Raw genomic sequence first — 54895 nt, 5'->3', positions numbered from 1 at the left:
ATCTGAGCCAGGATCAAACTCTTGAGTTCAATCTCTGTTTTGAAACATTTCTGGCTGTTCGCAAAATCAATCTCGTCGAAACGATCTTGATTATTACGTAAGCCCTTGACCCTCAAGTCAAATGCCTACGCTTATCGGTTGTATCTTGTTAAAGAGCGTTTGCTTCTTCAGACCCACTCCGCTAAACTAATCCGTTTCGCTTCGTTTTTGTCTGCGTCAGCAGCAGAGAAGCGAACTATACGCACCCTCCCCGAACCCGTCAACACCTCCCCCGCAAAATTCCGCTACTTTCCGCACCAACACGCCTAAGTCGCTGATCTGTAATATCTCCGCAACACCCTCTTTTTATCGCTTCCCAACCAAAACCCGCGCCAACTCGCACGCAGCGAAAGATCGCGCCCTGCAAAAAACCGAGAAAACCTCAAAAACCAGGCAAAACGCCCCGCAAGCGGGGCGTTCAATCGGTGTTTCAGCCTGGTCGAGCTTGCTACCCCACATATCTATATATGTCATTCACTGGGCAGCTGCTGTGTCCGGCGTGTTCAATCCTGCTTGCGATTGCTGCCCGCCACCATACGGTACTCAAACAGGCGGCACTCCAGGGCGCCGTTGAACAGCACCGTGCGCTTGCTGGCAGAAAGCCGTATCAACTTGGCCAAGCGCAGGTCCGCCGTGAAGTAATACGCCCGCCAGCCAGAAAAGCGCTGCTTGAGCGCATGGCCCAGCATGGGGTAGAGCGCATCCAGCCAGGTCTGCTCCTCCAGCCGTATGCCATAAGGGGGATTACACACCATCACCCCATGCTCGGTGGGCGCACTGCGCTCCAGCGCATCGGCCTCTTCCAGCACCACAGCATCGCTCACACCGGCCGAAGCCAGGTTGGCCCGTGCTGCCATCAATACATCCGGCGTATCGTCGCTGCCATAGATATGCGTCACGGCTTCCGGCTGCTCGGCTGCCAATGCCTCTTGCTTGAGCTGCGCCCACAGCGCGGCATCAAACTGCTTGAGTTTGGCAAAGGCAAACTCACGCCAGCGGCCCGGCGCCATATGGCGCGCCATCATGGCAGCCTCCACCAGAAAGGTGCCGCTACCACACATGGGGTCCAGCAATGGCTCATCCACCTTCCAGCCAGTCAGCCGCAATATGCCGGCGGCCAGGTTTTCGCGCAGCGGCGCATCCCCTGTCTCCCGCCTATAACCACGCTTGAACAGCGCCTCGCCACTGGTATCGAGATACAGCGTCATTTGCCGCTCGGTCAGAAAGACATGGATGCGCAGATCCGGATTGGCCGTATCCACACTGGGGCGCTCGCCGCACTGGGCACGGAAAGCATCGCAAACGGCATCCTTGACCTTGAGGGCAATGAAATCCAGGCTCTTGAGCTTGCAGCCCACGCCAGTCACAGCCACCTTGATGGTGCGCTCCACCCCAAACAGCTCTGGCCACTCCAGCGCACGGGCAGCCTTATAGATATCGTCTTCGCTGCGGTAGGACTTGTCCACCAGCCGCCACAGGATGCGGCTGGCGATGCGGCTATGCAGGTTGGCCCGGTACATCAGTGTCCAGTCGCCATGAAAAGCCACGCCACCGTCGGTAGGGGCGATACCCAATGCACCCAGTTGCGCCAGCTCTTCAGCCAGCACGCCTTCCAGTCCGCGAGGGCAGGGGGCGAAATAATGGAAGACTTGTTTCATGTAGGGTGTCCGAAGGCTAGGGTTTACAGCGGCGGCAAGGCATTGCGCTGCTGCTTGGTTAGTTTGGCGCGCACCAGGCAGTATGACTGGCGCAATAGATCCTGTAATACATCGGCACCCAGGGTGGCGGGGCTATCCAGCCTTATCCAGTGGTGCCGTGCCAGATAAGGCGCGGGCTGGATACCAGGCAGGTCAGTCAGCTCCAGGAAGCGTTCGTCTGCCACCTTGAAGGACACGCCGGTCGATAGGGCAGGATTAGCGCACTGGACGCAGAACATCTTGCCACCCACCGACCACACCTGATCGACCTGCCATTTGATATCGCCCGTGGCGCCGGGCAGGCTGGCACAGAAGGTTGCTACGTCATCATGCGTCACGATAGTCCTCCCATGCCATCAGCCAAGGGGTGTCACCGCCCCCGTGCGGCATCAAGCCGGCGACGGGTCTGGGTAATCATAGGAGCCCAGCGCTCGCTCGGCCGCTTCTTGTAGGTGCACAAGGTCAGCTCACTCGGCGCAAAGGCATTCAGATTGTGGGTCAAGGGCGTCGTGATCAAATACTGCGCTTGGGTAGCCTTGAGGAAAGCACCCACCTTGTCAATATTCAGCACATCCAGGTGAGCGAAGGGCTCATCGATAAAGACAAAGCCAGAGGGATTGGATTCATCCATCATCAGGCCTATTAGCAGTATCAAGGATTTCATCACCTGCTGGCCGCCCGAGGCCTCACCATCGTTCAGGCCCATCAGGCCCTTCTGGTCAAAATCGAAGCGTACGGTCAGGCCGGCATTGGCCAGCGCCGCATCATCATTCTCCAGATGGGGCGAGTCTACCTCCACCGAGATACCGGACAACTCACCCAGCCGGCGGATGTTCTGGCTGTAGGCACGCACGGTCGCGCGCAGCTTGTTGATGTAGGCGCCACGGGCATCGTCGGTCAACTCACGCGCGCGGGCCACCTCGCGGCCCCGGCTTTCCGTCTCCCCCAGCAGGGCGGCGTAGTCCTGCTCTATCTTTTCACGCAGCTCCAGCACACTGGCATCCCGCTCCCAATCACCGTGCTCCATGCGCTCCTGCTGCCTATGTATCTCGTGGCGGACAGCCTGCACCGAGCCCCATTCCTCCTTCAGCGCGGGCAAGCCCGACTTACTGACGCCCTCCGCCTCCAGCGCCTCGCTCAACTGGCGTGCCTCTTCGATCTGGCGCGTTTGCTCGGCCTGGCGCAGCTGCACCTGGTTAAGCAGCTCGCTAACCTGGCGTGCCAGGCCATCCCGCACATCGCGCACACGCTGCTCCTGCAGCCTGGCCTCCATGGCCAGCTTACGGGTGCTTTCTTGCTCGGCCTGCTTGCTGGCCAGCTCGCCCCCCAAGCGCTGGGCTTCGGCCTGCAGGCCGGGCAATACCTGCTCGGCTGCGGCAAACTCGTCCTGTCGGGCAGCCAGCTGCTGTATGGCGTCCATGCCGGCCAGTTGCAGCTGCAGGCTGGCAATCTGCCGTCCCACCTCCACCGCCTCGCCCTCCCACACCAGCACCTGCTGGTTCAGCTCAAACAAACGACGGCTTACCTCATCCAGCCGCGATTTGCGGGCTGCCTCACCAAAGGCATGGTCGCGCACATCCACGCCAATAAAGCGGGCGCCACGGCGCTCCTTGTGAAAGCCCTCACGGGTAATCCAGTCGCCCTGCACACCTGCGCCGGCTTCCACCGACTTGACCCGCTGCACATTGTTGAGCTGGCGGGTAAGCCAAGCCGGTGCATCCGCCTTGAGCGCAATGATTTCCAGCACCGAGCCCGGCACCGCCTTGGGTGCCGCCTCGCAATCAGGCACGATAAAGTGTCGATACTGCAAACGCTGGCCTATCTGGAATGCCGCCTGCTTGTCCGACTCCCTCCCCAGCAACACCAGGTGGCGGTACGGCGCCAGCATAGCCTCCACTGCCGTCTGCCAGCTGTTGTCACGCACTTCCACGATATCGGTCAGCAACTGGTGGGGAATGCCGGCCTCATCCAGCGCAGCCCGCATCTCACGGACAAAACGCTCCGCCGGCTGGCGCCCCTGCTGCAAGGCAAACTGCAGCTCGGACAGCTGCTGCCGCTCATCCTTGGATGCCTTCACCTTGCCGTCCAGCTCAGCCTTGTGGCCACGCAGCCTGCCCAGCTGGTCAGCCAGCTCCACCGCATCCGTGCCGGATTCCGCCTCAGCCAGGGCCTTGAGCTTGTCACGCTGGCTCAATACTTTCTCGGCATCGCGGGCATCGGCCCCCACGCGCTGAAAGGGCTCCCACAGCGCCTTGTAGGCCGCATCGGCAGCCTGCTCGGCCGACTGCATGGTCGCCACATCCGCCTCCAGCCTGCGTGCCTCGGCATCGCTGCGAGCCAATTCATCCTCGCGCACCTTCAAGGCCCGACGCACGCCCTTGTACTGGTGGATATAGCCCCACATGGAATCCCACGATTCCAGATAGCGCAAACCTGGCAATACATTCTTCTCCAGCTGCGCCACTTCACGCTGCATGCCCTGCCATTCCAGATAGCGGTTGGCACGGCCCTTCATCTGCTCCACCTTGGCACCCAAGCCATCCAGCTGTCGGGTCAGCTCAGCCAGTTCCTGCTCGGCCTCTTTCTGCTCGGTCTTGGCCTGCTGGTAGTTGTCCAGCACCTGCTTGTCGCCAAAAACCTGGAACACCAGGTCCAGCAAAGCCTTGGGGCTGTACTCGCACAGCTTGTCGGTATCCCCCTGCTCCAGCGCCAGCACCTCGGCAATGGCGCGGGTCAGCCCCGCCTTTTCCAGGTCCAGCTTGTACTCGCGCACACCACGCCACTCCAGCTGTGGCTCGGTGTCGGCATCCAGCTCCACCTCGCCCGGCATGATCGCGTACTGCCGCAGCCAGTCCCCCCCTTGCTTCTTCACCCGGCAGAACAAGGTCACCTTGTCATTGGTGATGGGGAAGAACGGGTAGGGAAACAGATCGCCGTTGTCGCGCCGCGGGTTGTCCACCACCCCTCGTAGCCAGGCCGTCGGCTCGGTGTTGTTGCGGACATAGCGCTTGTAATCGCGTCGGCCGGAGCACGGCAGGGCCAGCAGGGTACGCAAGGCATCCAGCAGCGTGGTCTTGCCAGAACCATTCGGCCCCACAATGGTAACGATCTGGGCATCCAACGGAATTTCTATGCTCTGCCAGAAATCCCAGTGGCGCATCTCAAGCTTGCGGAATTGAAACATCGTGACGGGTTGTCCTGGTAATTACTCGGGGGCCGCGTCGGCTGCGCGACGCTTGAGCACTTCGCCCAGCGCGCCTTCGATCACGCGGGGGGCCAGGCTGGCATAGTCCAGCATCAGGTCCAGCAGCGGCCCCTCCAGGATCACCTTGTTGCGGCGCTCGATAAAACCCAGCCGGGCCAGCTGGCCAAGGTTGGTATTCATACGGGTCTTGCCGCCCAGCTTCTCGCGAAAATCGGCATACAGCGCATCCTCCGGAATGCCGACCGAGACATCCTCGCCCTGCGCCAGCGGCTTCTCTGCCCCGAACATATCGCTCTGCCCCTCGCGCTCCTTCTCGGCGCGCGCAATCTGGCGCTCACGCTTGGGCAATATGATGCGTGCCCACAGCACCACCAGCAGGGCGATTGCATCACGCGGCAAACCCATATTGTTGGATAGCCAGGTATCGCCATCGCCAAATACAAAGGCATTCATATCATCAGCCAGGGCAACAGCCAGGTACTCGGCATACGGATTTTCCAGCAGCACCAGGCCCACCTCGGCCAGCCGGTGATCCAGGCTGCGGCGAAAATCCTCATCCACCAGCGCGCGTCGCGCCAGCGGGTCGTTGCGGGGAATAAATCGGTGCGCGATCAAGCGGGCACTGAGGATGGACAGGGCGTTATCCATGTCTTGCGTCCTGTTCGTCAGTTGGTAGGCCGCAACTCGCCACGCGAGATGCTGGCCACTTCGGGATGGTCCACGGCCACCACCTCGCCGCTGGCTTGCAGCGACAGCGGCAGCTTGACGATATCACCCACCACGCTGGCATCCAGCTCGGCTTCGGCATCGCCCAGGAGCGAAAGCAGGGAGAGACGGTAAGCCGTCTCGGTATAGGTATCGGCCAGCGCCACCGACTGGATATCAGATGGTCCACCCAGCTGCGCCAACAAGGCATGCAGCGCCTCGGCCTCGAACAACCGTTCGGCTTCGGGTGCGGCCACACCGGGCGCAGCACGCTTGTCCGGCAGGGCGGCCGTGCTGGCCAGCATGCGCTCACGCTCCACCAGTTCGAACTCAGCGATATCCACCATCTCCGGCCCAGTCAGAAAGGACGGTTGCGGTGCGTAGTGCAGCATGCCGCTGGCAAGGCTGACCAGCTCGGTCTGGCTGGCCGTACGCAACCATTCGCCGATATCGCTGGAAGTCAGCCCCGACTGCCCCAAGTGCACGCGCTGCGACTGCAGCTGATTCAGGCGGCGCTGGAAACTGCCCGTCAAGCGCAGCAGCCGCGACTGCGCCATGGCGATGGACTGCGCCTGGTCCAGGGTCCGGCGCGACAAGGTCTCGTCAGACAGCAGGGTATGCATGACTTCCGTCCCCTTCTGCACCCAACGAAACACCGCCTCCAGACGCTGCTGGGCCTTACGTATCTGATATTCCGATTGCGACTCCAGCGCCTCCTCAAAGGCCCGGTGCAATTCGTTAAGCCGGGCCAGCAAATGCTGCAAGGTCTCGCCAGACACCCGCCCCAGCTGCTGCTGGCCAGCCGCCTGGGCTGTCAGATAACCCAATTCGGCATCCTCGTCGGCAAACGCCAGCAAGGTAGACAAGGCCGACAAGGCCACCCGGCCCGCCTCGGCTATCTGGTACAGGCTCTCATCGCCGTCCCACAGCAGCAAGCCATTCTGGCGCAAGCGGGTCAGCACGGTATCAAGCTTCACCGGGTTCACATAGGCAAAATGCGCCTGCAGCTGCTGCGGCGACCAACGCGGCTCATGCCCCCGGGCGCCTATCTCGCGCAGCACCAGCAGCCGCACCAGCACCTGCTCCTCATTGCCATGGAACAGCGTGATAAATGCATTGAGCAATTCGCGCGCACGCAGCAACTCCGCCAAGGGCGGCAGATCAAGGGGGTTGATATTGCTGGCGAAGAAGTCGGCTAAGCGTTCATCAGACACGGGGCGATGGTTCTCGTCTTCTCGTTATGCCGGGGCGATAGCAAAGCGCCGCCCCGTTACCGGGACGGCGCACCTGCATCAGGACTTGGTCGGATCGTAAGGCTCGTGCAATGCCTCGGCCTCGGTCGGCGCAGCCTCCACCCGTTGCGGGCGGGTCGCTTCCAGGTAATCCATGATGGCCCAGGTCAGTTGCTGCGTACCTTCGCCGGTCAGGCCGGAGATGGTAAACAACCGGCGCGCCAGCGGATCCAGCGGTGCCATCGGATCATAAGCATCGCGCGGCCAGCCGAAGCCTGTCAGGAAAGCCTCGATGCGCGCCTCGCGCTCACCTTCCGGCACCATGTCCAGCTTGTTCAGCACCAACCAGCGCGGCTTGTTGTATAGCTCCTCGTCATACTTGCGCAGCTCTTCGACTATCGCTTGCGCTTCGCGCACCGGGTCGGTCTCTTCGCTGAAGGGCGCCAGGTCCACGATATGCAGCAGGATGCCAGTACGCGACAGATGCTTGAGGAAGCGGTGACCCAGGCCTGCGCCTTCGGCCGCACCTTCGATCAGGCCAGGTATGTCGGCAATCACGAAGCTACGGTTATGGTCGATACGCACCACGCCCAGATTGGGCGCCAGCGTGGTGAAGGGATAGTCCGCCACCTTGGGCCGCGCAGCCGAGACCGAACGGATAAAGGTCGACTTTCCGGCATTGGGCATGCCCAGCAGGCCCACATCAGCCAGCACCTTCAGCTCCAGCCTGAACTCGCGCTGCTCGCCCTCTTCACCATGGGTGAACTTGCGCGGCGCGCGGTTGGTGGAGGTCTTGAAATGCAGGTTACCCAAACCGCCCTTGCCGCCTTTGGCGATCAAAACTTGCTGACCGTCATGGGTCAAGTCGGCGACGATCTCGCCGGTCAGGTTGTCGCTGATGACGGTACCTACCGGCATGCGCAGGAAGATATCGTCTGCCCCCTTGCCGTAGCAGTCGGCGCCTCGGCCGTTCTCACCGTGCTTGGCACGGTACTGCTTCACAAAGCGGTAATCGACCAGGGTGTTGATATCCTTGTCGGCCACAGCCCAGATGCTGCCGCCTTTGCCACCGTCGCCGCCGTCGGGGCCGCCACGCGGCACAAACTTCTCGCGCCGCATACTGGCAGAGCCATTGCCGCCTTTGCCAGCGATCACTTCAATGCGGGCTTCGTCGATAAATTTCATGGGCAGGCGATTCCTAGTGGTTGGGCCTTGGCCTGGGCTGCCCGCAGGGCGGGCAACATGGGGTGCAAACGAAAAAGCCCTATCTTATTGAGATAGGGCTTCAATTTTAAGCGAAACGCCCGCCGGGCGCCTCGCTTACCGGCAAGGCTTAAGCCTCGACGCCGGTGTAGGGCTCGACCACAACGGTCTTGCGCTTCAGCGCGCCCTTGACCACGAACTTGACGTAACCGTCGACCTTGGCGAACAAGGTGTGATCCTTGCCCATGCCGACGTTATCGCCTGCGTGGAAACGGGTGCCGCGCTGACGGATGATGATCGAACCCGCAGGGATCAATTCACCACCGTAAACCTTGGTACCCAGTCGTTTCGACTCTGAGTCGCGGCCGTTACGCGAACTACCGCCAGCTTTTTTATGTGCCATGTTTCAGACTCCTTGCTTACTTGACGATGGCGTCGATGCGAATTTCAGTGAAATTCTGACGATGACCTTGGCGCTTCTGGTAGTGCTTACGGCGACGCATCTTGAAGATGCGAACCTTTTCGCCACGACCGTGGGCTACGACAGTAGCCTTGACCGTTGCGCCAGCAACCAGGGGGGTGCCAACCGAAACCGCTTCACCGTCCACCACCATCAGTACTTCTTCAAGCACGATTTGGGCGTCGATGTCGGCGGCAATCTGTTCTACTTTCAATTTTTCGCCGATGGCAACTTTGTACTGCTTGCCACCGGTTTTTACGACCGCGTACATAGACTGGGCTCCTAAATAGTAACTCCCCGCGCAGGACGCAGGGAGCCGCGCAATATACGCAAGCCAGCGATTTTGGTCAAGTATTCATTGACTTGCAGTGCATATCCCGGCACCACAGCCACACCACTAGCCGCACTACGGCCAACGCCCCGCCCCCCGCTCGGCTATAATCGTGCGGTTTTGGTCTCCGCCGGCAGTAAGCCCATCGTGTCCATAGAATTCGTCAAATCCGTCATCGCTGCCGATATGCAGGCGGTGGATCAGATCATCCGCGAGCGCCTGCATTCAGAGGTCATCCTGGTACGCCAGGTCGCCGAGTACATCGTCTCCTCCGGCGGCAAGCGCCTGCGCCCCGCCCTGGCCCTGCTGTCCGCTGGCGCCCTGGGCTACCAGGGGCAGCACCATCGCGAACTGGCCGCCGTGGTGGAGTTCATCCATACCGCCACGCTCTTGCACGACGACGTCGTCGACGAGTCCAGCCTGCGCCGCGGCCGCGACACCGCCAACGCCCTGTTCGGCAATGCCGCCAGCGTGCTAGTGGGCGACTTCCTGTACTCGCGCGCCTTCCAGATGATGGTCGGCGTCAACGACATGCGGGTAATGCAGGTACTGGCTGACGCCACCAATGTCATCGCCGAGGGCGAGGTGCTGCAGCTGATGAATATCGGCGATGCCGATCTCGATGAAGCCGCCTACCTCAAGGTCATCCGCTACAAAACCGCCAAGCTGTTCGAGGCCGCCGCACGCCTGGGCGCCTTGCTGGCCAAGTCGGACGCCGCTACCGAGGACGCCATGGCACGCTATGGCATGCATCTGGGCACCGCCTTCCAGATCGTCGATGACGTGCTCGACTACTCGGGCGATGCGGGCGAGATCGGCAAGAACCTGGGGGACGACCTGGCCGAGGGCAAGTGCACCCTGCCGCTGATCCACACCATGCGCCTGGGCACCGCCGAACAGGCCGATGTAGTTCGCACCGCCATCATCCACGCCCAGCGCGACAACTTCCCCGCCGTACTGGCAGCGGTACAAGGCAGCGGCGCACTGGCAGCCACCATGCTGGCCGCCCGCGCCGAGGCCGCACTGGCACTGGAAGCCATCGCCGGCCTGGGCGACAACCCTGCCACCCAGGCACTGCGCGCACTGGCCGACGTTGCCGTGGAACGCAGCAGCTGATTGCCTGCCGCCCAGGTCTTTACAGACCGCGCCTGCATCGCCATAATGCGCGACTCACTCGGGGTGTAGCTTAGCCTGGTAGAGCGCTACGTTCGGGACGTAGAGGCCGGAGGTTCGAATCCTCTCACCCCGACCAGGTATCAAAAAAGCCGATGCACTCGCATCGGCTTTTTTATTTTGCATCCCACTCCAACACTACCCCTGCTCGCCCTCAGGCACCCGATTCGGGTAAAAGCAAAAAAAATCCCGCCGACCCAAGGGCCACTGGCGGGAAGAGGAGGAGGAAATGGTTCGTACTACAAATCTAGTACGATTGAACAAATCTTAGACTGAAAATTAAATTCCTGCAAGGCAGAGATATTTCACTTCCAGGTAATCTTCCATACCGTGACGTGAGCCTTCACGCCCCAGACCGGACTGTTTGACGCCGCCAAACGGCGCCACCTCGGTAGAGATCAGGCCGGCATTGGCGCCCACCATGCCGTATTCCAGCGCCTCGGCCACCCGGAAAACCCGGCCCAGATCGCGCGAATAGAAGTAGGCCGCCAGGCCAAACTCGGTATCGTTGGCTCGTTCGATCACCTCTTGTTCAGTCTCGAATTTGAACAGCGGCGCCAGCGGGCCAAAGGTCTCCTCACGCGCAACCTTCATATCGGCCGTCACATGGCTGACGATGGTAGGCTCAAAGAAACTCTGGCCCAGCGCATGGCGCTTACCGCCCGCCACCAGCTTGCCACCCTTGGCCAGCGCATCGGCGATATGCTCCTCAACCTTCTCCACCGCCTTCATGTCTATCATGGGCCCTTGCGTCACACCGGCCTCCAGGCCATTGCCGACCTTGAGCTTGGCCACGGCTGCCGCCAGCTTCTCGGCAAACGCCTCATACACACCGGCCTGCACATACAGACGGTTGGCGCAAACGCAGGTCTGACCGGCATTGCGATACTTGGAAGCAATCGCCCCCTCCACCGCCGCATCTAGGTCAGCATCGTCAAACACGATGAACGGCGCGTTACCACCCAGCTCCAGCGACACCTTCTTGATAGTGGGTGCACAGGCAGCCATCAGCTCGCGGCCGATTTCGGTCGAGCCGGTAAAGCTCAGCTTGCGCACGATGGGGCTGGCCGTCATCTCGCCGCCTATCTCCTTGGCCGAACCGGTCAGCACGCTGAATACCCCGGCCGGAATACCGGCCCGGTGGGCCAGCTCCGCCATGGCCAGGGCCGACAGCGGCGTCTGGGTCGCCGGCTTGATCACCATGGGGCAGCCCGCCGCCAGGGCGGGGCCGGCCTTGCGGGTAATCATGGCCGAGGGGAAGTTCCACGGCGTCACCGCAGCCGTCACGCCTATGGGTTGCTTGATCGCCAGCAGGCGCTTGTCGGCCCAGGGCGAGGGAATGGTTTCACCGTAGACCCGCTTTGCCTCCTCGGCAAACCACTCGAAGAATGACGCCGCATAAGCAATCTCGCCCTTGGCCTCGGCCAGCGGCTTACCCTGCTCGGTCGTCAGGATCACCGCCAGATCATCCTGATTGGCCAGCATCAGCTCATACAGCTTGCGCAGCAGGGTGGAACGCTCCTTGGCACTCTTGGCCTTCCAGGCCGGCCAGGCGCGCTCTGCAGCCTCGATGGCGCGGCGGGTCTCGGCCGTCCCCATCTTGGGCACATGCGCAATGATCTCGCCGGTGGCCGGATTGTTCACGGCGATCTTCTCGCCGGAGTCCGCGTCCAGCCACTGGCCGTCGATATAACACTGCTGCTTGAGCAGGCTCGGGTCTTTCAGGTTCAGCATGTCGATCTCCAACGCAAGATGGCACGAAGGCCCCACGGGGCTCGCCCGGGGGCCTTCGCGTTCCGGACTTCGGGGGGAAAGCTTAGGCCTTGAGTGCCGCTTCCAGCACGGTCAATGCCTCGGCAAAAGTGTCGTCCTCAATGGTGATGGGCGCCAGGAAGCGGATCACATTCGAGTACACGCCACAGGTCAGCAGGATCAGCCCCCGCTTCATGGCTTCGGTCTGGACCTTCTTGGCAAAGTCCGCATCGGGCTCGTCGCTGCCAGCCTTGTTGAACTCCACCGCCACCATAAAGCCCAGGCCGCGTACATCGGCGATCTGGGGCACGGCAGACTTGAGGCTGTTGAGCTTCTCCATCAGCGCAGCACCCAGGCGCTGAGCGCGCTCGTTCAGCTTCTCCTCGGCAATCACCTCAAGTACGGCCAGCGCAGCCGTCACCGCCAGCGGGTTGCCGGCATAGGTACCTCCCAGGCCACCGGGTGCAGGCGCATCCATCAGATCGGCTCGGCCGGTCACGGCCGACAGGGGGAAACCACCAGCCAGACTCTTGGCCATGGTCATCAGGTCGGCCTTGACCGCGTGGTGCTCCATGGCGAAGGTCTTGCCGGTACGGGCAAAACCGGTCTGTATCTCGTCGGCAATCAGCAGGATGCCGTGCTCGTCGCAAATCTTGCGCAGCTCGACCATGAACTCGGTGGGTGCCACATAGAAGCCCCCTTCGCCCTGCACCGGCTCCAGGATGATGGCAGCCACGCGCTTGGGATCGATATCCGCCTTGAACAGGGTCTGCAGGGCCTTGATCGAGTCAGCCGAAGTCACGCCGTGCAGCGGCACCGGGAAAGGGGCATGGTACACATCCGCCGGCATGGGGCCGAAGTTCAGCTTGTAGGGGTTGACCTTGCCGGTCAGCGCCATGCCCATCATGGTGCGGCCATGGAAGGCGCCGGAGAAGGCAATCACACCGCTGCGGCCCGTAGCGGCACGCGCGATCTTGATGGCGTTTTCCACTGCCTCGGCACCACTGGTGAAGAAAGCGGTCTTCTTGGGGCCGTGTACAGGCACAATCTCGTTGAGCTTCTCAGCCAGCTTCACATAGCTCTCATAGGGCACAACCTGATAACAGGTGTGGCTATAGGCATCCACCTGCGCCTTCACGGCAGCAGTGATCTTGGGATGGCGGTGACCGGTGTTCAGCACAGCGATACCGGCGGCAAAATCAATGAAGCGGCGGCCTTCCACATCCCAGATCAGGCTGTTCTCGGCGCGCTCGATAAAGAAATCCCCCAGCACACCGACGCCACGGGGCGTAGCAGCGAGTCGACGAGCGTGGAGATCAGCATTCTTGGACATGATGGAATTCCTTGTGGCACAGGGGTGACGTGATGCGAATTTAATCATAAGCGATGAATAAATTCACCACTTACGATGAATTTATTCATCGCTGCGCCGCAACATCGTCACCGCCATTTGATCGCACAACCTATGCTGGGCTTCTGCTCCAGCGGCCCATCCCCCATCATGGCAACCTGCTTCATGGCCTCGAACAGCTCCCGCTGGGCGCCATGCGCCGCATGCCTGCCCGAGGCATCGAAACGGCCCCGGTACTGCAGCAGCAGTTCGCTGTTGTAGCCAAAGAAGTCCGGCGTGCACACCGCCCCAAATGCCCGCGCCACGGCCTGGCTCTCGTCATACAGGTAGGGAAAGCCGAAGCCATAGGCCCGGGCATAGGCCTTCATATGCTCAAAGTCGTCCTCGGGGTACTGGGCAGGATCGTTGGCACTGATGGCCACGCTCTTGATACCGTAGCTCTCCAGCTCACGACAGGTCTCCACCAGCGCCTCACGTATGGCCTTGACGTAAGGACAATGGTTGCAGATGAACATCACCAGCAGGCCATTGTGCCCGCGCAACTCACTCAGGCCATGGTTGCGTCCGTCCACGCCAGGCAAGGTGAAATCAGGGGCCGGCAGGCCCAACTGGACAAGGGGAGCGGTCACACTGGCCATGGCTGCACGATTCGGAGTTGGGTAACCGTGATTATAGGTGGCCCGCGCGGCTGGCATAATCCCTAACTCAACCTCTAGCGATAAGACCGCCTCATGCCCCGTATCTACCTCGATATGCCGCTTGCCAGTGGCCAGCAATTCAATCTGCCCGAACAGGCTGCACGCCATGTACAGGTACTGCGCCTGCAGCCAGGCGAGCCGCTGATGCTGTTCAATGGTCAAGGCGGCGAATTCGAGGCCGAGGTTGTCGACATGGGCAAGCGCCATGTCACCGTAACCGTCGGCCAGCACCAGGCAGATGAGCGCGAGTCGCCGCTGCAGCTGACCCTGGTACAGGCGCTGTCGGCAGCCGAACGCATGGACTACACCGTACAAAAAGCGACAGAACTGGGCGTGAACTGCATACAGGTCGTGCAGTCGGCCTATTGCAGCTACAAGCTGGCACAGGACAGGGTAGAAAAGCGCCTATTGCACTGGCAAGGCGTGGCCGAATCTGCCGCCGAGCAATGCGGCCGCACCCGCGTGCCGCAAATCCTGCCGCCGGTCAGGCTGGACAGCTGGCTGGCCCAGGCACCTGCTGCCGATCTCAAACTGCTGCTATCGCCCACCGGTGCCCGGCAATGGCATGAACTGCCACCACAGGCCAGCAGCGTCCAGGTGCTCATCGGCCCTGAAGGCGGCTTCTCGGGCGACGAGGACAATATGGCCATCGCCGCAGGTTTCACGCCGCTGATACTGGGCCCACGGCTGTTCCGTACCGAGACGGTGGCCCCGGTGATCGCCGCCCTGCTGCAAGCACGCTATGGCGACTTTCAGTAGCAGCGCACCGCTCAGCGCTGCCACCAGCAGCGCCTATTCCGCCTCGCGGACCATGCGCTCAGCCCACAGCTTCCACAGCGGCAACTGATGCACCAGCAAGCCCACCACAATCAGGGCCGTGCCCGTCAACAGCCCGGCCGATACCGCCTCGTCATTGGCCACATGGCCCAGCCACAAGGCGGTTACCGGGGTGATCAGGGTGATCAGCGCCACATGGGCGGTGGGCAGCCGCTGTATCAGCAAAAAGTACAGACTCATGGCCAGCACCGATCCCACCAGCGCCAGGTAGACCACCGCCCCCCATTGCTTCAGGCCCGCCGTTGCCGGCCACTGTCCATCCAATAGCCACCAGCCGGCCAGGGTCAATAGCGCACTGACCGTCAAGGCGCCCGTTGCCGTCGCCAGGGGTGGCGTATCCGCGCCGTGGCGCTTGGTCAGCACCGCACCCAGCGCTTGCAGCACATTGCCCATCAGGCCACCGACTATGCCCCAATGGGCCTCCGGCCCCAGACTCACCCGGTCGCGGAAGATACACCACAGGCCCGCCAATCCCAGCAACATGCCCAGCACCTGCCCACGGCCAGGGCGCTCACCGATGATCAGGCTGGCAAACAAGGCCGTGATCAAGGGCGAAAGGCCGAACAGCACAGCCATCAGGCCAGAGGAGATATAGCGGGCGCCAAAATAGGTACAGGCCATGCTGGACGCCATGGCCACGCCGGCAATCAGGTAGGTGCGGCGCGACGCCCCATCCAGCGGCAAAGGCTGGCGCCAGACCAGCATCAGCAGCCCCGCCGCCAGCGCGCCCAGGGCCATGCGGCCGGCCAGCGCGGCGGTGAAGGACATGCCTGCCACCGACCAGTTGATGGCCAGGGCCGTGGTAGACCAGACGGTGACAACACCGAGATAGGCAAAGGAAGTCGGCATGGCTAGCCCAGGGCTCCGATAGGGACGGCGAGGCTTGCGGCAACGACCTGCAAGCATCCAAAGGCAGGGCTTATACCATAGCGCACCAGGCTAGCAGCACCCCAGCGCCATCACAGGCAGCGGTTTTTCCAGCACGACAGCGTCGGCCAGAAAACCGTGTTCCCGCTTGCGCTCGCCGGTCTCGACAAAGCCCAGCCTGCACCAGAAGGCAAAAGCAGGGGCATTGCTGGCAATAATGCTGATGCGCAGGGTAGTAATCCGCGGCCAGCGCAGCACCAACTGCTCCAGCTCGCCAAATACCCTGCGCCCCAGGCCGCGCCCCTGCCAGCGCTCGGACAGCAGCAGCAACTTGATCATGGCCTGGTCCGGATACGGCCAGCTCCGCAGGACAGTGGCCATACCGACCAGCTCTTCACCCACCCATACCCCCAAGGCATGCTGCTCGCCCAGGCTCTTGCCGGGCGGCAGGTCACTGCCATCGAACCAGGCAGCCACCGCTTCGCGGCCAGGAGAGCGCTTGCCCTCGGTCAACTGCCAATAGCCGGGCGCCGCACAGGCAAGCTGATAGACGGCATCCAGTTGCGCCTGCGAGGGCACGACTATGCGTTCCAATCGGAAATCCAAGCTGCCCTCCCCCGAAAAGGCAAACGACCAGTACATGGACTGGTCGTTTATTAGAATCAGGTAATTTTACCCAACCCTGCGGGCTGCGTCGAATATATCGAAACGCTTATTTTGCTGACGGTAGCCTTTGCCTATAGCGTGCCGTAGGAATGCAGGCCGGACAGGAACATGTTCACCCCCAGGAAGGCAAAGGTCGTCACCAGCAGGCCAACCACCGACCACCAGGCCAGTATGTCGCCTCGCCAGCCCTTGACCAGCCGCACATGCAGCCAGGCTGCGTAGTTGAGCCACACGATCAGCGCCCAGGTCTCCTTCGGGTCCCAGCTCCAGTATCCGCCCCAGGCATCCGCCGCCCACATAGCGCCCAGAATGGTCGCGATGGTGAAGAACAGGAAGCCCACCGCAATGGCCTTGTACATCACTTCGCCCAGGGTCTCGTAGCTGGGCAGATGCGATGTCAGTATGCCGCGCGAGGCCAGCAACTGTGCCACCCCCAGCATGGCGGCCATGGCAAAGGCGCCATAGCCGACAAAATTGGCAGGCACATGGATCTTCATCCACCACGATTGCAGCGCCGGTATCAGCGGCTGTATCTCGTGCGCCTGGCGGTCAAAGGTGTACCAGAGTATGAAGCCCACCGCGGCCGAGATGATCAGCAGCACAAACGCCCCCATGCGGCGCGTGGCAAAGCGCTGCTCGTAATAGAGGTACATCATGGCGGTGATGAAACAGAACATGATGAAGACTTCGTACAGATTGGACACCGGTACGTGGCCTACATCCGGGCCGATCAGATAGCCCTCGTACCAGCGCACGAAGAACCACACCACGGCGGCACCAGCCGCCGCCCAGGTCAGGCCCGAGGCGATGGCATCGGCCGTATTGGAGCGGCGCAGCAAACCCACCCAATAGATCGCGGTGGCCAGGAAGAACAGCACGCACATCCACATGGCGGCGGACTGGCTGGCCAGCACATACTTGAGCCAGAACGCCGTCTGACCACGACCGAGATCGTCGCCATACAGGGCTATCCCCCCCAGCGCCAGCAGGCCCGCCAGCGGAAAGAACAGCCGCACCGGCTTCCAGAACCAGCCGAGCGCCACCAGTGACAGCGCGCTGCCCGCCAGGATGGCGTGCTCATAGACATCCATCGCCGCGTGATAACGCTGGAACACCACCCCGGCCACCGCCAGGATGAACAAGGCATACAGATGGTCGCTCAGCTTGAGCCCGCGCCAGAAAGGCGCATTGCCCGCCTGCGGCAGGGTGGTCGCGTAGCCTGGATTAGTCATGTTGTTCTTCCTTGTCCGTGCCGGCCAGGCTGCCCAGGGCAGCGCTGTGCGCAGCAAATTCCTGCTCGGTCTGGGCATCACGGCGGTTGCTGCTGAAAGCCAGCAGCAGACGGCCTTCCTGCACCCACACCCAGATTCGGTTCTCGCGTATGTAAAACATGCAGAATATGCCCAGAACCAGCAGCAGACTACCCAGATAGACCAATGGCTGGCCTGGGCTGCGGGTAACCTGGAAACCGCTGGACTTGCGCTCCTCAAAGCCTACCGGCTGCAGATAAAAGCCGTGGCCGTAATCAAAGCTGGCCGATACCGCCACCAGGCTATCCATCAGGAAGCGATAATAACTGTCGTTGAATTCCACCGGGGCAAGGTTGGCCCGCTGGCGCGACAAATCCGCCGCATCCAGCACCGCGCCTTGCAGCAGCTTGATATAGGTCTGGCCTACCGCCTCCTGTTTGTCCTTGGGCACCCGCTCATCCAGAAAACTTTGCAAGGCGGTAAAGCCGCCATCGGCAAAGCGCTGCAGCACCCACACCAGGCTTTGCTCGAACTCCTTGCGATAGGCCGGACTGATGGCGCCATCGCGTTCGGCCTTGGCCGCGGTACGGCGGGCGATTTCCGGCCAGGCCGCCGGGTCGTGTAGCACGGCACTGATCTGCATAAAGCCCTGCGGACTGAACTCGGCGTCCAGCGGTATCCGCACAAACGCGAACGGCGCCGCCACCGTACGCCGCATGCCACTCATCAGGTAGAAGCGCCCGCCGTCCTCAAATGGCGACAGGTAGTTCAGGTACTCCACAGCCTGGCCCTGGGCATCGCGCACCTTGAACTGTATCGACGGCCCGACATTCTTGACCTTCTTGTCAGCCTTGACCTGGCGGGCATCCTGCATGCGGCGGCCAAAGTCCGATATTTCAGGCTCGGCTTCCAGATTCTCGATATTGAAGGGTCGCAGCTCACCGAACTCCAAGGTCAGCGGCTGGCCGCCCCAACGGAAGGCCTGGCTGGCCAACGACACGGCGGCCAGCTCCTGCGGCCTGGGCGCAGCGCCCAACCAGTCCCACACCGCTAGCTTCAGCGGCGAGCCACCATCGCCAAAACTGGATTGGTAGATGGCCACGCCATCGACAATCAAGGGGTGGTTGACCTTGACCGTCCCCTTGGTGACCTTGCCGCTAGCCTTGCTGGTCACCTCGATATCGCTGGCAAACAACTTGGGCTGGCCAGTGCTGTAATGCTCGACATGAAACTTGTTGAGCTTGATAGCGAAGGGCAGCTCCTGCACGTAATAGCCAGGCCCGGCATTCAGCCAGGCCACATCCCGCGTCTCCCCCTCGGGCATGTCTATCACCCCGCGGAACGACAGATTGCTGGGGGTCAGCTTGCTTTTCTCGCCTATTTCGCTCACTGGCACCGTATTGCGGGTCTCTACTTCCTTGATGCCCAGCAGGCTCTGCAGCTTGAGGGGCAGGTTGCCATCCAGCAGGCCGCCTATGCAGATCACCACGATGGCCGCATGGGCGAACAGATAGCCCAGACGCTGCAGGCTGCCTTTCTTGGCAGCCAGCATGACACCCTCGTCACGCACCACCCGCTTGTGCCGATAACCCTGGGCCGTCAGCCACTGCTCCGCCTGGGTCAGCGCCCCCTCCACGGGCTGCTGCAACGCGATCTCCTGCTGGTGCGCCATGGCGCGCAAGGATTTCAGCGCAGCCTGCTCCCGATAGGAGCGGATATCACGCAATATGCCAGGCAGGTGGCGATAGATGCACAGCGAGGTCGAGCCCACCAGAAAGCCCAGCATGATGATGAACCAGCCGGCATGGTAGACATCGTAAAGCCCCAGCCACTCGAATGGGCGGAACCAGAAATCACCGAACTCGACGGCGTAACTGGTATAGGGCTGGTTCTGCTGCAGCACGGTGCCGATGATGGAGGCAATGGCAAGCAGGGTAAGCAGGCTGATGGCAAAGCGCATGGAGCTGAGCAGCTCGTACAGCGCACGGCCGAAAGAAAGACGACGCACGGCGATTCTCGACTAGTAGGGGACAACCCCGTTGCCCCACCGGTTGGCACCAGCAGGGAGAGGCCCAGCCACGAACAGGCACAACCGCGCGCCCGCTCGACCAGCACCGTTTAAACACACCAAAGGGGTGGCCAGGCCACCCCTTGGGCTATGCAGGCAGGAAAAGTTCCCCGCTGCCATGATGAAGCCGCCACCTGAACCCGCCGTGGCAGCCCTGGATCAGGCTTAACGCAGGCCGGCGATATACTCGGCAACAGCCTTCATCTCGGCATCCGACAACTTGGCAGCGATAGGCTGCATGATGCCGTTCTTGCGATCAGTATTGGCCTTGTAGCTGTTCAACGAACTCACCACATAGGCAGCATGCTGACCGCCAAGGCGCGGATACTGCACCGGTATGCCAGCGCCGTTGGGGCCGTGGCAAGCCATGCAGGCCGGCACACCTGTTGCGGCGATACCACCGGTGTAGATCTTCTTGCCCGCCGCCATCAACGCCTTGTCGGTACCAGCGCGCTCCTTGGGCTTCTGCTCGCCATAGTAGGCTGCCAGGTTGCGCATGTCGTCATCGGTCAGGGTTGCCACCTGCCCCAGCATGATGGGGTTCTTGCGCTCACCCTTCTTGAAGGCACTCAGCTGGGCATACAGGAACTCGGGATGCTGACCCGCTAGGCTGGGGTTGGCACTGGCAGCGCTATTGCCATCCAAACCGTGGCAAGCAGCACACACTTTTTCGACGATAGCCTTGCCCTTGGCCGGGTCGGCCTTGGGCGCTACCGCAGCAGGGGCGCCCGCGGCAACCGCATAAGAGGCCATACAACCGAACAGAACAGCCAGCACGCTACGCTTCATAGCAACAACTCCTTGATGACGAGGTGAGCGGCGAGTCGCTCGTTTTTACTTGTTCTAACCAGGGCGTAGGGTGCGAATAAAACTGGATGGGGAAGCATCCATACGCCAAGGCATTGATTCAAACCTGATATTCTATCCGAACCTTGAGGCGCCGCCAAAGTTGGCCGCCCTAAACAAAAAAGTTTAACTCATGTCGCTGTTTCGCCAACTCCGTTTCCACACCACCGTCAACGATCTGCACATGCTGCCCGGCGGCGGCATCGAGGTCGCCTTTGCGGGCCGCTCCAACGCCGGCAAGTCCAGCGCCATCAATACCCTGGCCGATCACAACCGGCTGGCGTTTGTGTCGAAAACGCCCGGGCGCACCCAGCACATCAACTATTTCGACTTCGGCCAGGGCCGCTTCCTGGTCGACCTGCCCGGCTATGGCTACGCCCAGGTGCCCGAACCCATACGTGCCCACTGGGAGCACCTGCTGGGCCAGTACCTGGCCACCCGCCCCAACCTGATCGGCCTGGTATTGCTGATGGATGCACGCCATCCACTCAAGCCGCTGGACGAACGGATGCTGGATTGGTTCATCCCCACCGGCCGCCCCGTCCACGCGCTGCTGACCAAGGCCGACAAGCTGACAAAACAGGAACAGGCCAAAACCCTGAACGCCGTGCGCGACAAGCTGGCAGCCTGGCCGCAGTGCACTGTACAGCTGTTCTCCAGCCTCAAGAAAACCGGCATCGAAGAGGCTGAAAACGTGGTGGGAGGCTGGTTTGCCGCCGCCCAGGCAGAGGCAGAAGACAACTCGGGAACTTAATCGGGCAGACGCCGCTCTCACCGCACAGGTGTTATGCGCGCCTCCCGCTTTCCCTCCCTGAGCGGGTGCCCGACCAATGAGCGTCGGGCTTTTCAACCCCGGCCTTCTCCCCTTTGGCCGGGGTTTTTTATTACCCGTTTTGACTTTTTTTTAAGCAAAAGCGCATTGGAACTTGCTCTCGTCATAGAGGTTTGACGCTTCTTGTGCTATGTTTGACTTCGCCGTAATGGTGCATAAGCTCATTACAAAGCGGGTACAACAGGAGACAGGCCGATGCAGAATCTCGCCGGCATCAAGGTCATGGTGATCGACGACAGCAATACCATACGCCGTAGTGCAGAGATATTTCTCGGCCAGGCGGGTTGCGAGGTCATCCTGGCAGAAGACGGCTTCGACGCGCTGGCCAAGATCAGCGACCATCATCCCGACGTGATTTTCGTCGACGTGATGATGCCGCGGCTGGACGGTTATCAAACCTGCTCGTTGATCAAGAAGAACCCGAAGTTCAAGGCGACGCCGGTGATCATGCTGTCCTCCAAGGACGGTTTGTTTGACCGCGCCCGGGGCCGTATGGTCGGTTCGGACGAATACCTGACCAAGCCGTTTACGAAAGACAGCCTGCTGCAAGCAGTAGGCATACATGCCAACCACGCCTGAGAAGGGCGTCAAGGATAGAAATCAAATGACCATCAAGAAAATTCTGATTGTCGACGACTCCCCTACCGAGCGTCACTTCCTCGGTGAATTGCTCACCAAGAACGGCTTCCAGGTCATGACCCTGGAAAGCGGTGAGGAAGCCGTAGCGCGGGTCAAGGACATCATGCCCGACCTGATCCTGATGGACGTGGTGATGCCAGGCCTCAACGGCTTCCAGGCGACCCGCACCATCACCAAGGACGATGCCACTGCCCATATCCCGGTCATCATGTGCACCTCCAAGGGCCAGGAAACCGACATCGTCTGGGGCAAGCGCCAAGGCGCCAAGGGCTATGTGGTCAAGCCGGTCAACCCGGATGAGCTGCTCAAGCAGATCGCCGCACTAGGCTAAGCTCAGAAAACCATGGCCAAGCGCGTCAGTCTTCGTGAATTCCAGGAAAGCGTGGTAGCGCGGCTCAAGTCGCTGCCTGCCACGCACGCCGCCTCCACCAAGCTCGGCATCCAGGTGGGTGATACCTCGTGGCTGGTCGATCTGACCGACGTCAGCGAAGTGCTGCCTGTACCCGGCATGGTGGACGTGCCCCTTACGCGCCGCTGGTTCAAGGGCGTGGCCAATATTCGCGGCAATCTGTTCAGTGTGGTCGATCTGCCCGGCTTTCTGGGCGACGAACCTGTCAACCTGGGCATGAGCAGCCGCCTGCTCATCATCCACCCCCGCCATATCGTCAATTCGGCGCTGCTGGTCAACCGCATGCTGGGTCTGCGCAATATTCAGGGGATGGAAGAAGTTGCCCCCGCCGACCCCGCCGTACCCTGGTGTGGCCCCACGCGACGGGACAGCGAAGGGCGGGAATGGCGTGAGATGCGCATCAACGAACTGGTGCAGCAAGCACCGTTCCTGCAAGTTGGCACTATCTGACAGGTACCGGTACCGGCAAATGCCAGTACCGGTATTACCGCAATTAAGAACTGAGTATTTGCAACAATCTGGCCGGCTCGGCCCGCAGAGATAAGCAACAGGGAGATAAGCGAATATGGCGCTGCAGGATAAAACGAAATCGGGCGGTAATACCCAAGCCGGCTCGGCACCGCGCAGCGGTTTTACCGATACGCTGATGCGTGCGTTCGGACGCAACAAGGGTCAGTCCGGCGGTGACAAGGCCGAAAAGGCTTACGATCCCTTGCGCACGGTGTCCATACTGGACCGTATCCGCCCCCAGGCGGACGGTGGTGCAGCGCGACCACTACCGCTGATCGGCCATCTCCCCATACGCCGCCAGATCGAAATCTGCTTCTGGGTAATGGGGATCTCCATCCTGGCCTTCGCCACCACAGTGGCCCTGATGGTGCGTTCCTCCGGCCATGACGCCATCTACCGCGCCACCTCCACCGAAATGCAGATGCTTTCGCAGCGTATGGCCCGTGCGTCCGCCCAGGCCATCCAGGGTAATGCCGATGCCTTCCCGTTGCTGACCGAAGCCTATAACGACTTCGACAAGGATCTGAACCGCCTGATCAATGGTGGCGATGGCCTGCCGGCATCCGGTGGCGATGCCGCCGAGATCCTGGGCAAGATCAAGAAGAACTGGGACAACAACTTCCGCCCCAACCCCAAGAAACCCACGATTGAGACCATCCTCAAGCAGCGGGAAACCCTGGTGGCGGTGACCAAGAACGTGAGTTCGATCAACCGTAACGATGCCAAGCTGCTGGAACTGACCCAGCAGCTGGTGTCACTGTTGAGCGAATCGAACGCCCCTGGCCACGAGATCGAACTGGCCAACCAGCAGGTGATGCTGTCGCAGCGCATGGCCAAGAACGCCAACGCCATGTTGGCCGGTGAAATCATCAATCCGGAAGTGGTCTTCCTGCTGGGCAAGGACACCAATACCTTCCGCGACACCCTGCAAGGCATGATCGAGGGTAGCGAAGAGCTGCGCATCCAGCCTGCTGGCAACCCCGAGGTGAAGGAAAAGCTGACCGAAATCCGCGACATGTTCAAGGACTTCGAAACCGTGGTGGGCGCCTTCTCCCGCAACATGCAGAACCTGGTGAACACCCGTCTGGCCAACCAGACCACCTACAAGGAAAGTGAAAACCTGCTGCAGGATGCCAAGAAGCTGACCGCTGCCTATGAGCAATCGGCTGGCGGCATACTGCCCATCATCCTGGAAGTCGTGTTCGCGCTGCTGGCACTGGCGGCCCTGTTTGGTCTGGTGCGGGTGTACAACTCCGAATCGCAACGTCGCCGGTCCGAGATCGAAGCCGAGAACAAGCGTAACCAGGAAGCCATTCTGCGGCTGCTGAACGAAATGTCCGACCTTGCCGACGGTGACCTGACGGTACGCGCCTCGGTGACCGAAGACCTGACGGGCGCCATCGCCGACTCGATGAACTACACCATCGACGAGCTGCGCAGCCTGATTATCGGTATTAACCGCGCCACTGACCAGGTGACGGCGGCATCCCAGCAAGCCCAGGCCATTTCGGGCGAACTGCTGCAAGCCGCCCAGCGTCAGTCCGAAGAAATTGTCGAGACCAACGAAGTGGTGCAGAACATTGCCCGCTCGATCAACGACGTGTCCGGTACCACCGTCGAATCCGCCCGTGTGGCGCGCCAGTCCCTGGATGCCGCCAACAAGGGCGCCGATGCGGTGCAGAACCAGATCAAGGGCATGAACGAAATCCGCGAACAGATCCAGGAGACCGCCAAGCGTATCAAGCGGCTGGGTGAAAGCTCGCAGGAGATCGGTGAAATCGTGGAACTGATTTCCGACATTACCGAGCAGACCAACGTGCTGGCCCTGAACGCAGCCATCCAGGCCGCTTCCGCCGGTGAAGCCGGTCGAGGCTTCACGGTGGTGGCCGAAGAAGTGCAGCGACTGGCCGAACGCTCGGGTGAAGCTACCAAGCAGATCGGCGCGATTGTGAAGACCATTCAGGCTGATACCCACGATGCCGTGGCCGCCATGGAAATCTCCACCCAGGGTGTGGTGGAAGGTGCCAAGCTGTCCGACGCCGCAGGCCAGGCGCTGACCGAGATCGGCCAGGTGTCGAACGAACTGGCCGGTCTGATCGAGACCATCGCCAAGGCCAGCCAGTCGCAGCAGCAACTGGCCGACAAGGTGGCCGTATCGATGCAGGACATTTTGCGCATTACCGAGCAGACCACTGCCGGTACCAAGCAGACTGCCGTGCAGATTGGTCAGCTGACTGGTCTGGCAGCCGAACTGAAGGGTTCGGTTGCGGGCTTCAAACTCTGATTCGGCAAGGGCTGCAACGGCAGAATGCCGTGGTGGCCCTATAGCTCTCAAGCCATAAAGGGGAACGCCCCAAGCTCATTCCTGCCAAGACATGGCGCCCGCGCGATGACACTAGGCCCGCCCCTATGGCGGCCCGTTACGCGCCAGCCATCCATCTTCGCTAGACCAGGAGCAGGGCGGCCCCGCAACGCGGAAACACAACATCGATGAGCGCGCACACCGAATTCGATCTGGGTTCGCTGATCTGGGTCAAAGGCGAAATCGACCAGGCCCTAGAGAAGGCACGCCAGAGTCTGGCCAAATATGCCAATCAGGCTGATGCCGCCGAACTCAAGTTCGCACAGACACACCTGCACCAGGTTCGCGGTGCAGTAGAGATGGTCGGCCTGTCCGGCGCTTCGCGCTTTGCCGAGGAGCTGGAAGTCGCCGTCGGCGCGGTTGAGCGCGGCGAAGCCGACGGCAGCATGCTCAAGCTGGTCTCCGACGCAGCGCAAAGCCTGACCCAATACCTGGAAGCACTGGTCAACGGCTCGCCCGATCTGGCCCTCAAGCTGCTACCCAGCTATCGCCGCGTGCGCGAGCTGCGTGGCGAGAAGCACAGCAGCGGCGCCGATTTGTTCTTCCCCCCCTTGTCCGCCACACTGCCCGCCAACCTCGCAGCACACAAGCTGGACGAGGCCATCCTCCCGACTTACCTGAAGAATGCCCGCAGCCGCTTTGAAGCCGGCCTGCTGAAGTGGCTCAAGGGTGACAAGCACGAGGGTGGGCAGTGGATGGTGCAGGCCCTTTTCGGCGTGGCGCGTACCCAGTCGAGCAATCTGCAACGCGGCTTCTGGTGGGCTGCGGCCGCCATGGCCGAAGGCAGCGTGGATAATCGGGCCAAGCTCGATATCGACCAGAAACAACTGTTCGCCCGCCTCAATCAGCAGCTCAAGCGGCTGTCCGAGAGCGGCGGCAAGGTGGCGGAGCGACTGTTCCGCGACGTGCTGTATGCCGTCGCCACCATGGAAACCCAGAGCGTGCAGTGCGCAGCGGTACGGCGCGCCTATGGCCTGAACGCCCTGCTGCCAGCCGGCGCTCTGGAAGACGACGCCCATCAGCTCGCCGCCATGCAGGTCGCGCGGGAACTGAAGGAACTAATCAACCAGACCAAGGACAACTGGGCACGCGTGGGTGGTGGCAGCAGCGATCGCCTGCCCACTTTCCGCCAGCAGTTGGCCGAGGTCAGCAAGCGCGCGATCAGCCTGTCCATCCCGGCCTTCGACACCCTGGCGGCCACGCTGCAGGAAGTGGTGGCCGGCATGACTGCTGCGCCCAACGAGAGCCAGGCGCTGGAAGTCGCCACCGCCCTGCTGCTGTTGGAAAACGCCCTGGTGGTCTTCCCCGAGCGCTCTAACGACTTCCCGGCCCAGGCCACGGCCATGCAGGCACGCCTCAAGGATGGCGCAGCCAGTGCGCCTGAGGTCACCCTGCTGGACGAAGTATCGCGGCGGGCGCAGGAGCGCCTGCTGATGGCGCAGGTAGCACAGGAAATACAGACCAATCTGGGCCAGATCGAACAAACCCTGGATGACTTCTTCCGCGACCCGGATACCCGTGGCGAACTGCTCAGTACGGATGCCCCCATACGGCAGATACGCGGTGCCCTGACCATACTGGACGAGCGTGACGCCCAGGTGATACTGGATGCCTGCGCCGACATCGTCAAACGCTGCCAGGCTGAGGACTACACGGCCCCGGCCGAAGAGTTGGAGTTCCTGGCGGAAGCCTTCTCCAGCCTGGGTTTCTACATCGATGCGCTGCGCCGCGAAGAAGCTGATCGCGGCAAGCTGATTGCCCCCTGGCTGCACCAGATCCGTGGCGAAGCCCCGGACGAGATCGTGCCCACGGAAGCCGAACAGATCGCCGCCGAGTTCGCCAGCGAACCAGAAGTCGAGCTGGAGCTACCGACGGCCGCCAGCCTGCCGGAGGCAGAAAGCGCGCCCGCAACCGAGCCTGCGCCAGCTGCGGCACCGGCCGTCAGTACGGCCGTCAGCGAAGCGGCAGTCGATGCCGAACTGCTGGAGGTCTATCTCGAAGAAGCTGTCGAGGTGCTGGACAACGTCAACAGTCATCTGGCCATCATCCGCGATCAGCCTACCAACAAGGAAGCGCTGACTGTCATCCGCCGTGGTTTCCACACCCTCAAGGGTAGTGGCCGCATGGTGGGCCTGAACCAGCTGGGCGAAGTGGCCTGGTCGGTCGAGCAGGTGATGAACAAGTGGCTGCAGGATGAAAAGCGCGCCAGTGCAAGCCTGCTGCAACTGGTGGAGCAAGCCACGGCGGGCTTCTCGATCTGGGTGGATCAGCTCAAGGAGAGCGGTACCGCACAGGTGGAAGCCACTGCCATCTTTACCCTGGCCGAGCAATTGAAGAATGGCCAGGAGCCCGAGCATGCCGCGCCAGCTGCCGAAGCGCCCCAGCCTGTCGCCCTAGAAGCGGAAGCCGAGCCCGCGCTGGATCTGGGCTTTGTGGCCGAGCCGGCCGCTGAAACGCCGATCGAACTGGCCCTGCCCGAGCTCACAAGCGAGGCTCCGGCTCTGCTTGAACTGGATGCCGCACCCACCACCGAGCCTGCCATCGAACTGAGTGCTGCACCGGCAGATGAGTTCGCGCTGGATTTCGAGCTAGACGCGCCGCCCGCTGCGGCAGAAGCCGAGGCCGCCGAAGCGGCCGTGCTCGACTTCGACCTGGGCGAGCCGGAAGCAGCACCGCTGCTACCCGGCTCTATCGAGCTGGCCCATCCCGAAGAGGAAGTTGAAGCGCCCGAACTGGTCATCGGAGATATCACCATCTCCAAGGCCTTGTTCGGCATCTTCCTTGACGAGGCCTATCGCCATTTCGCCACACTGAACGATGCCTTTATCGACTTCAGCACCCGTGGCGAAGTGCGGCCTGAGTTTGTCCATGCAGCCCATACCCTTTGCGGTATCGCCAACACCACCGGCTTCACCTCGCTGGGCGAGCTGGGCTATGCCATAGAGCAAGCCCTGCTGGCCTACCAGAAGGCGGGTGCCGAACCGGCACAAGGCGACTACGACACCCTCTCCATGGCCATCGACAAGGTGGGCGTGATGCTGGGCCAGGTGGGTCGCTACGAAACCCCGCAAGAAGAGCCACAGACCGTGGCCATGCTGACAGCCCTGACCAACCGCCTGAAGGACGAGGCCGAGCCCCTGCTGACACTGGACAGCGAACCGGCCCCGGCCGAGTTCGACCTGACCCTGGATCTGTCAGCGCCCGCCGAAACCGTAGCCGAAGCCCCCGCGCTGGAAGGGCTGACGCTGGATCTGGACGCCAACCAGCCCACCGAGGACTTGGTACTGGAGGCCCCAGCAGAGACGGCCGAGCCGTTGGATCTGTTGCTGGAGCCGGAAGAGATCCATCTTGATCTGGGTGATCTGTCGGCGCCGGAAATCAGCGCCGCGACAGAAGCCGCCCTGCTGGAAGAGACGATAGAAGTCGCGGCAGCAAGCGATGCCGACGTGCTGAATCTGGATATATCGCTGGACGAAGCCGACACCCCGGCAGATGTCCTGAGCGCTACGGCAGACAGCACCGATGTGCTCGACCTGTCGCTGGACGAACAGACCCTGCCGGAAGTCAGTATCGACGCCCCCCTGGCAGCAGACGAGGCCGAGGTAGAAGCCGATCTGGTAGACCTGGAAGCAGAACTGACCGCCGACGAGGACACCCCGGTTGCACTGGTGCTGGAAGAACTCCCTGGCGCCGAACTGCTGTCCGAACTGTCGCTGGATCTGACCGAGTCCACGCCAGAGTTGCTGGGCGTTGCCGATGAACCGGCCGAGTTGGTGGCGCCTGCTGCCGAACTGCCGGCCGAGGACATCGACAGCCCGCTGGTATTGGACGAGATCGCCGAGGACGTACACGCCATACCGGCCGCCGAAGCCATGCTGGAAGCCATTCCGCTGGCGGCGGTGGACGAAGCCATTGTGCTGGAGGTGGCCGAGGCAGAGGCACCGGCGGTCGAGGAATTCGTCATCCCGACGGCGATATTTGAACCCCTGGTGGAAGAAACCACGCTGGTCACTGCCCCCACGCCTGCCGAGCAGGATGGTGTGGGCAGCGTCATGCATCTGGCCACGCCGGATCGCCTGGGCGATATCCATGTCAAGGATGAGCTGGACGAGCAGTTGCTGCCTATCTTCCTGGAAGAAATGCAGGAGCTGCTGCCGCAGTTGTCGGCCGATCTGCGTGCGCTGCGCGGTGAACCCAACAACACCGAGACCCATGATTCGCTCAAGCGGGTGCTGCATACGCTCAAGGGCAGTGCGCGCATGGCCGGCGCCATGCGCATGGGTGAAGCCACCCACAATATGGAAACCCGCCTGCTCAATGCCGGCGAGCATCTCTCCATCGCCCTGCTCGATGAACTCGATCTCGACTTCGATGCCATCAACGAGCTGCAGGACAGGCTGATCAATGGCGAGCCTGAAGCCGCCGCCGAGGCCGAGGAACAAGCCGATATCGCCGCCATGGTGGCTGCATCGGCCGCATCCGAAGCCAGCCGTATCGCCACGGCACAGCCGGGCCAGGCAGCCCGTACCGCTCCGGCCCTGGGCTTGGTCGACCCCGATGCCGGCAAGTCCAGCATACGGGTGCGCTCCGACCTGGTCGACCGTCTGGTCAACCAGGCGGGCGAGGTGTCGATTTCGCGTACCCGTATCGAATCCGAAATGCTGGCGCTCAAGCGCTCCTTGCTGGATCTGACCGATAACGTGGCCCGTCTGCGGGGTCAGTTGCGCGAGATTGAAATTCAGGCCGAATCGCAGATGCAGTCGCGGATGGCCCATGCCACCGACCTGCCTGACTTCGACCCGCTGGAATTCGACCGTTTCAGCCGTTTGCAGGAACTCACCCGCTTCATGGCCGAAAGCGTCAATGACGTGGCCACGGTGCAGCACAACCTGTTGAAGAACCTGGACGAATCCAGTGCCGCGCTGACCCAGCAGGCCCGCATGACGCGTGACCTGCAGCAGGAACTGATGCGCGTGCGCATGGTGCCGTTCTCCTCGGTATCGGAACGCCTGTATCGACTGGTGCGCCAGACCGGTAAGGAAACCAGCAAGAAGGTGAACCTGGAGCTGCGCGGTGGCCGCGCCGAGATTGACCGGGGCGTGCTGGAAAAAATGGTGTCGCCGTTCGAGCATATGCTACGCAACGCCATCGACCATGGCCTCGAGACGCCTGACCAGCGTCTGGCCAAGGGCAAGAACGAATTCGGCGAAATCGTGGTGGAAGCCCGCCAGGAAGGTAACGAACTGGTACTGGTGCTGCGCGACGACGGTGCGGGTCTCGACATCGAGCGCATACGCCAGAAGGGCGTGGAGAAAGGCCTGATCGAAGCCGGTGGCGAGTACACCGACGCCCATATCATGGGCCTGATCTTCGAAGCCGGCTTCTCTACCGCCAGTGCGGTGACCCAGCTGTCGGGCCGTGGCATAGGCATGGACGTGGTCAAGAGCGAGATCGAGGACTTGGGCGGTCGCGTTGAAGTGACCTCCGAAGCCGGTCGTGGCACCACCTTCACCATCCACCTGCCGCTGACGCTGGCAGTCACCCAGGCCGTGCTGGTCAAGGTTGCCGGCAAGCTCTACGCCATCCCCTCGGTGATGGTGGAACAGGTGCAGGAACTGAAGGTTGAGCCGCTCAACCAGCTGTACCAAAGGCATCAGGCCGAGTGGCAGGGCAATGTCTATCCCTTCCACTACCTGCCTCGCTTGCTGGGTGACTACGACAGCCAGCCCGAACAGAAGCGCTACAACACCATCATGTTGCTGCGCTCCGGTATCAGCCGCATTGCTGTTCATGTCGACGAACTGGTGAAGAACCAGGAAGTTGTGGTGAAGAACATTGGGCCGCAACTGGTGCGGGTGGCTGGTATCGCCGGCGCTACCGTGCTGGGTAACGGCGAAATCGTGCTCATCATCAACCCGCTAGCCCTGTTGCAGCGTCGCGCCGAGGCCCCGGTGGCCGACTTCGATGCCGCCATGGCCGCCAGCGCACCGGCCCCCGAGGAGATCCTGCAGATCGCCCCGCTGGTCATGGTGGTGGATGATTCGTTGACGGTGCGCAAGATCACCGGCCGCCTGCTGGCCCGCGAAGGCTATCAGGTGGAGACCGCCAAGGACGGCGTGGATGCACTGCAGAAGTTGCAGGACATCCGCCCGGCGGTGATGCTGCTGGACGTGGAAATGCCGCGTATGGATGGCTTTGAACTGACGCGTAACCTGCGTCTGAATGCCGACACGCGCGACATCCCCATCATCATGATCACCTCGCGCACTGCCGACAAGCACAAGAACTATGCGTTCGAACTGGGCGTCAACGCCTTCCTGGGCAAGCCTTACCAGGAAGACGAGCTGCTGGAGCATATCCGTCGCCTGATAGGCGAAGAGCAGCCCGCAGCCTGATACTGGCCTGCAAGCTGAAACGAACACGCCCCGCAATGCGGGGCGTGTTCGTTTCAGTCGGCAGCATCCCCTGCCAAACCGGCGCCGACTCAACCCGCCTGTGCCAGCAACCAGTCAGCCAGACCCTGCCGTTCCGGCGCCGTCATATGCAGGCCACGCTTGGTCCGGCGCCACAGTATGTCATCAGCCGTCTGCGCCCATTCTTCCCGCATCAGATAGCGCACCTCGCACTCATACAGCTCGGCGCCAAAATGCCGGCCCAGCTCGGCTACGCTATTGGCAGTACCCAGTACCAGTACCAGCCGGTCGCCAAACTGCCGTGCCAACCGGTACACCAGGCTCGCCGGCAAGCCGCCATAGCGCACACAGGCTTCCTGGTAGAACGCCTCGAAATCGGCACCGTGCATGACACCACCCGGTAGCACGGCGGATTGGGCAGGCAGTTGCATGCGCTCGAAATACGGCTTCAGATGCTGCAATGCATGGCGTGCCAGCTGCCGATAGGTGGTCAGCTTGCCCCCGAACACCGACAGCACCGGGGCGCCGCCCTGGTCCAGCCGCAGGGTGTAGTCGCGGGTGATGGCCGATGGATTGTCGCTCTGGTCATCATACAAAGGCCGCACGCCAGCGTAGCGCCACAGCACTTCGGCAGGCTGCGGCGGACGTTCGAAGTATTCACCCACCAGCTGGCAGAGGTAGCTTACCTCTTCATCCGAGCACACCACCTCGCCCGGTTCGCCATGGTGCACGACATCCGTGGTGCCTATCAGGCTGTAGCCCTGCTCATAGGGCAGCACAAAGGCGATGCGGCCATCGCGGTGCTGCAGGATGAAGGCCTGCGGGCCATCATGCAGGGCGGGCACCACGATATGGCTGCCTTTGACCAGCTTGACCGAATCCCGCGCGCCCAGCCGCAGCCCCCCCTTGAGCACCCTTTCCACCCAGGGGCCGGCGGCATTGACCAAGGCCCGGGCATAGACGGTTGTCGTCCCGCCATCTGGCGTCTGCACCGATACCCGCCACTGCCGCCCCTCCCGGTGCGCTTCCAGCATGCGGGTGCGGGTTCGTACCGTACCGCCCAGCTCACGGCATTGCATGGCATTGGCCACCACCAGCCTGGCATCGTCCGCCCAGCAGTCGGCATAGACAAAACCCCGCTTGAAACCGGGCTTGATCGGCCCGCCCCAGGGGTGCCGCCGCAGATTAATGCCGTAGGATGCCGGCAAGCGCTCCCGGCCACCCAGATGGTCGTACAGGAACAAGCCCAGCCTGATCAGCCAGGCAGGTCGCAGGCCGTCATGGTGGGGCAGCACGAAGGCCAATGGCCACACCAGGTGCGGTGCCATGCTGAGCAGGACTTCGCGCTCACTGAGCGACTCGCGTACCAAGCGGAATTCCCGCTGTTCCAGATAACGCAGGCCACCGTGTATCAGCTTGCTGGAGGCAGACGACGTCGCACCGGCCAGGTCGCCCTGTTCCAGCAGCAATACCTTGAGGCCGGCCTGGCTGGCATGGCTGGCGATACCCGTGCCATTGATGCCGCCGCCCACCACCAGCAGGTCGTAAGGTTGTGTCGTTTCCATCGCATAGTGAAGATAGCCCATGGTCAGGGCGGGGGCTACGCCCAGCACTTGCTAGAATCGCCCCAAACGACACGCCAACAACAAAAACTACGGCAATACAACACATCGGAGACACCATGCCCCACGCCATCCTGTCCATAGACCAGGGCACCACCAGCACCCGCGCCATGCTGTTTGACCGGGCCGGCAAGGTACTGGCCCGTGCCCAGACCGAGCTGCCGCAGCACTACCCGGCCGATGGCTGGGTGGAACATGACGCCCTGCACATCTGGCAAGACACCCTGGCCGTGGTGCGGGATGCGCTGGCCACTGCCGGCCTCGCCGCCACCGACATCGCCGCCATCGGCGTCACCAACCAGCGTGAGACCACCGTGGTGTGGGATCGCCAAACGGGCCAGCCCATCCATCCGGCCATAGTCTGGCAGGACAGGCGCACTGCCGCCTGGTGTGCCGCCCACCACACACCCGAGCGCGAGCAATGGCTGGCCGACAAGACCGGCCTGCTGCTGGACCCGTATTTCTCTGCCAGCAAGATAGCCTGGCTGCTGGACCATGTAGCCGGTGCCCGGCAGCGGGCCGAGGCTGGCGAATTGGCGTTCGGCACCATAGACAGCTGGCTGATCTGGCAGCTGACCGGTGGGGCGGTACACGCCACCGACGCCACCAATGCCTGCCGCACCCTGCTGTTCAACCTGCACACCCAGGACTGGGATCCCGAGCTGCTGGCCTTTTTCGGCGTGCCCGCCAGCTTGCTGCCGCAGGTGCGCGACTGCGCCGCCGATTACGGCAGCAGCCTGCCCGAGCTGTTTGGCGCCGCCATCCCCATACGCGGCGTGGCCGGCGACCAGCAGGCCGCCACTGTGGGCCAGGCCTGCTTTGCACCAGGCATGGTCAAGTCCACCTATGGCACGGGCTGCTTCATGGTGATGAACACGGGCAGCGAGATGGTGCGTTCCCGCAACCGCTTGATCACCACCCTGGCGTACCGCCTGGACGGCCAGCCCACGTTCGCGCTGGAAGGCAGCATCTTTATCGCTGGCGCCGCCGTGCAGTGGCTGCGCGATGCCGTCAAGCTGATAGGCAGTGCAGCCGAATCGGAAAAATGGGCACGCGAAGTGGATGACACCCATGGTGTCTACCTGGTGCCGGCCTTTACCGGCCTGGGCGCGCCCTACTGGGATCCCCAGGCCCGTGGCGCCATCATCGGCTTGACCCGCGACTCCGGCATTGCCGTCATTGTGCGGGCGGCGCTGGAGTCAGTCTGCTACCAGACCCGCGATCTGCTGGAAGCCATGCGGGCGGACGGCACCACCCTGCCGGCCGCCTTGCGTGTGGATGGCGGCATGGCGGGCAACGACTGGGTGATGCAGTTCCTGGCCGACCTGCTGGATACCCCGGTGGAACGCCCCACCATTACCGAGACCACGGCCTTGGGCGCAGCCTACCTGGCCGGCCTGGGCATAGGCCTGTATGCCAATCTGGAGGAAATCAGCCAGTTGTGGGCCTGCCAGCAGCACTTTAGCCCCGCCATGGCAACCGAACGACGCGTATCGCTCTATGATGGCTGGGTGGAGGCAGTGAGCCGCGTGCGCAGCAAGTAAGCGCCTGTTCAAAGTACTCCCAGGAGACCGCCATGCAAGCCCAGCTGACACCCGACCAACAGGCGCTGTACCAACGTATCCTGGCTCACCCGCTGGAGCAGCCCGACCAGTTGGTGCCGTTCTGCAGCAAGCTGGCCCGGCAGAACGGCTGGTCGCTGGCCTATGCCACGCGCGTGGTACAGGAGTACCAGCGCTTTGTGCTGCTGGCGCTGTGCAGCGGCCATGTGGCATCGCCTTCCGATGCGGTGGACCAGGCCTGGCATCAGCACCTGTGCGACAGCCGCGACTATTGGGAGCGCTTCTGCCCGCAGGTGCTGGGGCAGACCCTGCACCACGAGCCCAGCCGTGGTGGCCAGCAACAAGACGGCCACTACCGTGATCTCTACCAGCAGACGCTAGCCAGCTACCGGCGCCTGTTCGGTGTGGCGCCACCGGCCGATATCTGGCCGCCCCAGCCTGCCGCCAGCCGCTTTGTCCGGCTGGATACCAGCCAGTACTGGCACTTGCCCAAGCCCACGCTGACCCGCCCCCGAAACCTATTGGCCGGCCTTGCCGTCAGCGGCCTCTTGGCCGGTTGCGCAGTGCTGCAGGATTGGCGGGTGTGGAACTACAGCGGTCCGGATTTCCTGGGCTTTTATCTGTCTGCGCTGTTGGCGCTCGCGCTGTTCTCCCTGGCCTGGCATGGTTGGTGCCGCTGGCGGGATGACAGCGCCAGCAGCATGCTGCCCCCCAGCCTGGATGCCTACCAGGCGGCCTACCTGGCAGGTGGACCGCCCCGGGTGCTGCAGACTGCCCTGCTCAAACTGGAACAACAACAGCTGATCCACACCATGCCAAATGGCACGCTGCAACGCATCGGCGACATAGGCCTGGCGGAGACCGCGCTGGAACGCAGCGTCTTTGGCCTGCTGAGGGAGGGCGAGCAGCAGCCCGGCCTGTTCCAGCGCGCCCTGCCTTATCTGCGGCCGCAACTTCACCCCCTGCGCCAGCAGCTCGAAGAAAAACGCCTGCTGCTGAGCAATGCCCAGTACCAGGCTCAAGTCCTGCCCATCCGTTTTGGCATGGCGGCCCTGTGGCTGCTGGGCCTGATCAAGATCGCCATCGGTATCAGCCGCGATAAGCCGGTCGCCAGCCTGGTCGTCATCGTACTGGCCTACGGCGGCTTCTGCGCCTGGCGCCTGCTACGCCAGCGTGGTCGCCTGCATACCACCCGGCTGGGCAGGGATACCATGCGCGCCAGCCGGCAACTACTGCAGAAGCAACTCAACAGCACGCCCCAGCAGCCCGACCTGGTACTGCGTCATTTTGCCTGGCTGGGTAGCGCAGCCTTGGTAGGGACGGCCTGGGGACACCTGCTACCGGTCTACAGGCCTACGCCCAACACCGACTCCGGTAGTGCTGGCACCAGCACGGGCTGCAGCAGCTCGGACAGCTCCAGTTCTGATGGCGGGGGAAGCGGTGGGTGCGGTGGATGTGGCGGTGGTGGTGGGGACTGAGCGCCAGCTGTCTATTAGCCACTTAAGCTCATCACAGGCACCCAGGAAAGACTATGGAACTCGGCTTTGACCCCGGATTGGTCCTGCTTGCCCTGGCACCCGTCTTTTTGGGCTGTGTCGCCTGGGAGGCCTGGTACTGGCACAAGCGCGGCATCGCCAAGTACACCTTGGTCGATACCCTGTCCAACGCCGGCCTGGCCCTGCTGCATCAGGGCGCCGACCTGCTGGCCAACCTGCTATTTATCAAGACAGCCTACACCTGGGTGCACGCCCATGGCCTGCAGCTGCTGCCCAATAGCTGGTGGAGCCTGCTGTTGGGCAGCAGCTGCAGGATTTCCTCTACTACTTCTTTCACCGTGCCAGCCACAGGGTGCGCTGGCTATGGGCCAGCCATGTGGCCCATCACTCCAGCGAGCGGCTCAATCTCTCCACCGCATTCCGCCAAAGCCTGACCTACCCGATATCAGGCATGTGGCTATTCTGGCTACCCATGGCCTGGCTGGGCTACTCGCCCGACCTGGTCATCCTGGTGGTTGGACTCAACCTGGCCTACCAGTTCTTTGTCCACACCGAAGCCATAGGCCGGCTGGGCTGGCTGGAGCAGGTGTTCAACACCCCCTCCAACCACCGGGTACACCATGCCCGCAACCCGCAGTACATAGACCGCAACTACGCTGGCGTGCTGGTCATTTGGGATAGGCTGTTCGGCAGCTATGTGCCAGAAGACGAGGCACCGCGCTATGGCATCGTACGGCAGATACAGAGCCACAATCCGCTGCGCCTGACCTTTCACGAATGGGGCGATATGTTCCGCGATGCCTGGCGCACCCGCGACCACCGTCATTTTTGGAAACCGCCGGAGTGGGCGGAAAGCCAGGCCAAGCAGCAGCGCATGACCTAGCGCCGGGGATGGCGAAGGGTGCCACCCGGCTAGACGACCCATGCAGGTCATCGGGCAGGCAGAACTGCGCCAGCAATGAACACGGGCGCCGTTTGGGCGCCCGTGTTTAAACAACAAGCACTACCCGGCACCTAGTCGTAGGGGTCCTCATCGGCCGCAGCCGGCATGCCGGCCTGGGCGCGCTCGCTGGGTACACCGTAGGCGGTCAGGATATAGTCGTACTGGCTGGCATCGAACTGCTGGGCCACATAGGGCTGCAAGGCCACCAGTTTGTCGGGGTTAAGGAAGTAAGACAGCACCATGTCGGGGTCGGGACGCTGCTGCTCGGCCGCAAACAACTGTAGCAACCAGATGGACGAAATGGTCTCCGCTACCGGCAACTGGCCGGTTAGCGCACCGTTCATTCCCTTTTCCCAGACTTCGATGGCACGTTTGATCTGCATGGTATCCATTCTACGCGGCGAAGGCCGGTAGTTGTCCAGCCGCTGATGCAGGGCTGCCCGCTAGTGGGGCGAATGCAGGGCAACCCGGTTGCCCTCGCTGTCGAGAAAAACCGCCATATAGCCTATCTCCTCACTGATCTGCCGCTTGGCGATCAGCACCTTGCCGCCGGCACCCTCCACCCTGGCCAGCACCACACTGAGGTCATCGCCGCCGTTCAGATAGACCAGCACCCCATCCTGCGAGGGCTTGTAGAAGCCGGGGACATGGATGATGGTGCCGCCCACCTTACCCTCGCCCCCTGGCAACACCCCCATGCGCACGCCCGCCATGGGCCATTCCGGCATGTCGTAGGCAAAGATGGCGCTGTAGAAGCGCTTGGCCCGGTCGAAATCGGCGGCCGGTATCTCGAACCAGTTGATGGCGTTGCCGTCGTGCATGGTGTGCCTCCTGCTTATGTAATTAGACTAATAGATTAGTTCGGCCGTAGCCGATGCGCTGCGTATAATGCGCCGCTTCGACAGGTGCTTTGCCAAGGCAAAGTGAAACGGGAAGCCGGTGGGATTGCCCTGCAATCGAACCCGGCGCTGCCCCCGCAACGGTAAGCCACAATGAAGTGCTTCTGGTGTCGCGCTCGCGCACATCCCGCCACTGCCTCCAGTCGAGGTGGGAAGGCGAAGCACAGAGTGGCCAGCCCGGAGACCGGCCTGTTGTGCCTGCTGGACGCGCTTGATGCTCAAGCCGCCGCATGGATGGTGCGGAGGTCGCGGCGGGCGTCTCTCCCGCGACGCCGCCTGGCCCCCTGGCCTGCTGTACTCCGTCGCGCCTCCGCTTGAATTGATCGCCTGCGGTGGGCAGGCGCAGTGGAGCGACTCCCTGATGTACTCTCGTCTTACCTCTCTCTCGGCCGCCATGATGCTGGCCGGTCTGGCTACGTCTGCCTTTGCGACGGAACAAACCCAAACCCTGGTGGTAACCGCCACCCGCTTGCCCGCTGCGGCGGCCGACCAACCCGTGAACATCTCGGTCATCTCGCGCGAGGAAATCGAGCGCAGCGCGGCCAGCAATCTGATAGCGCTGCTTGAAGGCGTGGTCGGCGTCACCGTGCGCAACAGCGATGGCACCGACAATGGCTCCATCGACCTGCGCGGCTTTGGCATCACCGCCGCCAGCAACACCCTGATCCTGCTCGATGGCATCAAGCTCAATGACAACGATCTGTCCTCGCCCAAATTGTCCGGCATGGCGCTGGACCGGCTGGAGCGTATCGAGATCGTCCGTGGCGGCGCCGTCGCCTGGGGCGGCGGCAGCACCGGTGGCGTCATCAACCTGATCACGCGCCAGGGGCCAGGTGGCAATGTCTCGCTCCGCGCTGGCAGCCACCAATCGCGGGAACTGTTTGCCGGCGCCGGCTTTGGCGCCCAACTCAAGCTGCGGCTCGATGGCTACCATCAGGAAAGCGATGGCTTTCGCCGCAACAGCGCCCATAAGACCAACGCCGGCTCTGCCACACTGGGCTGGCAGGCGGGCGACACCCGGCTATCACTGGGCCTGGCCCGCGACGAACATGAAAACCGTTTCGCCGGCCCCCGTGCGGTCAACCCCGCCACCGGCAGCAATGAGTTTGTCACCGATCCCTGGGGCAGCAGCAATCTGGCCGACCATGGCGACATCGACAACACCCGCTACACACTCCACGGCGAGGGCAAGCTGGGCAAGGCACGCTGGGTGGTGGACCTGAGCCGGCGCGAGAAGGATCAGGACAGCTACTTCGAGGATGCCTATGACGGTATCTCGCGGGCCCGCAACGAAATCCGCGAAAACCGCTTCTCGCCCCGTGCCGCCTATGATTTTGGTGCACTGGACCTTGCCGGCGGCGTAGACATCAGCCGCAGCCTGGCCAATGGCAGCAGCAGCTATAGCAGCCCCTTCTACAACAGCAGCGGCACCTCGACCAGCGTGCAGAAGACCCGTGCTTTCTGGCTGGACGGTGGCTATGCCGTGGCCGTCGGCACCCGCATCACGCTGGGTGCACGTACCGAGCGGGCCGAGCAGACCCTGCACAGCAGTGGCCTGCTGACCTCGGATCGCAAGTCGTCACCGCTGGCATTGCAACTGGGCCTACGCCATGTGCTCTCGCCCGAGCTGTCGCTGTATGCCCGCCTGGGCAAGAGCTATCGCCTGCCCAATGCCGATGAGCTGGCCTATAGCAGCGATCTGCGCACCCAGACCTCGCGCGACCTGGAGGCTGGGCTGGATGCCCGCCTGCCGCTGGGCAAGTTGCGTGTGTCGCTGTTCAATCTGCGCCTGAATGATGAGATCGCCTTCCAGCCGCATGTGAATGGCTTCGGCGCCAACATCAATCTGCAACCTACCCAACGCCGCGGTCTGGAAGCCGACTGGTCCTACCAGGCCGGCAACCTCAGCCTGGGCGCCAACCTTGCCTGGCAGGATGCCGAGTTCCGCAGTGGTATCTACGCCGGCCACAATGTGGCTGGCAAGCAGGTGCCGCTGGTGCCCAAGCTGCAGGGCAACCTGCTGGTCGGCTGGGCCTTCAGCGAAGCAACCCGCCTGAGCGCCAGCCTGCATGGCGTGGGCGATAGCCGGCTGGACAACGACCAGGACAACACCGGCGCCAAGCTGGCCGGCTACGGCACGGTCAACCTCAAGCTCAGCCATCAGTTGGGCGATCTGCAACTGGCCCTGAGCGGCCAGAACCTGGCCGACAAGCGCTACGCCACCTACGGCATCAAGAGCACGACGGCCAGCAACTACAACCTCTATCCCATGCCGGGTCGCCGCTGGTTTGCCAGCGCGGCCTACCGTTTCTAAGAGCCTGTTATGGATTGAAACATTGATTGTTGATGTAAGGCTGTGCAGGCGCCAGGGAAACCCTGGCGCTAAGCGTCAAAGCAGCCTGATACAGCGGGCGTGCCAAACAGACTCCAAGCAAGCAACAAGGGCGACCCCAGGGTCGCCCTTTTGCATGGCGTGGCCTATAAACCTGCGTATCTGCACCCAAGCGGCCAGCGGCATCGTATGGACAAGTGCGGAGCCACCCAGCCTCCGGCAAACGAAGGGGTGGAGTGCAGGGCTGCCCTAGTCCTCGTAGGCCCTCAGGCGCAATTGCTCGTCTGCACTGAAACGGGCGCTGCGCAACAGGCTGATGGCGCTGCTGCGGCTAGCCTCGTCCAGCGCCGTATCCGCCTTGATACGGGCCAACTCCACCAGATAGGCCTGTATCCGCTGCTGCCAGGCAGCCTCCTCGCGATCCACCTCGGCCAGACGCTGGGCAGCCGGTTCGCCCACGCTGGCGGTACGCAACTGGTAAACCGCCGCATCATCGGCACCCTGCGCCCGCGCGCGGCTGACCTGCTCGGCCAACGTCAGGTGCTGCACCGGCACTTGCCGTTGGGCCAATATCTCGGGTGGCAGGCGCTGATCCAGCTCGGCCAACCGCTGCTGTTTCTGTAAGGGCTTGAGGCTGCTGTCCCGCAATATGGCCTGTCGGGCCAGGGCGTCATCGTCATAGGTATCCTGCCAGCCAAACAAGGCGGTCAGCTCGGCCGGGCTGAAATACTTGGCACGCAAGGCGCGTACCGCCTTGATACGCGCCTGGGCAGACTCCAGGCTGGCGCCGGCCAGTTCAGTCTGCTGCTCCAGCGCTACCAGCTCGCGCTTGAATGCCACATAGCGATGCAGCAAACGCTTGGCCTCGGCGGCTGCCTTGGGCGGCAAGCGCTTGTCGAGCTCGGCCTCCAGCGTGGCCAGCACCTGCGCCAGGGTACGCTCGCCCACCGTGGCCAGGTGGTAGTCGAACAGCTCGATCAGGCTGGCATCCAGCACCAGCGCATCAGCTGCGGTCTGCAACTGCCCATCGCTGACTGTGCCCTGCAAGGAAGCCGGCATCTCGCCGGATGCCACCGGGGTCGCCGCCGGCAGGGTAGGCGTGTCGGTATTGGCGGCAAACAGGCCGGCGGCCAGCACCAGCGCGGCGCTGGCAATGAAGTAGGGGGATTTCAAGGTATCAAGCTGCATGGTGTAAAGACCGGGCTAGTGTACTACCCACCCCCTCATGCAGGCAGGGCAAGAAGGCGCCAAGCTGCTCACGCCCAAGGACGGGCGAGGGCAGTTAAGAGCCGCTAACAAAACCCTTCTGGCGTTGTTGTGCGAGCTTGCCGTACCCACGTACTGTCTAGGCACGCCTAGCCAGACCCACTACGCTGGGTTTTGTTAGCCGCTCTAAGCACCTGCTATGAACGTAACTGGTTGAAAACGCCGGTCAGCGAGGCCCCAGCGCAGCGGCGAGGGCGGACCAGCACCGGGGGAACGCCTGCCGGTTCGAGCACAGCGCCAGGCTTACCCTGGCGCCTGCTCAGTCCGTCAGCACCCAACCATGACCAGGCTCACAGACCCGCGTTCTTGAGCCGGTTGGCCTGCTGCCGGTACAGCGTGACAGGGTTGGTCTCGAACAGATGGACGATGCCGAAGAAATGATTGATCTCGTCGACATGGTTCATCTTGTAGTTGTCGCGCAGCACCTGGCCCAGGCGGCTGGAGCAAGTACCCACCAGGCCATCGTTGGGGCTGCCATAGGCCAGCCCGGTCAAGGCCAGTGCACCATCGGACACATCAAAGATATTGGTCACCGTGCTGGCGCCGCTCCAGGAGTAGTAGCGCACACCATTGACCACATAGGCGCCTTCGCCACAGGCGGTGGTGGGCACACCAGCCGGGAAGCGGGCATTGAAGTCGGCTGTCTTGGCCGTGGTCAGTGATTCCATGGCGGCGATCGGATCCTGCGGCAGATGGCTGCCGCCCGATACCACCGAGATCAGGCCCGCCAGGCCCTTGGCGGCGGAAGCCGCCAGGCTCTCCGACACCGAGCCCGGTGGGACGGCGCCACGGACGATATCGGCAATGCGCGAACCCTTGTTGACACCGCCCACCGACGTCACCGACGCCACCAGCTGCGGTGCCACGCCAGCCACATAGCGTATGGTCGGGCCGCCATGGCTATGGCCTATCAGGTTCACCTTGCGGGCACCGGTGATGGCCAGCACCTGCTTGACCTGGCTGAGCAGCTGCTCACCACGCTTCTCGGTGCTGTTGGTGGCCGATACCTGGGCCACAAATACCTTGGCACCGTCCTTTTGCAGCTCGGCCGGGATGCGGTAGAAGTAATCCACCCCCAGCGCCTGGTCAAAACCGAACAGGCCATGCACCAGCATGATGGGGTATTGCGTCTGGGTATAGCCGCTGGAAGCGGCCAGAGCTGGGGCAGCCGGGGCGGCAAGCAGCCCCAGCGCCACCAGCCATGCAGCGTAGCGTGTCATCGATGTTGTCTCCGTATGTTGTTGATCCGCCTATTTGTTTTGGCGGTAGGGACAACTTAGCCAAGCGCAGAATGAAAATCTAGAGCAATCGCTCGATAGGTGGAAATACGTGGCAAAAATGTACCATCATGTAAGTACTTGGCAACCGCTGGCGACAGCTGGGGCAAACATCATGAAACGCATCATGCCGTGGTCCGTATGGTGGCTGGTGCTGACCCTGCTGCCCGGACTGGCCCAGGCGACGGCCCCTTGCGGCCGATCGATACAGGTGGCCTATTACGACCTGGGCATACTCTACGATCCGGCTACCGCACAGGGCCTGGATCGCGATGTGGTGGATACCCTGGCCCAGCGCACCGGCTGTCGGTTCATGCCGCGCTTCGAATCACGGGTACGTATCTGGACCATGCTGGCCGCCGGCACGCTGGACATGAGCGTCTCGGGCATACCCACGCCGGAGCGGCGCCAGTTTGCAGAGTTCGTGCCGTACTTCTGGGTACGCAATGAGCTGGTCACCACCCGGCGGCTGGCCCAGATCAAGCCCGAGGAATTCCTCGCCAACCCCGACCTGCGGCTGGGCGTGGTGAAGAGCTACAAGCATGGCGAGGCGTGGGAACCCTTTATCGAGCAATTGCGGCAACGCGGGCGGGTGGATGAGCTGGCGGATACCGGCAGCCTGTTCGATCAGCTGGAAGCCAACCGTATCGCTGCGTTTCCGGCGCTGTCGCTGGTCACCCTGGGCATGGCCAAGCGCTATCCCACCCGCCAGCCCATGGTGCGGCTGCCCTGGTTTGGCGAGCAGGCCAAGGTCGAGCACGGGCTGATACTGTCACGCAGCAGGCTGGATCCGGCCACCTACAAGCTGTTCCAGCAAACCATCAGCGAGATGCGCAGCGATGGCACGCTCAAGGCCATCTTCAGCCGCTATATGGGCAACGCGGATGCCGAGGCCATGTTGCAGCAGTAGAGCCTGCTATGGACTCAGGTCGTGGATGGGTGCTGCGGGCAGTGCAGGCGCCAGGGAGACCCTGGCGCTAAACGTCAGCGCAGCCTGATAGCGTAGGCTCTCCCCTTGATTGAATCCACACCCCCCCGCCCGCGCCGCCGCGCGGGAGCTTCGCTGGCGCTCATCATCATTTTGAATGGGCTTCAGTGCCTGCTATGGACTCAAGTCTGGGATGGGTGATGACGTGAGGAGCAGGCGCCAGGGTAACCCTGGCGCTAAACGTCAGCGCAGCCTGAACCAACGGGCTCTACCCTTGATTGAATCCACACCCCCGCCCGCGTCGCCGCGCGGGAGCCTCGCTAGCGCTCGTTGTCGAGCCTTTCATGGGCCAAAGATATCGATGGGTGTGATGCCTGAGCAGGCACCAGGGGAACCCTGGCGCTGGACGTCAGCGCTGCCTGAACCAGCAGGCTCTCCCTTGATTGAGTCCACGTAGCCTGAGGACGAAAGCCTACAGGTTGTACTTGACCCATTTCATCCACTGGGCAAACAGGCCGGGATTCAGTGCGGCCACGACCGAACGCTGCCAGACATCGTCGTCCCAGTAGTCGTCGTGATAGAGGCTGGTCATCTGCCCGCCGGCCTCGATCAGCATCAGGCAGCCGGCGGCGTAATCCCACAGGCGCTGGCCGCCATGCACATAGACATCGAGTCGGCCCGCTGCGATATAGCACCAGTCCAGCGTGGAGGCGCCAAAGTTGCGCTGGCTGCCATAAGGCGGCAGGGTGGCCAGCCGCTGCGGCAGCTTGCCGCTGAGCCACTTTACCTCGACTCCGGCAATGGCCTCGGTCATCAGCGGGGTGTGTTGTTTCAGCGGCAGGCGCTGGCCGTTCAGGTACGACCCCTTGCCCAGCTCCGCCGTAAACATCTCATCGGCCACCGGGTTGTAGATCACCCCCAACACCGTACGGCCACCCTGCATCAAGGCCACCGAGATGGCAAAGTAGGGCAGGCCGTGGAAGAAATTGGTGGTGCCGTCTATGGGGTCTATCACCCACAGCTGCTCGTTGGCCTCCCATAAGGCCTCCTGCTCGGCCACGCTCATCTCTTCACCCAATACCGGGCATGCAACGATGCGGGGCAGCGTGGCCTCCAGCGCCCTTTGGGTGGCGATATCCGCCTCGGTAAACAGCGTACCGTCATCCTTGCGCGTGCCCTGGCCCAGGCGCAGAAAGCGCGGCATGACCTCGCTGGCCGCCGCATGGCGCACAGCGGTCATCACCTGGTCGAGCACAGAGTATTCGGGCATGGCTAATCACGGTGGGGTGGACACAGCGGGCTATTCTAACGGAGGCAGCGGTCGCTGGTGTGGGTGTCTACCCTAATCATGCGGCGGCAGGCCGATCAGCCTTGCCGCACGAGGGGATTGGGGCTGGGCCGCTTGCCCAGTTTGCGTTGCAAAGTGCGCCTGTGCATGTTCAGCACCCGGGCGGTGGCACTGATATTGCCCCCCTGCTCGGCCAACACTTTCTGGATATGCTCCCACTCCAGCCTGTCCATGCTCAGCGGCTGGGCCTCCACCTCGGCCTCACTGTCTCCCTGCAGCCGATCAAACGCACTGATGATCTCGTCCACCGTGGCCGGTTTGGCCAGGTAATGCACGGCCCCCAGCTTGATGGCCTCGATGGCGGTGGCAATGCTGGCATAGCCGGTCAACATCACGATACGGCAGTCGGGTGCTAGTGCCAGCAGGGCCGGCACCAGCCGCAGGCCGCTATCTTCGCCCAGCTTGAGATCCACCAGCGCCTGCCGGGGTGCCTGCTGCTGCGCCAGCGCCAAGGCCGTGGTCGCATCATGGGCCTGGCGGCAGGCCCAGCCACGACGGCTGAAGGCCCTGGCCAGCACACCGGCCAGGGCTGCATCATCGTCCACGATAAGGATGTCGCTCATCGCCCCTCCAGCGGAAACACCACCCGTACGCAGGTGCCCCCTTGCGGCCTGGCCAGCCAGTCCAGCCTGGCACCCACCCGCTCCAGTGCCGAAATGGCCAGCGCCAGCCCCATGCCCAGTCCGGCGACCGTATCGCCGGCCGGCTTGCCGTCAAAACCCGGCCCGGCATCGGCAATATCCAGCTGCACGCCATGGGCCGACCAGTCCAGGATCACGCCCTGCCAGTCCGGGCTGGCATCGGCAGCATTATCCAGCAGGTTGAGCAGCGCCTGCCTGAGGGCGAAATCCAGCATCAGCCTGGGTGGCTCGCCTAGCCCCAACAACTGGTAGTCCAGCCTGGCCTGCGGCCTGACCACCTGCCAGTCCTCCAGCAGCATCGCCACAGCGCTATCGGCCGGCTGGGATGTACTGGCATCGGCCTCTGCCCGCAGCCGCTGCAGCTCGCTGCGGCAGGCCTGCAACTGGCGCTGCATCAGGCGCAGATCATCGGCCAACTGCCCCTGGCCGGCCTGTTCTGCCAGCAATTCATCGGTCAGTACCGTCAGGGTGGCCAGCGGGGTTCCCAGCCTATGCGCGGCGCCCGCGGCCTGTATGGCCAGGCCCAGCACCTGCTGCTGGCGCAGGGCCGCCTCGCGGGCTTCGGCCAGGGCTTGCTCGTTGGCACGCAGTTGCTGCCCTATGCGGGCTACCAACCCGGCCACGATCAGGGCTGCGGCCACAAAGGCCACCCACATGCCAGTGGTGTGCAGGAAGAAGGCCTGCGCCAGATCGGACTCATTCAAGGGCAAGGGTTGGTACCACAGCAGAAGCAGGCTGTAGCAGGCGATGGTCAGCGCCGTCAGCGGCCATACCAGCCGGCCAGGCAGGCTGGCGGCGGCAATGGTGAGCGGCAGCAGAAACCAGGCTGTGAAAGGGTTGGTGGCGCCGCCTAAAAAAAACAGCCACAGGCTGTGGCCACAAATATCCATGGCCAGCTGCCGGCCTATCTCGCCCTCGCTGACCGCCACGCCGCCCTGCGCCAGGCGCAGACGCCACAGGCTGAAGCCGTTATAGGCCAGCAGCAACAGGCAGATAAAGCCCAGCGACAGCAAGGGCAACTGCCAGCGGAACAGCAGCACGGCCAGCAGCATGGCGCTGGCGTAGGCGCAGAGGGTCAGGCCTCGCAGCAGGACGATGCGGCGCAGGATGGCTAGCAGGGCGGTGTGGGGCATGGCGGAATTCTAAAACGTACAGCCCCAGCCCTCGCAGGCTGCGGCAAAACGCCGCAGTTACCAGGCAAAGTAGCGGGCACCCTCGCGCTTGAGCCAATCGCGCTTGTGCTTCCAGTCCGGGCAGGCGGTCGCCACCAGCGCCCAGAAGCGGGGGGAGTGGTTCAACTCCACCAAGTGGCACAGCTCATGTATCACCACATAGTCGATCACCGGCAAGGGCGCCTGCATCAAGCGCCAGTTCAGCCTGATGGCGCCTTGCGAGGTACAACTGCCCCAGCGGGTGCCGGCGCTGGACAGCTTGAACTCGCCATAACGGAGTCCCAAGCGTGCCGCCCAGCTCTCGAGCCGCTCGGCCAGGAATACCCGCGCCTCGCGCCGCATCAGCTTCTGCAGCGCCAGCGGGATGTCGGCCGTGGTCTCAGCCACCAGTTGCAGCGCATCGGCCGTGACGGCGGCGCGTTTATGTCCCAGGCTCAAGCTGCGCGGCTCACCCAGCCAGTCCAGCGGGCTGCCGGCCTGCAAGGTGGTAGCCGCTGGCCGCTCGGCCAGTGCATCGAGCTTGTCCAGTATCCAGCCCGCCTTCTGGCGCAGGATGGCATCCAGCTCATGCAAGGGAAAGCGCTGCGGCAGGATGACCCGCAAGCCCTCCTGCCGGATCTGCAAACCCACGCTGCGGCGGGCGGAGCGCTCCAGCCACACCGGCACTTCCCGCCCCTGCAGGGCGTAGATACGGCGGGTTTCAGGCAGTGATCGTGCCATGGACATCCTGCGGCTGCTTATTGGCCGGCCAGCAGGGGCCCACGCCGCTGATGCGCACCATCTCGGTCTCTATCCAGCTCTCCACCTCGCGCCTGACCTGGTCCGCACTTTTGCCCACGGTGGGGATGGGCGGGCCGATGGACACGGTGGTCTCGCCCGGATACTTGAGAAAGCTGTTGCGCGGCCAGAACTCGCCGGAATTGACCGCCACCGGCACCACCGGTGCACCCAGGGCACAGGCCAGGCGGGCGCCGCCCTGCTTGTAGCGCCCCCGCTTGCCGGCGGCTATGCGGCTGCCTTCGGGGAAGATGACTATCCAGGCGCCATCCTTGAGCCGCTGGGTCCCCTGCTCGATCAACTGGCGGCTGGCCACGCCACTATTGGCGCGGTCTATGGCAATGGGCCGCAAGCTCCACAGGCCCCAGCCAAAAAAAGGTATCCACAGCAGTTCCCGCTTGACCACCCAGGCGGTCAGGGGCACCAGGCGCTGCAGGAACATGGTTTCGAATGCCGACTGGTGCTTGCTCATCACCACCGCCGCTTCGCGCGGCAGGTTCTCGCGGCCTATCACTCGGCCCCGCAAGCCGCAGGTCAGTTCCAGCCACTTCACGGCGAACCAGCACCAATAGCTGATGACGCCGTAGCGCACCTTGTAGGGCAGGGGCAGGGCCAGCATGCAGCCAATGGCGCAGAGCACGGTGTTCAGCGCCCAGCCCGTCATGTACAGCGAAGAACGCAACCACACCATCAGTCTTCTTCCTTGCCTATCAGGTAGAGCGCCGCGTCCATCAGGTCGTAGCAGACACGGGTATGTTCGGGCAGGCCACCAGCAGCCAGGGTACGTTCACCTTTGCCGGTACGCACCAGTATGGGTTCGGCCCCAACAGCTTCGGCTGCTTCCAGATCACGCAGGCTGTCGCCTATCACCGGGGTATCTTCCAGCCGCACATCAAAGCGCTGGGCAATATCACGATACATGCCTGGTTTGGGCTTGCGGCATTCGCATTGCATGTCAGCGGTATGGGGGCAGAAGAAAATGGCATCGACCCGCCCACCAACACTGGCCAGCAGGCGGTGCAGCTTGCCATGCATGGCATTGAGCTCGGCCGCGCCAAAAAAACCCCGGCCTATGCCGCTCTGGTTGGAGGCGATCACCACCCGCCAACCGGCATGGTTCAGCAGGGCGATGGCTTCCAGACTGCCATCGATGGGCACCCACTCTGCCGCCGACTTCACGAAATCATCGCGGTCATGGTTGATTACGCCATCCCGGTCCAGTATCACCAGCTTCATGGTATCAGCACGCTTTCATTCCAGATGACGACTAGCCTATCAATCAGCCCCGGGTATGTCCTGCACTATACGCCCAAGCGTTTATTTTCCCGGGCTCAGGGTTGGTTTCCAGGCCAGCCAGCCACGTTTCAACCAACCCTGCCAGGGCTGGTTCTTGAAGCGCTGGGCCGGCTTTTCCACCAGGTTCCAGGACAAGCAGGCCAGCACCAGAGTGCCTATCAGGGGCAGCCAGACCAGGTTGGCCGCCAACAGCCGCAGCAGGCCAAAGTTGTTGGCCACGCCAGCGCGTTCGTAATCGCGCAAGGTATCCGTCATGCTGCCTTTACTCCGCCAGCAGGGAGATATCGGCCACCTGATTCATCAGGCTGCTCAGTGCCGCCAGCAGCGCCAGCCGGTTGTGCCTTACCGCCAGGTCCTCGGCCATGACCATCACGCTGTCGAAGAAGGCATCCACTGGGGCACGCAGGCCCGCCAACTGCTTCAGCGCGGCCGTGTAGTCGTGCGCAGCCAGGGCGGCAGCCACCGGCGCCTGCAAGGCCACCAGGGCGCCGTGCAGATCGCGTTCGGCCGCATCGGCCAGCAGCTCGGCCGCAATGGCCGGCAGCGCCTGGCCTTCGCTCAGGTTCTTCTTGAGTATATTGCGTATGCGCTTGTTGGCTGCAGCCAGGGCTGCCGCCTCGGGCAATGCCTTGAACTCGGCCACGGCCGCCAGGCGCAGGGCCAGCTCGTCAAACCGGCTGGGCTTGTCGGCCAGCACGGCCTCGATATCGGCCGTCGGGAAATCCGCCGCCAGCAGGTTCTTCAGGCGCTCCAGCATAAAGCCGAACACACCTTCTACCGTATCGGCCGCCACCACCCCAGCCGGGAAGGCTGCAGCGGTCTGTGCCAGCAATTGCTTCAGGTCCAGCGGCAGTTTGGCTTCCACCAGCATGCGCAGCACGCCCAGCGCCGCACGGCGCAGGGCAAACGGGTCTTTGTCGCCAGTAGGAATCAGGCCTATGCCCCAGATACCCACCAGGGTTTCCAGCTTGTCGGCCAGCGACACCGCTTGTGCAATGGCGCCCTCGGGCAGGCTGTCGCCGGCAAAACGGGGGTGGTAATGGCCCTCGACGGCAGCAGCGACGGCAGCGTCCTCGCCATCAAGGCGGGCATAGTAGGTGCCCATGATGCCTTGCAGTTCGGGGAACTCGCCCACCATATCTGTCAGCAGGTCGGCCTTGGCCAGGTAGGCGGCACGGCCGGCCAGGGCCTGATCGGCACCCAGTTCGCCGGCAATGGCGGCGGCCACGGCTTCCAGCCGCGCCACACGCTCCAGCTGGCTGCCTATCTTGTTGTGGTAGACCACCTCGGCCAGCCGGGCGACCCTGCTGTCCAGGCGGTGCTTCTGATCCTGCTCGTAGAAGAACTTGGCATCCGACAGGCGCGCACGCAGTACGCGGGCATTGCCGTTGACGATAAAGCGCGGGTCGGCGGTCTCCAGGTTGGAGACGATCAGGTAGCGGTGCGTCAGCTTGCCGCTGGCGTCCAGCAAGGGAAAGTACTTCTGGTTCTGCTGCATGGTGAGGATCAGGCACTCCTGCGGCACCTTGAGGAAATCCTCCTCGAAGCTGCCCTCCAGCACCACCGGCCATTCCACCAGTGCAGTCACCTCGTCGATCAGCGCGTCACCACCGGCAATCCGCGCACCATGGGCGGCGGCCTTGCTGTTGAGCGCGGCCACAATGGCGGCACGGCGTTCGCTGAAACTGGCCACCACCCGCCCTTGCTGGCGCAAGGTGTCGGCATAGCTGTCGGCATCGGCTATCGTGACCGCCCCCTGCGACAGGAAGCGATGACCACCGGTGACGCGGTCAGCTGCAAAGCCCAGCACTTCGCCAGCCACCACCTGGTCGCCATGCAGCATCACCAGGCCATGCACCGGCCGGATGAACTGGCTCTCACGGCTACCCCAGCGCATCAGCTTGGGCGCGGGCAGTTTTTTCAGCGCCTCAGCCACAATGACCGACAGATGGGCGGCCAGCGGCTCGCCCTGCTTCTCGGCACGGTAGATATACACATCCTGCTTGCCGTCCGAACCCTGCACCAACTGACTGAGCTGATCGGCTGCCAGCCCCACCGAGCGGGCAAAGCCCAGCAGGGCCGGGCTGGGCTGGCCATCCTTGTAGCCGGCTGCCACGGCCGGGCCTTTTTTCTCCACCATGCGGTCAGGCTGCACGGCCAGCACGCCCGGCAGGCTCACGGCCAGCCTACGTGGGCTGGCGTATTCAACGGCCTGGGCGTCCGCCGCCACAAAGCCCAGCTTCTTCAGCTCGGTGGCGATGGTCTCGGCGAACGAAGCTGCCAGACGGGGCAGAGCCTTGGGTGGCAGTTCTTCGGTGAACAGTTCAATCAGCAGGGTTGAGCTCATGGCACTTCTATTCCAGCACGGGGTTGGGGTAGGTGGCGCTACTGCGCGGCACGCCTACCCGGATTGAATGGCTTATTCCTTGGCGCCCGCTTTTTTCTCGCGGGCGATCTTGCAGACCTGCAGCAGGAAATCCTGCATATAGGCCGCCTTGGTGACCGGATCGAACTCCCACTGGAAGCCCGCCAGGTCTTTGCGGCTGACCTCGTCGTCGTCCTTGTCGCGGTATTCCACGGCTATCCCGGCCATCTCCGACTTGGCGCAGTCCAGCGCAAAGCGGGTGTACTCGGTACGGAAGGTATCGCCTTCCTTGTTTTCTTGGTCTTTCTTGTAGGCCCGCCGTACCCAGGCATAGACATACTCGTCCGAGCCAAAGCTGTCGTCATGGCCTATGGATTCCCAGGAAACCCTGATTTCGTGGTCAGGCTGCTCGCCATAGAGCCGCCAGTCGCCTTCCTTCTCGCTAGGCACCGGCACTGGCGGCTCGGCGTTGTCGGTATCCATATAGCTGCCGCCACATGCGGCAAGACCCAGGGTCAGTAGCAAGGCAGCAGCAGTCTTCATGGCGAGACCTCAGTCCTTTTTCAGCATGGGAAAGCCCAATGCTTCGCGGGCATCGTAATAGGCCTGCGCCACACCGCGCGACAGGTTGCGGATACGGCCGATATAGGCAGCCCGCTCGGTCACGGAGATAGCACCACGCGCATCCAGCAGGTTAAAGCTGTGGCCGGCCTTAAGTATCATTTCATAGGCTGGCAGGGGCAGGCTGGCTTCCAGGAGGCGCTTGGCTTCCTGTTCATAGTCATTGAACTGGCGGAACAGCAATTCCACATTGGAATGCTCGAACGCATACTGCGATTGCTCGACTTCGTTCTGGTAGAACACATTGCCGTAGGTCACTGGCGTGCCGTCAGGCAGATGGGTCCAGACCAGGTCGTAGACGTTCTCGATATCCTGCAGATACATGGCCAAGCGTTCAAGGCCATAGGTGATCTCACCGAGCACTGGCTTGCAATCGAGGCCGCCCACCTGCTGGAAATAGGTGAACTGGGTCACTTCCATGCCATTGAGCCAGACTTCCCAACCCAAGCCCCAGGCGCCCAGGGTGGGGTTTTCCCAGTCGTCTTCCACGAAGCGGATGTCGTGGACCGTGGGGTCCAGGCCCAGCTCACGCAGCGAACCCAGGTAGAGATCCTGGATATTGTCGGGCGAAGGCTTGAGCACCACCTGGAACTGGTGATGCTGGAACAAGCGGTTGGGGTTCTCGCCGTAGCGGCCATCCTTGGGACGGCGGCTAGGCTGCACATACGCCGCATTCCAGGGCTCCGGTCCCAGCGCGCGCAGGAAAGTGGCTGTATGGCTGGTGCCGGCACCCACTTCCGTGTCATAGGGTTGGAGCAGGGCGCAACCCTGGCTATTCCAGTAGTTCTGCAGGGTGAGGATGATTTGCTGGAAGGTCAGCATTGTGACGGGTGCCCGATAAAGTAGAACGATATAAAGCCAGGATTCTACTTGAACTTGCGCGCTTGGCATCCCCGTTTGCATGCATGGTCGTCGCAAGCGCGACACAGCATGCGCGATGCCGTCCCCTGCAGGTATCATCGGGCCACCCAACGCTCGCAGCCGCCCACGTGCTCCATCTTTACCAATCCAACCGCCTGGAAACCCTGGCCACGCTGCTCTACGGCGTGCTGGCCATACCGCCTGCCCAGCCCTATGCCAAGGAGACGGTCATCGTGCAGGCACGCGGCATGGGGCGCTGGCTCAGCCTGCGTATCGCCGAGCGTTTCGGGGTGTGCGCCAATATGGATTTCCCATTGCCCGCCACCTTTCTGTGGCAGCTGGTCGAGACCGTACTGGGCCCGCAACCACGCAGCGGCCCGTTCGGCAGCGACGCCCTAGCCTGGCGCCTGCACGCCCTGCTGCTGCAACCGCCGCCCGAGCTGGCCGGCTATCTCACCCCGCCAGACGACAGCCTGGCCGACCAAGCGCAGCACCAGGTGCTGTCGGAGCGCCGACGCTGGCGGCTGGCCAGCCGCATTGCCGATGTGTTCGACCAGTACCTGGTGTACCGCCCGGACTGGCTGGCCGCCTGGGAGTCCGGCCGCAGCCTGGGTCTGGGGCCGGACGAGCACTGGCAAGCCGCCCTCTGGTGCAGCCTGGCACGTGACCGCAGCAGCGCCCACCGGGCTGACCTGATGCAGGCCCTGGTGGCACGCCTGCAGGACCCAGCCCCCCTGCCATTACCCGAGCGCATTGTGTTGTTCGGCAGCAGCAGCCTGCCGCCACTGTTCCTGCAGATACTTAAGGTATTGGGCCAACGCCTGGATGTCTGCCTGTTTGCGCTGAATCCCTGTGCCCAGCCCTGGGGCGACATCAGCGACCGGGAACAGGCCCATGGGCCGGGCGAGCGCCTGCTGGCCGCCTGGGGGGCGCAGGGCAGGGTGTTCTTCGATGACCTGGCCAGCGCCGATGAACTGACCAGCCTGCCCGATGAAGGCCCGCCTGCCAGTGGCCTGCTGGGCCAGTTGCAGCACGCTCTGCTGTTGCTGGATGCAGAACCGCTAGAAGCCCTGCCTGCAGTCGATCATAGCCTGGCCATCCATGCCTGCCACAGCCCACTGCGGCAGGTGGAGACACTCAAGGACGCCCTGCTCAGCCGCCTGGCTGCCGACCCTGGCCTGCAGCCGGCCGATATCGTGGTGCTATGCCCTGATATCGAGACCTATGCCCCCTATATCGATGCTGTCTTCGGCCAGGGCGAGCCGCACCTGCCCTATGCCGTGGCCGACCGCGGTGGCCTCGGCAGCTCGCCCCTGCTGGCCATCTGGTTGGAGCTGCTACGGGTGCCCGATGGCGACTGGGAGGCCGACCGCCTGGCGGCCTTGCTGGAGCTGCCGGCCCTGGCCCAGCAGTTTGGCCTGGATGCAGACGACCTGCCCCTGCTGCAGGGCTGGATCGCCGAGGCCGGCATACGCCGGAACCAGACCGGCGATGCCTTCAGCTGGCAGGAGGGCCTGGGGCGCCTGCTGCTCGGTGTGGCGCTGCCCGATGCCGGGGCCGCCGGCGGCCTGCCCCTGTTTGCCAGCCTGGTGCCGACGGCAGACCTGGACCTGCGCTTTGCCGACCGGGTAGCCGGCCTCAGCCGCTTCGCCCGGCAGCTGGCACGCTGGCAAGCCGCCCTGGCCCGGCCCCGCAGCCTGCCGGAATGGTCGCAGTTGCTGAATGAATGGCTGGAGCACTGGTTTGTGGACCTGGAAGGCGATCGCGCCGCCGTCGACACCCTGCGTAATGTGGTGGTGGAGCTGGGTGCCCTGGGTGAGCGCAGCGGCATGCTGCAGCCGGTGGGCCGGGTCGCCGTGCTGCAATGGCTGGCCGGCAAGCTCAAGGATGGTTCGGGCGCCGGCGGCTTTCTGACCGGTGGCGTCACCTTCGCCCAGCTGATGC

General features: G+C 62.9%; 45 protein-coding genes, 1 tRNA gene and 1 riboswitch (1 of these 47 running past the window's edge). Of the genes, 15 read left to right on the top strand and 31 right to left on the bottom strand.

Annotated elements, in window-relative coordinates; genetic code table 11:
* Nucleotides 1-542: 542 nt before the first annotated feature.
* The 8 genes from QWZ03_RS18750 to rplU all read right to left on the bottom strand — a co-directional run bounded on the left by QWZ03_RS18750 (nucleotide 543) and on the right by rplU (nucleotide 8812).
* Nucleotides 543-1697, bottom strand: a complete 1155-nt coding sequence (locus tag QWZ03_RS18750; RefSeq protein ID WP_290334126.1) for a THUMP domain-containing class I SAM-dependent RNA methyltransferase — start codon at nucleotides 1695-1697, stop codon at nucleotides 543-545.
* Nucleotides 1698-1720: 23 nt separating this feature from the next.
* Complete coding sequence (locus QWZ03_RS18745; protein WP_284195771.1) at nucleotides 1721-2074, bottom strand: MmcQ/YjbR family DNA-binding protein; 354 nt, start codon at nucleotides 2072-2074, stop codon at nucleotides 1721-1723.
* A gap of 32 nt (nucleotides 2075-2106) precedes the next feature.
* Nucleotides 2107-4920 carry an AAA family ATPase gene (locus QWZ03_RS18740; protein WP_290334125.1) on the bottom strand — a complete coding sequence of 938 codons (2814 nt, stop codon included), beginning with the start codon at nucleotides 4918-4920 and terminating at the stop codon, nucleotides 2107-2109.
* Between the two features lie 21 nt (nucleotides 4921-4941).
* On the bottom strand, nucleotides 4942-5589 hold the full coding sequence (locus QWZ03_RS18735; protein WP_290334124.1) for a hypothetical protein: 648 nt from the start codon (nucleotides 5587-5589) through the stop codon (nucleotides 4942-4944).
* A gap of 17 nt (nucleotides 5590-5606) precedes the next feature.
* Entirely contained in the window at nucleotides 5607-6860 is a 1254-nt protein-coding gene (locus QWZ03_RS18730) for a hypothetical protein (RefSeq protein WP_290334123.1), read from the bottom strand.
* 78 nt (nucleotides 6861-6938) lie between these two features.
* Nucleotides 6939-8063, bottom strand: a complete 1125-nt coding sequence (obgE, locus tag QWZ03_RS18725; protein WP_308446988.1) for a GTPase ObgE — start codon at nucleotides 8061-8063, stop codon at nucleotides 6939-6941.
* Between the two features lie 148 nt (nucleotides 8064-8211).
* On the bottom strand, nucleotides 8212-8484 hold the full coding sequence (gene rpmA / locus QWZ03_RS18720) for a 50S ribosomal protein L27 (RefSeq protein WP_284195767.1): 273 nt from the start codon (nucleotides 8482-8484) through the stop codon (nucleotides 8212-8214).
* Nucleotides 8485-8500: 16 nt separating this feature from the next.
* Nucleotides 8501-8812, bottom strand: a complete 312-nt coding sequence (rplU, locus tag QWZ03_RS18715) for a 50S ribosomal protein L21 (protein WP_184198959.1) — start codon at nucleotides 8810-8812, stop codon at nucleotides 8501-8503.
* A 207-nt stretch (nucleotides 8813-9019) separates the two neighbouring features.
* On the opposite strand from rplU, the gene QWZ03_RS18710 reads away from it, so the two are divergent.
* Together QWZ03_RS18710 and QWZ03_RS18705 are read left to right on the top strand one after the other, a co-directional pair.
* Nucleotides 9020-9988: a polyprenyl synthetase family protein gene (locus QWZ03_RS18710; RefSeq protein WP_308447584.1), complete on the top strand. Its 969-nt coding sequence runs from the start codon at nucleotides 9020-9022 to the stop codon at nucleotides 9986-9988.
* A gap of 59 nt (nucleotides 9989-10047) precedes the next feature.
* Nucleotides 10048-10124 (top strand) — tRNA-Pro (locus QWZ03_RS18705).
* Nucleotides 10125-10324: 200 nt separating this feature from the next.
* Here the strand turns inward: QWZ03_RS18705 and gabD are convergent.
* From gabD to QWZ03_RS18690, 3 genes are all read right to left on the bottom strand, one after another.
* Nucleotides 10325-11779, bottom strand: coding sequence for an NADP-dependent succinate-semialdehyde dehydrogenase (gene gabD, locus QWZ03_RS18700; protein WP_284195766.1), 1455 nt, complete (start codon nucleotides 11777-11779; stop codon nucleotides 10325-10327).
* 82 nt (nucleotides 11780-11861) lie between these two features.
* Nucleotides 11862-13130 (bottom strand): 4-aminobutyrate--2-oxoglutarate transaminase, encoded by a 1269-nt coding sequence (locus tag QWZ03_RS18695; protein WP_284195765.1) that lies wholly within the window; start codon nucleotides 13128-13130, stop codon nucleotides 11862-11864.
* Between the two features lie 107 nt (nucleotides 13131-13237).
* Nucleotides 13238-13777, bottom strand: coding sequence for a thioredoxin family protein (locus QWZ03_RS18690; protein ID WP_308447583.1), 540 nt, complete (start codon nucleotides 13775-13777; stop codon nucleotides 13238-13240).
* Nucleotides 13778-13879: 102 nt separating this feature from the next.
* Here QWZ03_RS18690 and QWZ03_RS18685 point away from each other — a divergent pair, with 102 nt between their 5' ends.
* Nucleotides 13880-14605, top strand: a complete 726-nt coding sequence (locus tag QWZ03_RS18685) for a 16S rRNA (uracil(1498)-N(3))-methyltransferase (RefSeq protein ID WP_290334118.1) — start codon at nucleotides 13880-13882, stop codon at nucleotides 14603-14605.
* Between the two features lie 33 nt (nucleotides 14606-14638).
* Here the strand turns inward: QWZ03_RS18685 and QWZ03_RS18680 are convergent, their stop codons facing one another.
* The 5 genes from QWZ03_RS18680 to QWZ03_RS18660 form a co-directional block, all read right to left on the bottom strand.
* The gene (locus QWZ03_RS18680; RefSeq protein ID WP_290334117.1) at nucleotides 14639-15532 is read right to left on the bottom strand and encodes a DMT family transporter; all 894 of its coding nucleotides are present in this window, start codon (nucleotides 15530-15532) and stop codon (nucleotides 14639-14641) included.
* Nucleotides 15533-15622: 90 nt separating this feature from the next.
* Nucleotides 15623-16156, bottom strand: a complete 534-nt coding sequence (locus tag QWZ03_RS18675; protein ID WP_290334116.1) for a GNAT family N-acetyltransferase — start codon at nucleotides 16154-16156, stop codon at nucleotides 15623-15625.
* Nucleotides 16157-16287: 131 nt separating this feature from the next.
* Nucleotides 16288-17448: a c-type cytochrome biogenesis protein CcsB gene (gene ccsB, locus QWZ03_RS18670; RefSeq protein ID WP_290334114.1), complete on the bottom strand. Its 1161-nt coding sequence runs from the start codon at nucleotides 17446-17448 to the stop codon at nucleotides 16288-16290.
* Entirely contained in the window at nucleotides 17441-19474 is a 2034-nt protein-coding gene (locus tag QWZ03_RS18665) for a cytochrome c biogenesis protein ResB (protein WP_290334112.1), read from the bottom strand. The genes ccsB and QWZ03_RS18665 overlap by 8 nt, the downstream gene beginning before the upstream one ends.
* 225 nt (nucleotides 19475-19699) lie before the next feature.
* On the bottom strand, nucleotides 19700-20323 hold the full coding sequence (locus tag QWZ03_RS18660) for a c-type cytochrome (protein WP_284195758.1): 624 nt from the start codon (nucleotides 20321-20323) through the stop codon (nucleotides 19700-19702).
* Between the two features lie 190 nt (nucleotides 20324-20513).
* Here QWZ03_RS18660 and yihA point away from each other — a divergent pair, with 190 nt between their 5' ends.
* The 6 genes from yihA (at nucleotide 20514) to QWZ03_RS18630 (ending at nucleotide 31527) form a co-directional block, all read left to right on the top strand.
* Nucleotides 20514-21134, top strand: coding sequence for a ribosome biogenesis GTP-binding protein YihA/YsxC (gene yihA, locus QWZ03_RS18655; RefSeq protein WP_290334111.1), 621 nt, complete (start codon nucleotides 20514-20516; stop codon nucleotides 21132-21134).
* A 273-nt stretch (nucleotides 21135-21407) separates the two neighbouring features.
* Nucleotides 21408-21791 (top strand): twitching motility response regulator PilG, encoded by a 384-nt coding sequence (gene pilG, locus QWZ03_RS18650; RefSeq protein ID WP_284195756.1) that lies wholly within the window; start codon nucleotides 21408-21410, stop codon nucleotides 21789-21791.
* 25 nt (nucleotides 21792-21816) lie between these two features.
* Complete coding sequence (locus QWZ03_RS18645) at nucleotides 21817-22182, top strand: response regulator (RefSeq protein ID WP_284195755.1); 366 nt, start codon at nucleotides 21817-21819, stop codon at nucleotides 22180-22182.
* A gap of 12 nt (nucleotides 22183-22194) precedes the next feature.
* A complete protein-coding gene (locus tag QWZ03_RS18640; protein WP_284195754.1) occupies nucleotides 22195-22710 on the top strand; it encodes a chemotaxis protein CheW in 516 nt (171 codons plus the stop codon).
* 115 nt (nucleotides 22711-22825) lie between these two features.
* Complete coding sequence (locus QWZ03_RS18635; RefSeq protein ID WP_290334110.1) at nucleotides 22826-25054, top strand: methyl-accepting chemotaxis protein; 2229 nt, start codon at nucleotides 22826-22828, stop codon at nucleotides 25052-25054.
* A 206-nt stretch (nucleotides 25055-25260) separates the two neighbouring features.
* Complete coding sequence (locus tag QWZ03_RS18630; RefSeq protein WP_290334108.1) at nucleotides 25261-31527, top strand: Hpt domain-containing protein; 6267 nt, start codon at nucleotides 25261-25263, stop codon at nucleotides 31525-31527.
* Nucleotides 31528-31616: 89 nt separating this feature from the next.
* Here the strand turns inward: QWZ03_RS18630 and glpD are convergent, their stop codons facing one another.
* Nucleotides 31617-33110: a glycerol-3-phosphate dehydrogenase gene (gene glpD, locus QWZ03_RS18625; RefSeq protein ID WP_290334107.1), complete on the bottom strand. Its 1494-nt coding sequence runs from the start codon at nucleotides 33108-33110 to the stop codon at nucleotides 31617-31619.
* Nucleotides 33111-33226: 116 nt separating this feature from the next.
* Between glpD and glpK the strand changes: the two genes are divergently transcribed.
* From glpK to QWZ03_RS18610, 3 genes are all read left to right on the top strand, one after another.
* Nucleotides 33227-34711 carry a glycerol kinase GlpK gene (glpK, locus tag QWZ03_RS18620; RefSeq protein ID WP_290334106.1) on the top strand — a complete coding sequence of 495 codons (1485 nt, stop codon included), beginning with the start codon at nucleotides 33227-33229 and terminating at the stop codon, nucleotides 34709-34711.
* A gap of 32 nt (nucleotides 34712-34743) precedes the next feature.
* On the top strand, nucleotides 34744-36207 hold the full coding sequence (locus tag QWZ03_RS18615; protein WP_290334105.1) for a TIGR04222 domain-containing membrane protein: 1464 nt from the start codon (nucleotides 34744-34746) through the stop codon (nucleotides 36205-36207).
* 301 nt (nucleotides 36208-36508) lie between these two features.
* On the top strand, nucleotides 36509-37108 hold the full coding sequence (locus tag QWZ03_RS18610) for a sterol desaturase family protein (protein ID WP_308447582.1): 600 nt from the start codon (nucleotides 36509-36511) through the stop codon (nucleotides 37106-37108).
* Nucleotides 37109-37239: 131 nt separating this feature from the next.
* Here the strand turns inward: QWZ03_RS18610 and QWZ03_RS18605 are convergent, their stop codons facing one another.
* Nucleotides 37240-37551 carry a hypothetical protein gene (locus tag QWZ03_RS18605; protein ID WP_290334104.1) on the bottom strand — a complete coding sequence of 104 codons (312 nt, stop codon included), beginning with the start codon at nucleotides 37549-37551 and terminating at the stop codon, nucleotides 37240-37242.
* 60 nt (nucleotides 37552-37611) lie between these two features.
* On the bottom strand, nucleotides 37612-37989 hold the full coding sequence (locus tag QWZ03_RS18600) for a VOC family protein (RefSeq protein ID WP_290334103.1): 378 nt from the start codon (nucleotides 37987-37989) through the stop codon (nucleotides 37612-37614).
* A 65-nt stretch (nucleotides 37990-38054) separates the two neighbouring features.
* A riboswitch (cobalamin riboswitch) is annotated at nucleotides 38055-38274 on the top strand.
* A gap of 154 nt (nucleotides 38275-38428) precedes the next feature.
* Here QWZ03_RS18600 and QWZ03_RS18595 point away from each other — a divergent pair.
* Nucleotides 38429-40381 (top strand): TonB-dependent receptor, encoded by a 1953-nt coding sequence (locus QWZ03_RS18595; protein ID WP_290334102.1) that lies wholly within the window; start codon nucleotides 38429-38431, stop codon nucleotides 40379-40381.
* 267 nt (nucleotides 40382-40648) lie between these two features.
* On the opposite strand, the gene QWZ03_RS18590 is transcribed toward QWZ03_RS18595, so the two are convergent.
* Both QWZ03_RS18590 and QWZ03_RS18585 read right to left on the bottom strand, forming a co-directional pair.
* Nucleotides 40649-41587 carry a lipase secretion chaperone gene (locus QWZ03_RS18590; RefSeq protein ID WP_290334101.1) on the bottom strand — a complete coding sequence of 313 codons (939 nt, stop codon included), beginning with the start codon at nucleotides 41585-41587 and terminating at the stop codon, nucleotides 40649-40651.
* A gap of 368 nt (nucleotides 41588-41955) precedes the next feature.
* Nucleotides 41956-42885: an esterase/lipase family protein gene (locus QWZ03_RS18585; RefSeq protein ID WP_284195743.1), complete on the bottom strand. Its 930-nt coding sequence runs from the start codon at nucleotides 42883-42885 to the stop codon at nucleotides 41956-41958.
* A 184-nt stretch (nucleotides 42886-43069) separates the two neighbouring features.
* On the opposite strand from QWZ03_RS18585, the gene QWZ03_RS18580 reads away from it, so the two are divergent.
* A complete protein-coding gene (locus QWZ03_RS18580) occupies nucleotides 43070-43852 on the top strand; it encodes a substrate-binding periplasmic protein (RefSeq protein WP_290334100.1) in 783 nt (260 codons plus the stop codon).
* 490 nt (nucleotides 43853-44342) lie between these two features.
* Here the strand turns inward: QWZ03_RS18580 and QWZ03_RS18575 are convergent, their stop codons facing one another.
* From QWZ03_RS18575 to glyQ, 10 genes are all read right to left on the bottom strand, one after another.
* The gene (locus QWZ03_RS18575) at nucleotides 44343-45140 is read right to left on the bottom strand and encodes an inositol monophosphatase family protein (RefSeq protein ID WP_290334098.1); all 798 of its coding nucleotides are present in this window, start codon (nucleotides 45138-45140) and stop codon (nucleotides 44343-44345) included.
* A 95-nt stretch (nucleotides 45141-45235) separates the two neighbouring features.
* Nucleotides 45236-45781 (bottom strand): response regulator transcription factor, encoded by a 546-nt coding sequence (locus QWZ03_RS18570; protein ID WP_290334096.1) that lies wholly within the window; start codon nucleotides 45779-45781, stop codon nucleotides 45236-45238.
* Complete coding sequence (locus tag QWZ03_RS18565; RefSeq protein WP_290334095.1) at nucleotides 45778-46992, bottom strand: ATP-binding protein; 1215 nt, start codon at nucleotides 46990-46992, stop codon at nucleotides 45778-45780. The genes QWZ03_RS18570 and QWZ03_RS18565 overlap by 4 nt, the downstream gene beginning before the upstream one ends.
* A gap of 57 nt (nucleotides 46993-47049) precedes the next feature.
* Nucleotides 47050-47751, bottom strand: a complete 702-nt coding sequence (locus QWZ03_RS18560) for a M48 family metallopeptidase (protein WP_290334094.1) — start codon at nucleotides 47749-47751, stop codon at nucleotides 47050-47052.
* Nucleotides 47732-48499: a lysophospholipid acyltransferase family protein gene (locus tag QWZ03_RS18555; protein ID WP_290334093.1), complete on the bottom strand. Its 768-nt coding sequence runs from the start codon at nucleotides 48497-48499 to the stop codon at nucleotides 47732-47734. Before QWZ03_RS18555 ends, QWZ03_RS18560 begins: the two co-directional genes overlap by 20 nt.
* Nucleotides 48499-49044 carry a D-glycero-beta-D-manno-heptose 1,7-bisphosphate 7-phosphatase gene (gene gmhB / locus QWZ03_RS18550; RefSeq protein WP_284195736.1) on the bottom strand — a complete coding sequence of 182 codons (546 nt, stop codon included), beginning with the start codon at nucleotides 49042-49044 and terminating at the stop codon, nucleotides 48499-48501. Before gmhB ends, QWZ03_RS18555 begins: the two co-directional genes overlap by 1 nt.
* An 81-nt stretch (nucleotides 49045-49125) precedes the next feature.
* Nucleotides 49126-49359: a hypothetical protein gene (locus QWZ03_RS18545; RefSeq protein WP_290334092.1), complete on the bottom strand. Its 234-nt coding sequence runs from the start codon at nucleotides 49357-49359 to the stop codon at nucleotides 49126-49128.
* Nucleotides 49360-49366: 7 nt separating this feature from the next.
* Nucleotides 49367-51451 carry a glycine--tRNA ligase subunit beta gene (gene glyS, locus QWZ03_RS18540; RefSeq protein WP_290334091.1) on the bottom strand — a complete coding sequence of 695 codons (2085 nt, stop codon included), beginning with the start codon at nucleotides 51449-51451 and terminating at the stop codon, nucleotides 49367-49369.
* A 72-nt stretch (nucleotides 51452-51523) separates the two neighbouring features.
* Nucleotides 51524-52012 (bottom strand): hypothetical protein, encoded by a 489-nt coding sequence (locus tag QWZ03_RS18535; protein WP_290334090.1) that lies wholly within the window; start codon nucleotides 52010-52012, stop codon nucleotides 51524-51526.
* A 9-nt stretch (nucleotides 52013-52021) separates the two neighbouring features.
* The gene (gene glyQ / locus QWZ03_RS18530) at nucleotides 52022-52912 is read right to left on the bottom strand and encodes a glycine--tRNA ligase subunit alpha (RefSeq protein WP_284195732.1); all 891 of its coding nucleotides are present in this window, start codon (nucleotides 52910-52912) and stop codon (nucleotides 52022-52024) included.
* Between the two features lie 167 nt (nucleotides 52913-53079).
* Between glyQ and recC the strand changes: the two genes are divergently transcribed.
* On the top strand, nucleotides 53080-54895 hold the 5' portion of the coding sequence (gene recC / locus QWZ03_RS18525; protein ID WP_290334089.1) for an exodeoxyribonuclease V subunit gamma. Its footprint extends 1328 nt past the window's final position; 1816 of the gene's 3144 nt are visible here — the first part of the coding sequence; the start codon lies at nucleotides 53080-53082; its stop codon lies beyond the right edge, outside the window.

Origin of the sequence: Chitinimonas viridis, assembly GCF_030409555.1 — a bacterium.
GTDB classification, from domain to species: Bacteria; Pseudomonadota; Gammaproteobacteria; order Burkholderiales; family Chitinimonadaceae; genus Chitinimonas; species Chitinimonas viridis.
This window is presented reverse-complemented; position numbering and strand designations above follow the sequence as displayed.

Coding starts and splice junctions, on each gene's coding strand:
- yihA (WP_290334111.1), top strand. CDS start 20,514: ATGTCGCTGTTTCGCCAACTCCGTTTCCACACCACCGTCAACGATCTG.
- QWZ03_RS18750 (WP_290334126.1), bottom strand. CDS start 1,697: ATGAAACAAGTCTTCCATTATTTCGCCCCCTGCCCTCGCGGACTGGAA.
- rplU (WP_184198959.1), bottom strand. CDS start 8,812: ATGTACGCGGTCGTAAAAACCGGTGGCAAGCAGTACAAAGTTGCCATC.
- QWZ03_RS18575 (WP_290334098.1), bottom strand. CDS start 45,140: ATGCCCGAATACTCTGTGCTCGACCAGGTGATGACCGCTGTGCGCCAT.
- QWZ03_RS18565 (WP_290334095.1), bottom strand. CDS start 46,992: ATGCCCCACACCGCCCTGCTAGCCATCCTGCGCCGCATCGTCCTGCTG.
- QWZ03_RS18680 (WP_290334117.1), bottom strand. CDS start 15,532: ATGCCGACTTCCTTTGCCTATCTCGGTGTTGTCACCGTCTGGTCTACC.
- QWZ03_RS18685 (WP_290334118.1), top strand. CDS start 13,880: ATGCCCCGTATCTACCTCGATATGCCGCTTGCCAGTGGCCAGCAATTC.
- QWZ03_RS18600 (WP_290334103.1), bottom strand. CDS start 37,989: ATGCACGACGGCAACGCCATCAACTGGTTCGAGATACCGGCCGCCGAT.
- QWZ03_RS18585 (WP_284195743.1), bottom strand. CDS start 42,885: ATGACACGCTACGCTGCATGGCTGGTGGCGCTGGGGCTGCTTGCCGCC.
- QWZ03_RS18735 (WP_290334124.1), bottom strand. CDS start 5,589: ATGGATAACGCCCTGTCCATCCTCAGTGCCCGCTTGATCGCGCACCGA.
- gabD (WP_284195766.1), bottom strand. CDS start 11,779: ATGCTGAACCTGAAAGACCCGAGCCTGCTCAAGCAGCAGTGTTATATC.
- ccsB (WP_290334114.1), bottom strand. CDS start 17,448: ATGACTAATCCAGGCTACGCGACCACCCTGCCGCAGGCGGGCAATGCG.
- glyQ (WP_284195732.1), bottom strand. CDS start 52,912: ATGCTGACCTTCCAGCAAATCATCCTCACCCTGCAGAACTACTGGAAT.
- QWZ03_RS18545 (WP_290334092.1), bottom strand. CDS start 49,359: ATGACGGATACCTTGCGCGATTACGAACGCGCTGGCGTGGCCAACAAC.
- QWZ03_RS18615 (WP_290334105.1), top strand. CDS start 34,744: ATGCAAGCCCAGCTGACACCCGACCAACAGGCGCTGTACCAACGTATC.
- QWZ03_RS18740 (WP_290334125.1), bottom strand. CDS start 4,920: ATGTTTCAATTCCGCAAGCTTGAGATGCGCCACTGGGATTTCTGGCAG.
- QWZ03_RS18555 (WP_290334093.1), bottom strand. CDS start 48,499: ATGGTGTGGTTGCGTTCTTCGCTGTACATGACGGGCTGGGCGCTGAAC.
- QWZ03_RS18630 (WP_290334108.1), top strand. CDS start 25,261: ATGAGCGCGCACACCGAATTCGATCTGGGTTCGCTGATCTGGGTCAAA.
- QWZ03_RS18570 (WP_290334096.1), bottom strand. CDS start 45,781: ATGAGCGACATCCTTATCGTGGACGATGATGCAGCCCTGGCCGGTGTG.
- obgE (WP_308446988.1), bottom strand. CDS start 8,063: ATGAAATTTATCGACGAAGCCCGCATTGAAGTGATCGCTGGCAAAGGC.
- glpK (WP_290334106.1), top strand. CDS start 33,227: ATGCCCCACGCCATCCTGTCCATAGACCAGGGCACCACCAGCACCCGC.
- glyS (WP_290334091.1), bottom strand. CDS start 51,451: ATGAGCTCAACCCTGCTGATTGAACTGTTCACCGAAGAACTGCCACCC.
- QWZ03_RS18605 (WP_290334104.1), bottom strand. CDS start 37,551: ATGCAGATCAAACGTGCCATCGAAGTCTGGGAAAAGGGAATGAACGGT.
- QWZ03_RS18660 (WP_284195758.1), bottom strand. CDS start 20,323: ATGAAGCGTAGCGTGCTGGCTGTTCTGTTCGGTTGTATGGCCTCTTAT.
- QWZ03_RS18595 (WP_290334102.1), top strand. CDS start 38,429: ATGTACTCTCGTCTTACCTCTCTCTCGGCCGCCATGATGCTGGCCGGT.
- glpD (WP_290334107.1), bottom strand. CDS start 33,110: ATGGAAACGACACAACCTTACGACCTGCTGGTGGTGGGCGGCGGCATC.
- rpmA (WP_284195767.1), bottom strand. CDS start 8,484: ATGGCACATAAAAAAGCTGGCGGTAGTTCGCGTAACGGCCGCGACTCA.
- QWZ03_RS18560 (WP_290334094.1), bottom strand. CDS start 47,751: ATGGCACGATCACTGCCTGAAACCCGCCGTATCTACGCCCTGCAGGGG.
- pilG (WP_284195756.1), top strand. CDS start 21,408: ATGCAGAATCTCGCCGGCATCAAGGTCATGGTGATCGACGACAGCAAT.
- QWZ03_RS18645 (WP_284195755.1), top strand. CDS start 21,817: ATGACCATCAAGAAAATTCTGATTGTCGACGACTCCCCTACCGAGCGT.
- QWZ03_RS18695 (WP_284195765.1), bottom strand. CDS start 13,130: ATGTCCAAGAATGCTGATCTCCACGCTCGTCGACTCGCTGCTACGCCC.
- QWZ03_RS18635 (WP_290334110.1), top strand. CDS start 22,826: ATGGCGCTGCAGGATAAAACGAAATCGGGCGGTAATACCCAAGCCGGC.
- QWZ03_RS18580 (WP_290334100.1), top strand. CDS start 43,070: ATGCCGTGGTCCGTATGGTGGCTGGTGCTGACCCTGCTGCCCGGACTG.
- gmhB (WP_284195736.1), bottom strand. CDS start 49,044: ATGAAGCTGGTGATACTGGACCGGGATGGCGTAATCAACCATGACCGC.
- QWZ03_RS18535 (WP_290334090.1), bottom strand. CDS start 52,012: ATGAAGACTGCTGCTGCCTTGCTACTGACCCTGGGTCTTGCCGCATGT.
- QWZ03_RS18640 (WP_284195754.1), top strand. CDS start 22,195: ATGGCCAAGCGCGTCAGTCTTCGTGAATTCCAGGAAAGCGTGGTAGCG.
- QWZ03_RS18590 (WP_290334101.1), bottom strand. CDS start 41,587: ATGCAGCTTGATACCTTGAAATCCCCCTACTTCATTGCCAGCGCCGCG.